Raw genomic sequence first — 55911 nt, 5'->3', positions numbered from 1 at the left:
CCGCCAGCGCGGCCACCATCAATCCCCAGTAGTTGCCTTTATGGAAGAACAGCACCGTCAGGACGATGGCGAGCAGCCGCCAGCGCGCGCGGTCGTCGGGCTGGGCGAAGGCGCGCAGATAGGCCCACAGCGCCAGCGCGGATAGCCCGGCACCAAGTCCCTCCAGCATGACATCGGCCGAGATCAGCCGAAACGCCGGACTGGCCGCGGTTAGCACCGCGGCGATCGCGGCTGCAAACAGACCGGTGATGCGCTCGGAAAACAGCCTCCGCGCAACCAGCCAGACCAAGGCGATCGTCATCACCCAGCCGATCAGGCTCGGCAGGATCGCGAGACGATAATCGATCCCGCCAACGGCAAGGACAGCGCTGAGCACCAGACCATGCACTGGCGGCCAGACCTTCGCCTTGTCCAACTCGCTGAAGAACCAGACCGGGTCAAACTGGCGCAGCGCCAGCGCCAGATCGAGTCCGAAGCTGAAATGCGAGTTGCGATCGTGATGAAAATTGCGCCACAGCAGATCTGGCGCCGAGTAGTAATTCGCGAACAGGATACCGGCGATGACGACAGCCGCCGCGACCGCGATCGCGAAACCAACGAGATCGGGCAGGTTATTGCTGACGCGCCACGCCAGCCGGCGAGACCACTCGGATTCGCGCGCGCCATTCGCGCGGGCCGGGCGCTCAAGGCTTGATAACTCATGTTGATCCATTGGGATGATTCACTTGTGACGGGCGCCGGACGGTGGGCCGTTGTCGCTCATCATGGGGTGTAGGGGCAACCTCGGGGTTTCAGCGCGACCGCTGCCGGCGCCGCGCGAGCGCGCGCTCGACAACGTCCAGGATCGGGTCGAGCCCGCCCTCGGCCAGCAATTGCGGGGCGCTGGCGCGGGCGCTCTGCCGCAACTCGGCAAGCCTGTCCGGCTGTAGCGCGTTCCGGATCGCAGCGACGTATTCGGCGGCGTTGAATGGCTCGGAAAGCACGATTCCGGCGCCAAAACGCGCAATATATTCGGCGAATCCGCAGCCACCGCTTGCGATCACCGGGACGCCCGCGAGCATCCCTTCCAGGATTACCAGCCCGGTATTCTCCAACCGGGCCGGATGCAGCATCAGATCGGCCGCTCCCAGGATATCGGGGATGTCGTCACGGTGACCGCAAAGCCGGACCCGGTCGGTCAGATTCAGCTCGGCGGCGAGCGCCTTGATCGACGCGTCGTTCTTCAGGCCGACCGCCAGCAGGTGCAGATCCGGGATCTCGCGCAGCGCCGCGACGCTGCGGTCGATCCCCTTCTGCTCGGCATAGACCGCCACCGAGACGGCCAGCGTGGCGGTCTCCGGGATGCCGAATTCCTGGCGGATTTCGGCGCGGCGCGCATAGAAATCCCGCCGGCCAGTCGGATGAATCATCGGCGGCAGGATGCTGGCGCGATCCGGGGCGATCCGGTAATGGCGCTGATACTCGTCGGCCTGCGCGCGGCAGAGGAACAGAATGTCGGGCCCGTCCGGGCCGAAGCAGGCCCGTTCGAGCCGGCGATAGCTGGCATAGCGCGGCAGCAGGCCGCGGACGCCGAGCTTGCGGCGGGCGAAGCAGACATCGGCGGCATAATAAACATCGGCGTGCTGGAGCTTCTCGAAACTCAGCACGGCATCGAAATCTTCGGACGACCGCAACTCGGCGATGGCAGCCGCGAAACGGCGGGCGCGGCCATGATTGCTCCAGGCCCCGGCATCGACCAGACGCAGCGTCACCTCGGCTGGAACCGCAAGCCTGGCGGAACGGGTGGCGATGCTGACCGTATGGCCGCGTGCAGCCAGACCGCCGGCGATCGCCAAGGCGTCGCGCTCTTTGCCGCCAAGGTTCTCGAGCGCCTGAATCGCGATCAGAATTCGCAAGATAACTGGCCGTCCCGCACTCGAGCTAGAGCAACGATACACCGGGCTCATCCCAGCGGCAATCGGCATTGGGAGCGGGACGGCGGTCTCGCCCAACGGTGCAGGAACGGTGCGTGCCGTTTCCAATGCCGCGACCGATCGACGCTCACGCGTCGCGCGCTAGCACAACGTCGCTGCAGTGCACCGAGTCGTCGCTCCGACATAGCCGTTTACCCACATGATAAATTTCCGATGCCGCTTGTCATTTGCCTGTTATAGTTCACGCCATGTCGGGGGTTGCGTACACGGTGTTCGATACGATGGTCGGCCGATGCGGCATCGCATGGGGCTTTGACGGTGTACTCGCCGTACAACTCGCGGAAACCCGCGAGCTTGATACCAGGCGCCGATTGCTGCGGCATTATCCTGACGCGCGCGAAACCCGGCCACCGGTCGGGATCGAAGCCGCGATCGAGGGCATTGTCACGGCGCTGCGCGGCCAGCCTCACGATTTCTTCGACGTCGCGCTCGACATGCACGGCCTTGCGCCGTTCGACTGCCGCGTCTATGCCGCCACCCGCGCCATACCGCGCGGCGAGACCATGACATTTGCCGAGATGGCGAAGCAGCTCGGCGCCTCCGGCGCGATCCACGCGGTCGGCCAGGCGATCAAGCATAATCCGTTCGCCATGATCGTGCCGTGCCATCGTGTGCTCGCTGCCGCCGGCGAGACCGACGGCATCTGCGCCAATGGCGGCGCGATCACCCGGCGCCGCCTGCTGTCGCTGGAAGGCGCGCTGGCGAAAAGCGGCCCGACGCTGTTCGACGTCCTGCTGTCGGTTGCCCCGCCCCGCACGGCCCGATAAATTCGCCGGATGGCGACCACCCTTCTCCTGCACAGCGCCGCGATCCGCGTCACCGAATTTCGCTGCGGCGCCGGCCCGGGCGATATCCCGTTCACCGAATGCCATGCCGCGCATTCGATTTCCTATGTGCGCAAGGGCAGCTTCGGCTGCCATACCCGCGGCCGGTCGTTCGAACTGGTGGCGGGATCGATCATGGTCGGCCATCCCGGCGACGAATATCTCTGCACCCACGACCACCACCGCTACGGCGACGAATGCCTGTCGTTCTTTCTGGCGCCCGAACTGGTCGAGGCGCTCGACGGCGGCACCGACCTCTGGCGCAGCGGCGCCCTGCCGCCACTGGCGGAATTGATGGTGCTCGGCGAGCGCGCCCAGGCGGCGGCCGAGGGCCGCAACGATCTCGGGCTCGACGAGCTCGGCCACGTGCTGGCCAACCGTTTCGCCGTGCTGGCGGGCGGGCGAACGCAGCGGCGGCAGCGCGCCACCGCCCGCGACCGCCGGCGCGCGGTCGAAACCGCGCTGTGGATCGACGCCCATTCGCACCACGCCATCGACCTGGAACGCGCCGCCGGCGAGGCCGGGCTCAGCCCGTTCCATTTCCTGCGGGTGTTTTCCGCCGTGCTCGGCGTCACCCCGCATCAATATCTGGTGCGGTCGCGGCTGCGCCATGCCGCGCGCCTGCTGGCCGGCGACGACCGCGCCATCACCGAGATCGCCTTCGATGTCGGGTTCGGCGACCTGTCGAATTTCGTCCGCACCTTCCGCCGCGCCGCGGGCGTCTCGCCGCGCGGCTTCCGCAGCGCGTCGCGCCAGCCTCGCCAGAAAGACCGCAAGATTCTCCAAGATCGGCTCGTCGCGCACTGATTAGGGTGCTCCCGACGGCGCGATTGCTGCGCGCCAGAACGGGAGATCACCATGTACGACCATATCGGATTGAAAGTCGGCAATCTCGACGCCAGCGTCGCGTTCTATGCCGCGGCGCTGGCGCCGCTCGGCTATGTGCTCGGTTCGCGCGACGCCGACGGCGCCGGATTCGGGCCGCCTGACGCGCCGGCGCTGTGGCTCTACCGCGACACCGCCGCGCGCGGCGGCGCCCAGGTCGGCGTCCATGTCGCGTTTCGTGCGCCGGATCACGGCGCGGTCAAACGCTTTTACGCCGCCGGGCTGCAAGCCGGCGGCCGCGACAATGGCGGCGCCGGCTCGCGCGCCGATTACAGCCCTACCTACTACGCCGCGTTCCTGATCGATCCCGACGGCAACAACGTCGAGGCGGTGTGTAGTTAGCCCCCGGCGCCGCGCCGTTCCACCTCACCCCGATCGCGAGGGCAACCGATGGCTTCCGTTCTCAAGACCTTCACGGTCGATGCACCTGCCGCCGCGGTCTGGGACGCGCTGCACGATTTCGGCGCGGTAGATACGCGACTGGCGCCGGGCTTCGTGGTCGACTGCAAGCTCGACGGCGAGGCCCGGATCGTCACCTTCGCCAACGGCATGGTGGCGCGCGAAGTGCTGCTGGATTGCGACGACGAACGGCGCCGGCTGGCCTATGCGATCCTGCCCAACGAGCGGCTGACGCACTACAGCGCCTCGACGCAGGTGACGGACGACGGCGCGCAACGCTGCCGCGTCAGCTGGATCGTCGACGTGCTGCCGCATGCGATCGCGCCCTATATCTCTGCGCAGATGGACCTTGGCATCGCGGCGATGAAAAACGCGCTGGACCGCGCCGCGGCGTGAGATTTATGCTGACTGCGGACCGCCGCGCCAATGTGATTTATCTCACAGAACTCCCGGTCGGATGCGGCCAGGGTCGCCGGGTGCGTCAAGTTTGCCCCGCCTTCGCGGCGCGGCGCACGCAAGGAGCAGTCCCATGACCGGTGCTGACAAGGTGGTATGCCAGGCGGCTACCCTGCTGTTGCTGTTCTCTCTCAGCATGGCGCCCGCGAAAGCCCAGTTCGCCGGGTTGGGCGGCGGCAGCGGCGACGACATGATGACCCAGATGGCGCCGATGCTGGAAATGATGAAGGCCAAAATGGGAAAGCGCCGCTTCGGCATGCTGATGCAGACCATGGGTCCGATGATGAGCAAGATGATGGACAATGGTAGCGGCTTGGGCGGCGGCGGCTTCGGCGGCATGATCGGTGGCGGCATCCCGAGCGGGATCGGCGGCGGCTTGGGCTTTGCTCCCGAAAGCTACGGCGGCGGGATCAATGCCGGCGCGATCGGCGGCGGCGACATCATGGGCATGCTCGGCGGCAATGGCGGCGGCGAGATGATGAGCATGGTTCCGCAATTGATGCGGCTGGCTAACACAGGCGGCGGCCATCGCCGGCATCGGCGCCACCGCTGAGAAGCATTCAGGACAGCGTCGGACGAATCGCCGGAAGCTGCCCGCCCTTGGTGCCCCAGCGCGTCAGCACCACGCTGAGCGCTGATAACGAGCCCAGCAGCACCATCGAGACCGCCGCCAGCGTGAAGTAGTTCGCCGCGGTGGTGCCGCCCTTCGACAGCCACCAGCCGCCGAGCGCGACAAAGATCAACCGCGCGGTCTGCGCCAGCACCGGGCCGAGCACCTTCGTGGCGCCTTGCGAGGAGAAATACATCGAGATCGACAGCCCGATGAAAGCGTACATCGGCGCCGCCGCGGCCAGATATTGATGGCTGGCGGCGCGCACGCCGGCGTCCCTGGTAAACAGATCGACCCACAGATCCGGAAAGATCGCGATCACCGTGCCGACCACGCCGACCGACACGAACGATACGCCCGCCGCGATCCAGGCGATCTTGCGCGCCCGCTTCACCCGTCCGGCGCCGATCGCCATTCCGACCATCGGCACCGAGGCGATGCCAACCGCGAACGCGATCGAGGTCAGCAGAAATTCGAGCCGTGCGCCGATGCCGTAGCCGGCCAGGATCTCGGTTCCGAACTGCGCCAGCATGTGGGTGAAGATGGTGATCGTGAGCACCGACTGCAGCGGCGAGAAACACGACACCGCGCCGACTTTCAGAATGTCGAAGAACATGCCGCGCTGGATTCGCAGTCCGCGCAGCTGCGGCGTGACCCGCGCCCGGCCGGAAAAGATGTACCAGGCCATGATCGCGGAGCCGATCGAAAACGCGATCAGCGTGCCGGCGGCAACCCCGCGCATGCCGAATTGCGGCACCGGGCCGAGCCCGAGACCCAGCACGCCGCCGAGCACGATCTGCAGCACCGCGGAATTCAGGATCATCAGCGACGGCAGCTTCATGTTGCCGGTGCCGCGCAGAATCGCCGCCAGCGTGTTCATCAGCCACGGCACCACCCCGCCGGCGAAGAAGATGTGGACGTAACCGACCGCCTGCGACAGCACGTTGCCGCGACCGCCAAGCAATTCCAGCAGCTTCGGCCCGAAGATCAGCATGCCGAGCATGAACACCAGCCCGAAGCAGAGCCCGATCAGCAACGCATGCACCGCCAGCGTCGCGGCGCGTTCGGCGTCGCCGGCGCCGAGCGCACGCGCGATCGCCGACGACACGCCACCACCCATCGCGCCGCCCGACATTGTCATGGTCAGGATCACAAACGGAAACACCAGCGCCATCGCCGCCAGCGATTCGACGCCGAGCCGGCCGATATAGGAGGTCTCGGCAATCACCACGCAGGTGCCGGCGCTGAGCGCCACCACATTCGGCCACGCCAGCCGCAGCAGGGTCGACAGGATCGGGCCGTCGAGCAGCGGATTTCTCGCCGGCGCCGCGATCTCGGGCGGCGGCGGCTCGTCGTCGTCCGGAGGCGGCAGTTCGGCGACGGCGATATCGGACATGCGTTCTCCCCGCTGGCCCGATTCTGAGTGCCGCGCCCGTCGCTTTCCTAGCACCGATCAGGCGCAACGCCATGCCCGCGCCGGCATTGCGGCTCTGTCGAATTCACGGTCTGGTTCGCAGGGCGAAACTGACTCAGCACACCGTCCAGACAAATGGCGGCGCGCCCGACTTGGTCGCGAGATCGACGTCGATGCGGCGGCCGCAACCGGCAGCTAGACCTTCGACCATTCCGCGTAGCGCCTGCGCGCAGGCCGGATCGGCATCGGCGACATCGGCCATCAACTTCCAGCTCTGCTGCCGGACCGCGAAGCCGCCGCCGGCCTGCTGCACGCTGACATCGTCGTCCTGCGCCGCGAACAGCGCCTGCAGCAATTGCGCGAAGCCGGCGGCGTCGCGTGTCGTCGCCGCAAACCCCGGCGCGATCTCGTCATAGAACTGCATGCCGATCAACTTGCCGGTCAGATGCAGCAGATAGCCGGCATCGATCGGTCCGAACAGCTGCACCGCCACCGGCGCCGCGGTGCGGACATATTCCATCGCGTAGTTGCGATAGGCCTTTTCCAAACGCGTCTTCGGCCAGCTCTCGACCGGCAGCGCCGGTGCCCTGGCTGGATCGAACAATGGCGCCTCGAGATGGCGGGCGAACACCAGCCGCTGCTCGGGCTCCAGCGGATGGTCGTATTCGCAATAATAACCCTCGAGCCCGTCCTGGCCGTCGACGCTCTGCTTGGTGCAGACGAAGCCCATATTGGGATGGCCGAGCGAGACCCCGTTGTTGGCGTGCCAGCCGCGCAGCATCGCCCGCGAAACTTCGCCGGGCACGCCGCAGATCGCGGTTCCGCGCCAGATCCAGCGCGGCGGCGGATAGCGGATCCAGGCCTTGCGGTCGGTCTCGTACATGTATTCGACATGCACCCCGCCGATCCAGTTCGACAGATAGTGATACTGCGCCGCCGCCACCGCCGGCGGCAGATGGTCGAGGCCGAGCTTTCGCAGCCCCGGCAGGAAGCGCTCCTGCTGCTGGCGGCGAAACACCCGGAACACGAATTCGGCGGCGTCCGCGGTGCCGCGCCGCGTCACCACGGTCAGGATCAGTCCGGTGAAATAAGCGTGGTACAGATCGGCGACGCTGCGCCAGGCCCGCCATTGCTGATCGGCCGCCGGTTCGGATGGTGTCGGCATGTCGGCTCCCTGCTCTTGTTTGCCGGGACGATAGCGGAGGCGAAGCGGATTGACATGGATTTAGTTGTGGCCGTGGTGCGGGTAGGCAGCGTCGGCGGTTGCGACTCTTCCGCTGTCGTCTTATTTCTGGTCGATCAATCCTCACTCGCGGTTAATGCCCTGCGCTTTATCTACCGATACGCCCCGAGAGGCGCCCATTCGATTTCAGGATACACTTTCCGGCAACCACAATTTGCGGAGACGGCACATGAAGCCGAAAGCCACGCTCATTCTTCGGGCTTCGCTCGACGGCGAGAAATCGCTTTATCGGGATATCGAAATCTCGGCGTCGCAATCGCTCTACGTGCTTGCCGAGGCGATCGTGATGGCCTTCGGTTTCGACTTCGATCATGCCTTTGGCTTCTACTCCGGACTTACCCCAACGCAGCTGATGCGCAAGAATCCCAGATACGAATTATTTGGCGACATGGGCGACGCCTCGCCGGGCGTTGTCAGCGTGAAGAAGACCAAGATCTCACAGGCATTTCCGGCAACTGGCCATGCCATGATGTTTCTGTTCGACTACGGCGACGATTGGCGATTTCACGTCAAGCTAACCGCGACGGGAACACAGCTTCCAAAAGTTCGATACCCGCGTGTGATCGCAACGGCGGGCGCGGCACCTCCGCAATATCCGGATGCCGATGACATCGGCGACGATGCGCCGACCTTTGGGGTCGATCCGGTCACCGGCAAGAGAATCACGTTTGGCCGGTAGCAAGGCCGCCTATGCCCTGAAATGCTTCGACAGTTTCAGCCCCTGGGCCTGATAGTTCGAGCCGATCTTCTGGCCGTACATCGCGTCGGGGCGCGACAGCATTTTCTCGTAGACCAGCCGGCCGACGATCTGGCCGTGTTCGAGGATGAACGGCACCTCGCGCGAGCGCACTTCCAGCACCGCGCGCGAGCCGAGCCCGCCGGCGCCGGCGTAGCCGAAGCCGGGATCGAAGAAGCCGGCATAATGCACCCGGAATTCGCCGACCAAGGGATCAAACGGAACCATCTCGGCGGCGTAGTCCGGCGGCACCTGCACGGCTTCCTTGGAGGCCAGGATGTAGAACTCGCCGGGATCGAGGATCAGGGTGCCGTCGGGCCTTGCTGCGATCGGCTCCCAGAATTCGCCGACCGCGTAGCCACCGCGGCGGTCGATGTCGACCACGCCGGTGTGGCGCTTGGCACGATAGCCGACGAAGCCATTGGCGTTGTCGCCCGACAGGTCGACGCTCAGCGCGACGCCGCCGGCGAGATCGGCGTCGTCGCAGTCGACCAGCCGCTCGGCCAGATGCAGGGTTCTCAATTCGTTGTCGCCGAGCACGGCGTCGCCGGTGCGGAAGCGGACCTGCGACAGCCGCGAGCCCTCGCGCAGCAACACCGGAAATGTCTTCGGGCTGATCTCGGCATAGAGCGGGCCGTGATAGCCGGCGCCGATCATGTCGAACCGCCGGGTGCCGTCGGCGATCACCCGGGTGAAGACGTCGAGCCGACCGGTCGAGCTTTTCGGATTGGCGGCGGCGATGATCGATTTCGGCAGCGCCAGGCTTTCCAGCAGCGGCACGATGTAGACGCAATTGGTCTCCAGCACCGCGCCGTCGGACAAATCGATCTCGTGCAGCTTCAGCTCGTCGATCCGTTCGGCGACGGTCGAATCCGGCCCCGGCAGGAAGCTGGCGCGGACCCGGTAGGCGATGTCGCCGAGCCGCAGATCGAGGCTGGCGGGCTGGATCTGGCTTTCGACGAACGGATATTCCGGCAGGATCAGGCCGGCATCGGCCATCGCGGCGATCATGCGATCGGGCAGAATTCCGTTGGCGTCGGGCGGTAGCGTGAACGGCAAGAGGGCGGTCCTTGGGATGGCTGCCATGCAGCCGCGGGATACGCAGCGTTACCGGTTATCCGAAGCCCGGCTTGACGGAAAGGGCGCTGCGGATTATTAGCAGCACTTATCCCGTGGTGATTTGAGCCGGCCGGCTTGCAGCCACGTTAAACAAGTCGCTAAACAGGCCGGGGACAGTGTGATCCCGGCTTGTGGAAGTTTTTCCAGGCCGGTTTTTTTGTGACCTTCGGCGGTCACGCAGGAGGTCACATGTCCACGATCAAGGCTCCATCGACGACAGGCTATCGCCGCGAAACCCGGCTGGTGCATGCCGGAACGCTGCGCTCGCAATATGGCGAGACGTCCGACGCGATTTTTCTGACCCAGGGCTTTGTCTACGCCTCCGCGGAAGAGTGCGAGGCGCGCTTCACCGGCGACGATCCCGGCTTTCAATATTCCCGTTTCTCCAATCCGACGGTGTCGGCGTTCGAGCAGCGGATGGTGGAATTCGAAGGCGCCGAAGCCGCCCGCGCCACCGCCACCGGCATGGCCGCGGTCACAGCCGCGATGCTGGCGCCGCTGCGCGCCGGAGATCACGTCGTCGCCTCCAAGGCGATGTTCGGCTCCTGCCGCTACATCGTTGAGGATCTGCTGCCACGCTACGGCATCGAGTCGACGCTGGTCGACGGGCTCGACCTCGACCAGTGGCAGAAAGCGATGCGGCCGAACACCAAGACCTGCTTCCTGGAAAGCCCGACCAATCCCACGCTCGACGTGCTGGATATCTCGGCGATCGCCGAGATCGCGCATGCCGGCGGCGCGCGTCTCGTGGTCGACAACGTGTTCGCCACGCCGTTGTGGCAGAGCCCGCTCGAACTCGGCGCCGACGTCGTGGTGTATTCGGCGACCAAACACATCGACGGCCAGGGCCGCTGCCTCGGCGGCGTGGTGTTGTCGAGCCAGGCCTTCATCGAGGAGCACATCCAGGTGTTCCTGCGCCAGACCGGCCCGTCGCTGTCGCCGTTCAATGCCTGGGTGCTGCTGAAGGGGCTGGAGACGCTGGCGATCCGGGTCCGGCAGCAGACCGATAGCGCAGCGAAGATCGCCGACGCGCTGGCGCAGCATCCAAAAATCTCGCGGCTGATCTATCCGGGCCGCGCCGATCATCCGCAGGCCGCCACGGTGAAGAAGCAGATGCATGGCGGCTCGACGCTGGTCGGCTTCGAGGTCAGGGGCGACAAGGCCGGCGCGTTCCGCTTTCTCAACGCGTTGAAGCTGGTGAAGATCAGCAACAATCTCGGCGACGCCCGCAGCCTGGTCACCCATCCGGCCACCACCACGCATCAGCGGCTGAAACCCGAGGTGCGCGCCGAACTCGGCATCAGCGAGGGTTTCATTCGCTACTCGGCCGGACTCGAACATCCGGACGATCTGATCGAGGATCTGCACGCGGCGCTGGCACAAGCGTAGCGGTACGGTCGAAACTGAACGCCGGGGCGTTGCCACGCCTCGGCGCAGGTCGAGAATTGATCAGTGCAGCCGCGAGAAATCAGCGCCGTGCATGCGGGTTGCAATGGATTTCAAACCAACACCGGTCGACAGTTCTTCTTCTTCGAAGACGCAGGCAATCAGCAGCAACAATATGCGCCGACGATCCACGTCGGTCGTCTCCGTCAGCAGCCGACAGTACAGCGCCAGTTCGTCTTCACTGGTGAATTGTTCCACGAAATGTCATTCCCGATGGCAGCCCAATCGCAACCAGCAACGCTCCTTCTCTGCCAAGAACCGGAGGCGAGTGGTGAGGCTATGCCGATCGCGCACGACTGTCGGTTCGGCACCCGACTTACCAACGGATTAAGTACCATTTGAATCGGCCGTGTCCGTATCATTCCGGACAAACGACCTTCGATTCTGGCGGCAGCCGCGACAAAGGCGGACTGCCGCAATTACATCGGCCGGTAGGCGAACACGTCCGACGGCACATGGATGCCGAGCTTGATCTGTCCGACCGACCTGACGATATCGTCGCCGAGCAGCTGCGCGAAACAGGCATAGCCCCAGTCATTCATGTGCAGGCCGTCCGCGATGACGAAATTCTCGAACGGAATCGCCTGCTGCTCGTGCCAGTCGCGCATCACCTCGAAGCGCGGGAAGAAACCGACCCGCCGAATCTCAGCGAGCCTGCCGAGCAGTCGCACCATCCGGCCGGCGTTCTCGGCGCGCTCATTGACCCGCGGCGCGTATTGCGGATCGACCAGAACCAGGTCGGCGCCAGCGGCCTGAATCGCGGCGATCCCCTCCTCGACCACATTGATGGTCACCGTCGGATCGAGATTGCGCAGGATTGCATTGGTGCCGACCTGCCAGATCACCAGATCGGGCTTGGCGTCGAGCACCGACGACTTGAGACGCGTGATCATTTCGGGGGCGTCTTCGCCGCCCTTGCCGCTGTTGACCACGGTGATGTCGGCGCCCGGATATTGCCGGCGCAATCGCTCCGCGAGCTGGTTCGGATAGTTGAAGGCCGGCGACGAGCTGCCGTAGCCCTGGGTCGATGAGGAGCCGAACGCCACGATCACCACCGGCGCGCCGGCGACCAGCTTGCCTGCCACATGCGGCAGCGAGCCCATCGATTTATGTCCACCCTTCGGCGGCAGGCACGGCACCCGGCCGAAGATGTCGCCGGCCTGTTTGGCGGCCTCCTTGACCTTGTCGAGCGCTTTGCCGGCGATACCCTTCTGCTGCGACTCGTCGGGCTGGCCGGCGGCTTTACCGAGGGTCGCAATGTCGACCGGCTCCCGGGCCGTTTCCGGCTTCGTCGCCGCCTCGGCGACTTGCGCCTGCGCCGGCGACAAAGGCGCCGAGATCAATAGCGTCGCCGCGACCGCGAACACCGCCGCGACCGCGCAGTTGAACCAACGGTAACCACTCATTAACGCTGAATCCTTAATTCCACCGGATTGATCCGGGCCGCGTCGATCACGAAAGTCGACAGCGCGCGCGCCAGGCAATCATGCACCCGCTTTGCGAGACCTATCCCGGGCGACGTGTTGAACAGGTCGAAATCTCCATTCTCATTCCAATTCCGCATGATCGCAAATCGGTCGAACAGCGGGATGTCATATTGCTGAGCCACCAGGCGCATATTGTCCAGATACGGCCCCGGGGCGATCATCGTCTCGGTGCGTGGACTATATTGCAGATTTAACAAAAGGATGTCGGCCCCCGCCTTCTTCACCGCGGCGACGCCCTCGTCGACCGCCGCGCGAAAATCATCCGGATCGATCGACCGGATCGCGTCGTAGGTTCCGGTCTGCCAGATCACCAACGTCGGCCGCCGCTCCGCGACCAGGGTGGCCAGGCCGGCGACCATCTGTTGCGCCGTCGTCTTCGGCCGCAATTCAGTCGTCACGGTCACCGCGACGGTGGGAAGCTTGTCAGTCAGCAACGTCTGCAGTCGCCCCGGATAGGCGGCGCCCTCGGCCGTGCTGATGCTGGACGACCGGCTGCCAACCACGAGAATATCGAGTTTCCTGGTCACATTGACGGCAAAATTGACCTTCTCGAGCTTGCTGTCGGTGAAAAGCAGATAGGCAGGGACGTCGCAGCTTTGGGTCTGCTCGGCTGAGGCCGGCGCGACCTCCCAACAGACGACAAGCAGCGCCAACCCCAGCGCAGCCATCAGCGCGGCCCTCCAACCGGCCCTCATGCTTCCCCCCCTGCCAGGCCGGCGTCGGGGCCTGTCGCCCGCGTTCCACCGTTGTTGCCCGCGACATTTTTGTACCACGAAAACAACCATGCGGCGGCAGCCATCAGCACAATTCCGGCGACGCTGACCAGGACGTGCGCCACCGCGCCGCCGCCGAGTTCCGCCAGCACGAAATAGCCAACGAAGGCGAGGAAGATGCCGAGGCAGAAGATCTCCAGCGAGTGCTGGCCGCAGCGGATCACCGGCCGCAGCCAAGGCGAGGTCAGGCCGGGCCAGCCCTTGGGCAGAAACCGCACCGTGACCGCCGCCAGCGCCAGGAAATGCGCGAAGCGCAGCACGTCCAGGTTGGGCTTGTCGATCGGATACATCCATTGCTCGATCGGCCCGGGGATCCATGGATGCATCCACGGCACGTACCAGGTCAGGGTGATGTAGAACGCCAGCAGCAGATAGCCGATCGCGATCGCCAGCGTGACCGGCGACGCCAGGATCCGCGACATCCGCTGCGCGCCGCCGAGCGCGCACCAGGCGCCGAACACGAACAGCAATTGCCAAGCGAACGGGTTGAACACCCAGACGCCGCTCGGATAGGCGGTAAGGTGCAGGTCGAACCACCAGGTGGCGATGTAAAGCAGCACCGACAGCACCAGCGTCCAGTCGGGCTTGCGCAGCATCGCCCACAGGATCGGCGGCAGGAAGAACATCAGCACGATGTAGAGCGGCAGCACGTCCATGTTGACCGGACGGAACCGCAACAGCAGCGCCTGCACGATGGTGACGTCCGGCTGCTTGAGGAAATCGAGAATGCCCATTTCCTCCGAATACAGCGGGTTCTGGAAACTGGTGGCAACATAAGAGATTTCTGCCAAAAATATCGTGAACAGAAACACATGCGCGACGTAGATCTGCCAGACCCGCTTCAGAATCCGCGCCGCCGCGACCACGAAGCCCTGTGCCCGCATCGCGCCGCCATAGACGAAGGCCGCGGTATAGCCCGAGATGAAGATGAAGATTTCGGTGGCGTCGCTGAAGCCGTAATTGCGAATCGTGATCCAGGTCAGGATGTTAGGCGGCAGATGGTCGATGAAGATCAGCCACAGCGCCAGGCCGCGGAACAGGTCGAGCCGCAGTTCACGCTTCGAGGCGCCGCCCGACCGCGGAACCGCCTTGGCCTGAGCGACCAGCGCGACCGGCGCGGCGGCTTCAGCGGGCGGCGTTCCGGCAATAGGGTCTGCGACGGACGTCATCGGGCACCGTTGGGCGGCTCAGGCCGCATCGTGGCACAGCAGGAATGAGACGATCTACCCAACAATAGCAAGCGATTTGCTGGTAACCTAGTATGGCCAACGACCCGGCGCCGAAGGCTCGGCTGCGCCAGGCTTCGTCGCCGCGCGGGAACCGCGGTTACAGCCGAACCGAAGCCGATCTGGTTGAACGGGAGTTGCACTGTTTTTCGCTCATGCTGCCGAAATTTCGTTCGCGACCGGCGGCGTCGGCCCGATTAGAACGGAACTATGTTGAAACCGCGGTCGTTGCCGGCGCATCGCTGATCGATTCAGGTCGTCGGTGAAAATTTGGTTCCGGCCGCAGTTTTCGCTATGATGCACAAGAATGCCGAAAGTCGCCCCCATGTATCGCGCCGTGACCCGCCAGATCGAGGTGACCGTCGAGCCGAACTATCTGCCGGAGCGCTCCTCGGCGGAGAACCGGCAGTTTTTCTGGTCCTATACGGTGGTGATCACCAATTCCGGCGAAGAGACCGTGCAACTGCGGACAAGGCATTGGGTAATCACCGACGCCTCGGGCCGCAAACAGGAAGTGCGCGGCGAAGGCGTGGTCGGCGAACAGCCGGTGCTCGCGCCCGGCGAACGCTTCGAATACACCAGCGGCGTGCCCTTACCGACCGCCTCCGGCTTCATGGCCGGCCGCTACCAGATGGTGACCGAAGGCGGCGAGCCGTTCGAGATCGACGTCCCGGCATTTTCGCTGGACAGCCCCGAGGGCAAGCGGACGCTGAATTAGCGGGTGTCGTCCATTTGGCTTATTGGCGTTGATTCAACCAAGCTGTCATTCCGGCGCTCGTAAGCGAAGCTCGAGCGAACCCGCAATGACGAACTCTAGCCGCGCCGCGTGCTACTCCACGCCAGCTTCCTGCGGCGTAAACTCGTACACCGTGCTGCAGAACTCGCAGGTCACCACCACCTTGCCGTCCTTCACCATCTCGGCGCGGTCGTGCGGGGTGAAGCTGTTCAGCATGCCGGACACCGCGTCGCGCGAGCAGGAGCATTGCGCGCGCAGCGGCAGCGCGGAAAACACCCGGACGCCGCTCTCGTGAAACAGCCTGTACAGTAAGCGTTCGCTCGACAGATCCGGATCGATCAGTTCGAGGTCTTCCACCGTGGCGATCAGCGACTGGCCCTCGACCCAGGCGTCGTCTTCGGCGACGACATGCGGCGTAGCGTCCTCCGGCGCGTCGCCGGGATGCAGGTCGGGCTGCCGGGCGCGGTCCGGCGCCTGCGGCAGGAATTGCAGCAGCATGCCGCCGGCGCGCCAGTGATGCTTGGGGCCGTCGCCGCCGCGCCATTCCTCGCCGACCGCGAGCCGCACCTTTGTCGGGATCTGTTCGGAGCGCAGGAAATATTCATGCGCGGCGTCTTCCAGATTGCCGCCTTCCAGCGCCACCAGGCCCTGATAGCGGCTCATGTCCGGACCCTGATCGATCGTCATCGCCAGATGGCCATGGCCGAGCAGCGCGCCGGAATCCAAGCCGGGCGCCAGCCGCTCCTTGTCGAACCGCGCATAGGCGCGGATCCGGTCCGGGGCCTGGAAGTCGACGATCAGGAACGACACCGGACCGTCGGTCTGGGTCTGCAGGATGAAGCGGCCGTCGAATTTCAACGCCGAACCGAGCAACGAGGTCAGCACGATCGCCTCGCCGAGGAGCTTCGCCACCGGCGCCGGATAAGCGTGCTTGTCGAGCAGCTCGTCGAGCGCGGGGCCGAGCCTTGTCAGCCGGCCGCGCAGATCGAGCGAGCCGATTTCGAACGGCAGCACGGTGTCATCGATCGGCACCGGCGACGGCGCACGGATCGGGGGCTCAACGGCGATTTTCGGATCGGGGGATTGTGAGGTCATGGGACTCTATCTGGGGTCGGCGGGCGAAGATCGAAACCCCAGGGATGGTGGAAAACATCGGAGCAATGCGGGCATGCCGTCACCCCGACAGCCCGACCGAAGATTCGGCCAAAAAGTTTAGGCACTGAACCAACCACGTCTTGCCCGGGCTTGTCCCGGGCATGACGCGGAGAGGAATCGGAATTCTCGAATTCGGACCGCGCCATGAGTCCTGAGCGCGCATTGTTCAAACTCTGGAACAGGCGCGCGCCGCGCCTCACCCCACCGCGTCGAGGCACCAGGCCAGGATGCCCTTCTGCGCGTGCAGACGGTTCTCGGCCTCGTCGAACACCACCGATTGCGGGCCGTCGATCACCTCATCGGTGACCTCGTCGCCGCGATGCGCCGGCAGGCAGTGCATGAAGATCGCGTCCTTGTGCGCCAGCGACATCAGCCGAGCGTTGACCTGATACGGCTTCAACAAATTGTGGCGGTGCTCACCGTCCTTGTCGCCCATCGAGAACCAGGTGTCGGTGACGACGCAGTCGGCGCCCTTGACCGCGGCCTCCGGGTCGTTGCCGAGCGCGATCGAGGCGCCGGTCGCCTTGATCCAGTCGCGCATCGCCTTGTTGGGCGCCAGCTGCGGCGGCGTCGCCACCCGCAGATTGAACCCGAACCGCTCCGCGGCGTGCGCCCACGACGCCAGCACGTTGTTGTCGTCGCCGGTCCAGGCCACGGTGCGGCCCTTGATCGGCCCGCGATGTTCCTCGAACGTCATCACGTCGGCCATCACCTGGCAGGGATGCGATTTCCGGGTCAGGCCGTTGATCACCGGCACGGTGGCGTTGGCGGCAAGCTCCAGCAGCGCGTCGTGGTTCAGAATTCGGATCATGATGATGTCGACGAAGCGCGAGAGCACCCGCGCGGTGTCGGCGATGGTCTCGCCGCGCCCGAGCTGCATTTCGGCGCCGGTCAGCATGATCGCCTCGCCGCCGAGCTGGCGCATGCCGACGTCGAACGACACCCGGGTTCGGGTCGAGGGCTTCTCGAAGATCATCGCCAGGGTCTTGTCTTCGAGCGGCTTGTCGGACTTGGCGTGGGCCTTGCGCTGCGCCTTCATGGCGACGGCGGCGTCGAGCATGACGCGCAGTTGCTTGGTCGGCAGCTCGCTGAGATCGAGAAAATGCCGCAGCGAATTGCTCATCTTGCCGCCTCCGGCTGCGCAGCACGGGCCGACAGCGCCACACAGGCGTTCTCCAGCCGCACGACCGCGTCCTCGATTTCGGCTTCGGAGACGATCAGCGGCGGCAGCAACCGCACCACATTGTCGCCGGCGCCGACCGTCAGCAGCTTTTGCGCGCGCAACGCGGCGACCAGATCGGCCGACGGCACCACCGCCTTCAGCCCGATCAACAGGCCCTCGCCGCGGACTTCGCTGAGCACGTCGGGATGCCGGTCGACGACGGACGCGAGCTTCTGCTTCAAGAGCAGCGAGATCCGGTTGACGTGATCGAAGAAGCCCGGCTTCAGCATCACGTCGAGCACCGCATTCGACGCCGCGACCGCGAGCGGATTGCCGCCGAAGGTGGAACCGTGCGAGCCCGGCGCCATGCCAGCGGCCGCCTCCGCGGTGGCGAGGCAGGCGCCGATCGGAAAGCCGCCGCCGAGCGCCTTGGCTAGCGACATGATGTCGGGAGTGACACCTATCCGCTGATAGGCGAATAACTCGCCGGTGCGGCCCATGCCGGTCTGTACCTCGTCGAACACCAGCAGCAGGCCGTGCTGATCGCACAGCTCGCGCAACGCCCGGAAAAACGCATGCGGCGGCGCGCGGACGCCGCCCTCGCCCTGCAGCGGCTCGATCAGGATGCCGGCGGTGTTGGGGCCGATCGCCCTCTTCACCGCATCGAGATCGCCGAGCGGAACCTGGTCGAAGCCATCCAGCGGGGCGCCGTAGCCCTCGAGATATTTCGCCGAACCGGTCGCCGCCAGCGTGCCCAGCGTGCGGCCGTGGAACGCGCCCTCGAAGGTGACGATCCGGGTGCGCTCCGGGTGGCCCTTGGAGAAATGGTAATGCCGCGTCATCTTCAGCGCGCATTCCATCGCCTCGGCGCCCGAATTGGCGAAGAACACGAAGTCGGCGAAGCTCTGCTCGCACAAGCGTGCCGCCAGCCGCTCGCCGTCCGGGCTCTTGAACAGGTTCGACATGTGCCAGAGTTTGGTCGCCTGCTCCTGCAAGGCGGCGACCAGGTGCGGATGGCAGTGGCCGAGCGCATTGACGGCGACGCCGCTGGTGAAATCGAGATAACGTTCGCGATCGGTGCCAATCAGCCAGACGCCCTCGCCGCGCTCGAAGGCGACATCCGCCCTGGCGAATACCGGCAACAAATGGGAAGTGCTTGCGCTCTTGGACATAGCCGATCCGATCGGAGTTTTAGGGTGCCCGACCGACAGTTGCTGTCGCAACAACGGACCAACGTACCCCGGAAACGAAACGTGCCGCCTTTCCAGGCGGCACGTAGCGATATTCTAGGTCCACCAGAGGCACTGTCAACCGATGGTTCGCCCGGAATTTCCCGGCACCGGCACCGCGCGCCGCCCAGCGAAACCAACGCGGGTCCCGCGACACGACCATCTTCAAGGCCGTCCGAGGCTCCGATCGACGCCGCGCGTCATTGCCGTTGGTCGCGAGATGATTTGAACCAAACCCGCTGTTGGTTCGTTGGCGCTGTGTGTTCAACCGACATCGGAGCTCGAAACCTGGGCTGCGGTCCGGGTGGCGAAGGATCGCTACGGGAGCCTCGTAGTAGAAGGTGTGGACGCACCAGGTCGGACTCTTGCGCGAGAGTCACGGCATATTGTAGCCTTTGTCTCGTCGAGTACGACATCTCGTGCGCGGTTGTGATCCACTCGTGTTCTCAGTGTTGCGTAACGCCCTGGCGCGAAGGCCGCGCCCGGCGAGGGCTAAGGGATTCTGCCGTCAGAGATTTTGGCGACATCTACGCTGCGACGCTGCTTTGGACGGCGGGCGCGGCACGAAGGGATAAAGCGATGACGGCATTGACCTGGACCGACGACCGCGTCGAGCAGCTGAAGAAATTGTGGGAAGGCGGCCTGTCGGCGAGTCAAATCGCCGCAGAGCTCGGCAATGTGACGCGCAACGCGGTAATCGGCAAGGTTCACCGGCTCGGCCTGTCCGGCCGCGCCAAGAGCCCATCCTCAGCGGCGCCGCGGCCGCGCAAGGCCCGTCCGGCCCAGCACATGATGCGGGTGTCGCGTCCGGTGTCGCGCGGCAACACCGCGCTGGCGCATGTGTTCGAGGTCGAGGCCGAGCCGGATCCGGTAGCTTACGACAATGTGGTGCCGATGAGCCAGCGGCTGAGCCTGCTGGAACTCAACGAGGCGACCTGCCATTGGCCGATCGGCGATCCGTCCAATCCGGAATTCTTCTTCTGCGGCGGCAAGGCACTGCAGAGCCTGCCCTATTGCGCGCACCACTCACGCATCGCCTATCAGCCGGCCGGCGACCGCCGCCGCCAGATGCCGAAGCCAACGCGCTGAGATAATCAGCGCCTTTCGGGACGCTGGGCGTCCGCGTAACAGTCATGCGTCATCGCCCGGCTTGACCGGGCGACCCAGTATTCCAGAGCGCCGATGGTCAAGAACTAACCGTAAGCGCTCTGGAATACTGGGTCCTCCGCTTTCGCGGAGGATGACCGGTTATGTTGACTAAGCGCCGTGCTCTCGCCCCATTTCGTCGATGCAGCGAAGCCTCAAGACGCAAATGCCCGGGACAAGCCCGGGCATGATGAACGAGAGATAGCGACCGTGAGGATTACTCCGCCTTGGCGAAGCGATCGTCCAGTGCGTAGCCGGCGCCGCGCACGGTGCGGATCGGGTCCTGCTCGCGGCCGGGATTGAGCAGCTTGCGCAGCCGCCCGATATGGACGTCCACGGTGCGCTCGTCGATATAGATGTCGCGGCCCCAGACGCTGTCGAGCAACTGCTCGCGGCTGAACACCCGACCCGGGTGCTCGAGGAAAAACTCCAGCAGGCGATATTCGGTCGGGCCGAGATCGATCGGCCGCCCTGAGCGCGCCACGCGGCGCTTGTCGCGGTCGAGTTCGAGGTCGCCATAGGCCAGGATGCTGGCGAGCCGCTCCGGCGCCGCGCGCCGCAACAACCCCTTCACCCGCGCCAACAGTTCCGGCACCGAGAACGGCTTGACGATGTAGTCGTCGGCGCCGGTGGCCAGCCCGCGCACCCGCTCGCTTTCCTCGCCGCGCGCGGTGAGCATGATGATCGGCAGCTGCTTGGTCTCGGGCCGCGCCCGCAACCGTCGGCACAGCTCAATCCCGGACAGCCCGGGCAGCATCCAGTCCAACACGATCAGGTCGGGAATCCGTTCCTTCAGACGGGTATCGGCGTCGTCGCCGCGCGCTACCGTCTCGACCTCGTAACCCTCGGCGTCGAGATTGTAACGAAGCAGCGTGGTCAGCGCTTCTTCGTCCTCAACCACCAGAATGCGCGCACTCATCGTCGGTCCTCGTCAGTTGCCGGGCGTCGCGCTGGCGAAATTCGTCATGTCGCCCTTCGGACGCTTTTCGAGAAGCTGCTGCCCCTCGATCATGTAAAACACGGTCTCCGCGATGTTGGTCGCGTGGTCACCGATCCGCTCGATGTTCTTGGCGCAGAACATCAGATGGATGCAGAACGAGATGTTGCGCGGATCTTCCATCATGTAGGTCAGGAGCTCGCGGAACAGCGAGGTACAGATCGCGTCGACCTCCTCGTCGCCGTTCCACACCACCATCGCCGCCGGCAGATCGTGTGCCGTATAGGCGTCGAGCACCGATTTGATCTGCGACTGCACCAGGTCGGTCATGTGCTCCAGCCCGCGGATCAGTTTCAGCGGATGGAAATCGCTATCGAGCGCGGTGACGCGCTTGGCGATGTTCTTCGACAGGTCGCCGATCCGCTCCAGATCGGTGGCCACCCGCATCGCGCCGACGATCTCGCGCAGATCGACCGCCATCGGCTGACGCCGCGCGATGGTGAGCACGGCGCGCTCCTCGATGGTGCGCTGCATCTGGTCGATCTCGGCGTCGGCGGCGACCACGCGAGCGCCGAGCGGGATGTCGCGGCGGATCAGGGCGTCGACCGAATCGACGATCTGCCGTTCCGCGAGCCCGCCCATTTCTGCCACCAGCCGGGTGAGTTCCTGTAGATCGCCGTCGAAGGCCTTGGTGGTGTGTTCGAAGCCCATGTTCATTCTCCTCGCGCGTGGCGCGTCAGCCGAACCGGCCGGTGATGTAGTCTTGGGTGCGGCGATCGGTGGGCGAGGTGAAGATCTTGTTGGTCGGACCGAATTCGATCAGCTCGCCGAGATACATGAAGGCGGTGGACTCCGAGACGCGGGCCGCCTGCTGCATATTATGGGTGACGATGGCGATGGTGTAGTCTTCCTTCAACTCATCGATCAGTTCCTCGATCTTCGCGGTCGAGATCGGATCGAGCGCCGAGCACGGTTCGTCGAACAGGATCACCTCGGGCCGCACCGCAATGGTGCGCGCGATGCAGAGCCGCTGCTGCTGACCGCCGGACAGGCTGAGGCCGGAGGCGCTGAGCTTGTCCTTGGCTTCGTTCCACAGCGCGGCGCCGCGCAGCGCCTTCTCGACCCGGCCGTCCATCTCGGATTTCGAGATCTTCTCGTACAGCCGTATGCCGAACGCGATGTTCTCGTAGATGGTCATCGGAAACGGGGTCGGCTTCTGGAACACCATGCCGACCCGCGCCCGCAGCAGGTTGAGGTCGAGCTTGGCGTCGAGGATGTTGTGGCCGTCGAGCATCACCTGGCCCTCGGCGCGCTGTCCCGGATACAGATCGTACATCCGGTTGAAGATCCGCAGCAGCGTCGACTTGCCGCAACCCGACGGCCCGATGAAGGCCGTGACCTTGTTGGTGACGAGGTTGAGATTGATGTGCTTCAGAGCGTGGTTCTGTCCGTAGTAGAAGTTCAGGTCGCGCACGCTGACCTTGGGTGGACCTTCCGGCTGCGCCAACATCGACGGAATCGGCCCGGCCGGAAGTTCGGTCGAAATCGAAATCTCACTCATTTCGGGGTCCTCTCGGCGCCAAGAATGCGTGCGCCAATGTTCAGGGCAAGCACGGTCAGGGTGATGATCAGGGCCCCGCTCCACGCCAGTTGCTTCCAGTAGTCGTAGGGACTTTGCACGAAGTTGTTGATGGTGACCGGGAGATTGGCCATCGTCTTGGAGAGGTCGAGGCTGAAGAACTGGTTGCTCAGCGCGGTGAACAGCAACGGCGCGGTTTCGCCGGCGACCCGCGCGGTGGCCAGCAGCACGCCGGTGATCAGGCCGGCGCGGGCGGCGCGATAGGCGATCCGCTTGATCACCAGCGAGCGCGGCAGCCCCAGCGCCGAGGCCGCCTCGCGCAGCGAACTCGGCACCAGTAGCAGCATGTCCTCGGTGGTACGTACGACCACGGGGATCACGATCACCGCCAGCGCCAGCGCGCCGGCAAAGGCCGAGAAGCCGCCCATTGGCACCACCACCGCGCCGTAGATGAACAGGCCGATGATGATCGACGGTGCGCTGAGCAGGATGTCGTTGATGAAGCGGATCACCGAGGTGAGACGGTCGTACTTGCCGTATTCGGCCAGATAGGTCCCGGCGAACAGTCCGAGCGGTGCGCCGATCCCGACTCCGATCACCGTCATGATGATCGAGCCGACGATGGCGTTGAGCAGTCCGCCCTCGGTCGATCCGGGCGGCGGGGTGTTCTGGGTGAAGATCTGGACGCTGATGCCGGCCAGACCGTTGAAGAACAGCGTGAACAGGATCATGCCCAGCCAGCTGACACCGAACACTGTCGCCGTGAGGCAGAGGCCCTTCACGATCTGATCGTTGCGCCGCCTGGTGACGTAGATCGGATTCGGGGCCGTGATCAGTTTCGGGTTCATGGTCAGTTCCCCGCCTTCTTTTCAAGCCGCATCAGCATCAACCGCGCTGCCGAAAGCACGAGGAAGGTGAGAATGAACAGCAGCAGGCCGAGCAGGATCAGGCCGGATTGATGCAGGCCGTCGCTTTCGGCGAATTCGCTGGCGATCGCCGCCGAGATCGTGGTGCCGGGCGAGAAGATCGACCCGGTGATCCGGAACGCGTTGCCGATGATGAAGGTCACCGCCATGGTCTCGCCGAGCGCGCGCCCGAGCGCCAGCATGATGCCGCCGATCACGCCGACCCGGGTGTAGGGGATCACCACGTTGCTGACCACTTCCCAGGTGGTGCAGCCGATGCCGTAGGCGGCTTCCTTGAGCACCGGCGGAACGGTCTTGAACACGTCGACCGAAATCGCGGTGATGAACGGCAGCACCATGATGGCGAGGATCAGAGCTGCGTTGAACAGGCTGAGATAGGACGGCGGACCGGCGAAGATCGAGCCGAGCACCGGCACGCCGTCGAACACCTTGATCAGGGACGGCTGCAGGTAGTTGGCCATGAACGGCCCGAGCACGAAGAAGCCCCACATGCCGTAGATGATCGAGGGGATGCCGGCGAGCAGCTCGACCGCGAGGCCGATCGGGCGGCGCGCCCATTGCGGACACAACTCGGTGAGGAAGATTGCGATGCCGAGTCCGACCGGGATCGCGATCACCATCGCGATCACCGAGGTGACCAAGGTGCCGTAGATCGGGCCGAGCGCGCCGAGAACCGGTGGGTCGTTGGCCGGCGCCCATCGCTGCGTGAACAGGAACGAAAATCCGAACTCCCGCATCGCAGGCCAGGCGCCCGCGATCAGCGACAGGATGATGCCACCGAGGATCAGCAACACCGAAATCGCGCAGGCGCGGGTGATCCAGTAGAATGCGCTATCACCGAATTTGAAAGCACTCAGGGCCTTGGCGCGATCGTAAGGTCCGGCAGCTTCCATACTGGTACTTTGAACCGCCATATCCGCCACGCCGATCCCCTTTTTACATTATCAGACCACGAAGCACTCGTCGCGCGGCCTGGATGTCCTTGATTGGACCGAATCTAACGATTTCTGATTTCGGGAAGCACGCTTTTCACCAACCACGCCTGTTCTCGAAGCAGTTTTTTCGGGAAGCCCGCCGTTGCAGCAAAACCCGGAATCCGAAATTGCGGTCAGGCCGAAGGATTCCGGGGTCGCTTGTCCGCTTCGTTCGCGATCCGGAACGACGGATCGCGAACGCCTTGAGGTCAGGAAAGCTTAGCTCTTGATGTCAGCCGACCAGGTCTTTTCGATCTGCTTGACCACCGCTTCCGGCATCGGGATGTAGTCGAGCTCCTCGGCCGCCTTGTCGCCCTTCGCAAAAGCCCATTTGAAGAACTTGATGGCCTCGGCGGAGGCCGCCTTGTCGGCCGGCTCCTTGTGCATCAGGATGAAGGTCGCCGCGGTGATCGGCCAGGAGGCTTCGCCGGGCTGGTCGGTCAGGATCAGGTAGTAGCCGGGCGCTTTGGCCCAATCCGCGTTGGCGGCGGCGGCCTGGAACGCGGCGACGGTCGGCTGCACGGTCTTGCCGGCCTTGTTGATCAGGGCAGCGTAAGTCAGCTTGTTCTGCTTGGCATAAGCGTATTCGACATAGCCGATCGAATTCTTGGTCTGGCTGATGTTGCCGGCGACGCCTTCATTGCCCTTGGCGCCAACGCCGGCCGGCCATTCCACCGCGGTGCCGGAGCCGACCTTGGACTTCCAGTCCGCGCTCGCCTTCGACAGATAGTCGGTGAAGTTGAAGGTGGTGCCGGAGCCGTCCGAGCGGCGCACGACGGTGATCGCGTCGGTGGGCAGCTTCAGCTTCGGATTGAGTTTTGCGATCGCCGGATCGTCCCACTTGGTGATCTTGCCGAGATAGACATTGGCAAGGGTTTCGCCGTCGAACACCAGCTCACCCGGCTTGATGCCTTCGAGGTTCACCACGGGCACGATCGCGCCCATCACCATCGGCCACTGCACCAGGCCGTCCTTCTCAAGCTGCTCGGGCTTCAGCGGCGCGTCGGTGGCGCCGAATGTCACGGTCTTGGCCTGGATCTGCTTGATCCCGGCGCCGGAGCCGATCGACTGATAGTTCAGGCCATTGCCGGTCTCTTTCTTGTAGAGGTCGGCCCACTTCGAATAAACCGGGAACGGGAAGGTCGCGCCGGCACCGGTGATATCGGCAGCGAATGCCGACGTCGACGCGGCGACCATGCCGACGGCGACGATTGCCTTGATGAAATTCATGGTGGTCTCCATTCTGTAGGCGAAGCGCTCAACGCGCCCGATTGCGCCTACCCACCCCCCTTTAGGGACGGTCGATTGACCTTTTATGAGGGTTTGATGACAGTCATGTGACTACGTTAACCAATTGATTTGTTAGTTCTTTTCAGCCTGACCCTGGTATTTTGCCGAGGGGAAAACGGCCGTAAAGGTGGCACCCTTTTTGGGTACGCTTTCGATCAGAAGCCGACCGCGATGGCGGCTAACAGTATGTTTGACCAGCGATAATCCTAACCCGGTACCTCCCTGCGCCCGGCTGTCGCCGACGTCGACCCGGTAGAACCGCTCGGTCAATCGCGGCAGATGTTCCGGCGCAATGCCCGGGCCGAAGTCGCGCACCATGGCGCGATATTCGGGCAGTCCCTCGGACGATATCGCCGGCGTCACCGTCACCACCACCCGACCGCCGGAGGCGCCGTATTTCAGCGCGTTCTCGACCAGGTTTTCGAACACCCGCAGCAATTCCTCGCGGTCGCCGGCAATCGTCGCCGGCGCCTCCGGCAGTTCGATCTCGATCGCGACCTGACGTTCCTTGGCCAGCGGCTCCAGCCCGTCCACCACCTGACGGATCAGCGGCGCCAGATCCACCAACAGGTCCGGCCGCACATGCGCCGACAATTCAACCCGGGACAGTGACAACAGATCGTCGATCAGCCGCGCCATTCGCTTGGCCTGCGCCTGCATGATGCCGAGAAAGCGCTCGCGCGCCTTGGCGTCGTCCCTGGCCGGTCCCTGCAGCGTGTCGATGAAGCCGGACAAGGCCGCCAGCGGCGTGCGCAATTCGTGGCTGGCATTGGCGACGAAGTCGGCTCGCATTTCCTCGACCCGGCGCAGCGGGGTCTGGTCGTGGAAGGTCATCAGCATGCATTGGTCGGTACCGCCGAACGCGGTCGGCACCTGCACCGGGGCGATGATCAGCTCCATCCAGCGATCCACCGGAACGTGATCGAGATAGGTGGCGCGCCGCAGCTCGGCGGTCGCGATCGCTTCGCGCAACGCGGTGATGATCTCCGGCGTGCGCAACGCGAACTGCGCCAGTTCATTGGCGCGCAGCGCCGGGGCCATCTGCGCGGCGGCGGCGTTGAGATGGATCACCCGGCCGGCACGATCAAGCAGCACGGCGGGATCCGGCATTCCCCCGACAATGGCGCGCACCACCGGCGCCTCCACCGGATTGGTCCCGAACTTGTCGTCGGGGGAGGTCGCGACGTCGTGCAGCCGCCACGGCACCAGCGCGGCGGCGGCAATGCAGACGAACACCGCAAAGGCCGCGGCCAGCGACAATTCTCCGAACGCGACCAGCCCGGCCAGCGCCAGCCCGGCCGCGAGCAGGATGATCGCAGCGTGGCGCAGCCGGTCCGGCCACGGCGAGAAGATTGAAGCGGAGACGTTTGTTGCCATCGGGACCAACTGTCTCCCTGTGCGGGCGTGCTCGTCGGGCGCCGGGATTGTCATGCTATCCCGGCGATGGGTCTTGGCGGACCGGCTTGGGATCGAGCGCCTCTGCCAGCCTGCGCACCCGTTTCAGCCGCGCGCCGAGGATGATTTCCCGAATCGCCAGAACCGCCACGGAGACGACGAAAGGAACCAGGTAATAGAGGACACGAAACAGCAACATGCCGGCGAGCAGTTCTTCCTTGTCCATCTGCCACAGGCCGACCAGCATCGCGGCGTCGAACACACCGAGCCCGCCGGGGGAATGGCTGGCGAAGCCCAGCAGCGTCGCCGAGACGAAGATCACCGCCACCACCACGAAGCCGAGGTTCGGATCGTCGGGCACCAGTACATACATCGCCAACGCGCAGAAGCCGAGATCGACGATTCCGATCGCGATCTGCAGCAGCGTCAGCGGCCCGCCCGGCAGCACCACCGTCCAGCTGCCGCGGCCGACGCTGCGTGGTTTGATCCAGACCCGGATCACGTAACTGATCAGGCCGACGATGATCGCGATGGCGAGCGTCCGGTTGAGCCAGGGCGGCAGTTGATCGACCGCGGAAGCCGCCTCCGGATGATAGGCGATGCCGAGGCCGAGTACCGCGGCATTGCCGAGCCAGAAGGTCAGGCCGGCAAGAAAGCAGATCTTGGCGACGTCGATCCCGTCCAGCCCCCAGGCCGAATAGATCCGATAGCGCACCGCGCCGCCGGTGAACACGCTGGCGCCGACATTGTGCCCGATCGAATAGCTGGTGAAGGCGGCGAGCGCATTGATCCGGTACGGAATGTCCGGCCGGCCGATCGCGCGTACCGCGAACAGATCGTAGAACGTCAGGGTGAAATAGCCGGCGCAGACGAACAGCGCCGCCAACGCCACCGCGCTCGGTTCAGTCTGCTTGATGGCCTCGACGACCTCGTCGACGTCGATGCCGCGGAGCATATGGACGAGGACGTAGCAGGCGATCGCAATCACCGCGATGCTGAACGCAACACCCAATTTGTGCAGGATTTGCTTCTCGCGCAGAAACGCGACCACCCTGCCTATTGCTTCCAGCATCTAGACCTCGAATGCGCTTCCACCACCTGAGACGCTTAAACGAACATTAAGACAGCAGCTTATCGTGAAACCTCTGGTAGCGCGTTTTCCGGCGCAGTGGAATTCGGTCGATACCGACAAAATGCCCTCCTTTGATCAATCGCGGCTTGGATCGGCGGCAATCTGCACAGATTTGCTGCATTGCGGTCATTGCATTGCGGTGAAGGTCCGGACCCGAAAGCAACAACGGCCGTTTCAGGCGGCAGGCACGTGTCGCGAGATCACCCAATGGCGCAGCCACGATCCCACCGCGCACCCCAATACATAGGCAGCCATCATCAACAGGCCAAGGTCAAGCCAATAGCCTGGCCGCCCCGGAATCAGCCGCGCCAGTGCCACCGCGATCAGGGCGGCGAGCAGTCCGGTCAGCCACAGCGAGGCCCGGTTCGACAGGCCGCTGCCGCGATGAACCACCGCGATCCATCCGACCGCGAAGCCGAGCAGCGCCGCCCCCAGCAGCCAGCCCCAATAGAATGTCGCCAGATCGACCATCGTTACCTCACCAGGAATTCAATGCGGCGGTTCTGCGCCCTGCCTTCGTCGGTGTCGTTGCCGGCGACCGGTCGGGTGCTGCCGAAGCCGACTGGCCGGAAGCGCTCCGGCGGCAGTCCGGCGTGCACCAGATACTCCGACACAGCCTGCGCCCGCTTCTCCGATAGCGTCTGATTGAATGCCGCATCGCCATCACTGTCGGTGTGGCCGCCGATTTCGATCGTGGCGGTCGGACAGCGCATCGCGGTCTCGATCAGCCGATCGAGCAGGCCGGTGGAATCCGGGTCGATGGTGGCACGGCCGGAGTCGAACTGGATTTGGCCTTTGTGGAGCAAATCGGCGAACAGCTGCTGACACACCGTGGGATCGACCGGCGTGGCCGGCGGCTTCACCGATATCTCCGCCTTGATCTGCCAGCCCTGCGGCAGCCCTTTGCTCAACCCGCCGCGGATCTGCCCCGCCGCGGCGTCATACAGCGCATCGCCCGATAGTTTCACCTCGCGGTCAGACACCGTCAGCGTCCCGGTCGACAGCCGCGACAGCGCGCCCAGCGCCGACACCACCGCGTTGGCGAAGCCCTGCGGCGCGCCGACGCTGGCTTTCAGATTGTCGATCACCTTTTCGTTGAAGAATTTGCGCGCCGCGGCGACGGCAAGCGCGGCGTGGACCGTGTTGTCCGGCACATAGCCGGTTAGCGTCAGCGCGCCTGCCACCGGATCCTTGTTCGCCGCGAACACGTAAGGCGGTGCCTTGATCCCGTTGGCGCCGATCCAATAACCCTCCGGCAGGTTCTTCAGCGCCGCGGCGATCGCTTCGCGCCCGCCCAATTCGCGCGCCATCCCCGCCAGCGTGACTTCGCTGTCGCTCAGAGTGATCTTGCCGTCCTTGAGCTTGCCGATCTGATCGATCAGCAGCAGCGCGGCGGCGTCGAACCGCAACGGCGCGCCGCGGGACAGGCTGAGCCGGTCGGCCACCTCGACTCCGCTCACCGCGGCGCGGGCAGCATCGAGCAATCTCGCCTTGCTGGCCGGCAGCGGCGCGCTGCCGCCGAGCGTCACCCTGACGACGTCGCGCTCGATGGTCCATACGAACGGCTTAGCCTCGGGCACCAGGCTGGTTTGATCGTTGACCAGACGAACGCCGGGGACGCTCTCCACCGCAGCCACCGCGCTGCGACGGCCCTCTTCCGAGAAAGCCTCCGCCGCGAAGGTCACGTCGCGCCCGGCGACCGTGATCAGGGTCTTGTCGAGCACGGTATCCTTCAGCGAGGCCTGGGCGCGGGCAGCGAGGTCGGCTTCCAACGGGGGCGTCGTCGTCCAGGCCGCAATCGCCAAAAGAATGGCCAGCGGAACAACACCCGGCCACCATTTGCCGCTCGATCTCAAAAGTCCGCGCATTCCACATCCTGTCAGTCCAGAACCAGAGAGAAATCAAACCGTTGCTGGACTGTCAAACTCAAATGCGGAAATTCGCGAAGCCATCGCTCGGCATAACCGTTTGTTCAGCGGTCGCCGCTAGTCTCGTTAACGAAATTAACCAGTCGGCTCATTGATGAAACAATTTCGCCACAACGTCATTCGCGCTGGGCTGGAAGCACTCTATTTCACCGGTGTGCACCATGTGTTGCGGCCGATTCTCGCCGGCGTTGGCACCATTTTCATGCTGCACAATGTGCGGCCGTCGCGAGACGATGCATTCCAGCCCAATCGCCATCTCGAGGTCACCCCGGATTTCCTGCGCACCACGTTGAACCACCTGCGCAGCCACGAGATCGACGTCATCACCATGGGCGAATTGCACCGGCGGCTGGTCGAGCAGGATTTTTCGCGGCGTTTCGCCTGCATCACCTTGGACGACGGCTATCGCGACAACCGCGATTTCGCGTTGCCGGTGCTGGAGGAATTCGACGCGCCGTTCACCGTCTACGCCGCCAGCGATTTCGCCGAAGGCCGCGGCCGGCTGTGGTGGATCACGCTGGAGCGCCTGATTGCGCAGGCCGACCGCATCGAGGCCGAGATCGGCGCCGCCGCAGTGCGGCTCGACACCGACACGCCGGCGGCCAAGCAGGCGGCGTTCGATACCCTGCATGACCTGCTGCGCGCGCTGCCCGGCGAGCACGATCTGTGCCGCGAAATGACCGCGCTGTGCACCCGCAACCGAATCGACGAAACCGCAATCAGCCGCGAACTCTGCCTGCCCTGGAACGAGCTGCGGCGCTTCGCCGGGCATCGGTTGGCGACGATCGGCGCCCACTCGGTCACCCACTGCCAGCTCGCCAGGCAGAGCGAAGCCGACGCCGCGCAGGAAATGGCGACCAGCCGCGCTCGGATCGAAGCCGAGTTGCAGCGGCCGGTGCTGCATTTCGCCTATCCCTATGGCGACCGCAGCGCGGCCGGGCCGCGCGAATTCGCACTGGCGCGCGCCGCCGGCTTCAAGACCGCGGTGACGACCCGGCCCGGCATGATCTTTCCGGAAATCGCCGAGCATCTCACCGCGCTGCCGCGGGTCTCGCTGAACGGCAATTACCAGAACCGCCGCATCCTGCCGGTGCTGACCTCCGGCGCCGCCACCGCGATGTGGAACGCCTTCCGCCGAGTTGACGCGGCGTAGGCGCTGCCCGCGTCATGGCTTCGGCGATAACCGCGGATCGAAGCACCGTTCCTTGACTCATCCCGCCGGCCGCCTCAAACATCCGGAAAATCAACGGAGGCTGCATGTTCAAGGATCTGTTTTCGCTGCAAGGCCGGGTCGCCTTGGTGACCGGCGGCTCGCGCGGCATCGGCCGCATGATCGCGGCGGGATTTCTCGCCCAAGGCGCCGCGAAGGTCTACATCACCGCACGCAAGGCAGGGCCCTGCGAGGCCACCGCGCAGGAACTCTCCGGCGCCTATTCGGGCGAATGCATCGCGCTGCCGATCGACATTTCCACCATGGCCGGCATCGAGCTGCTCGCCGCTGAGATCATCAAGCGCGAAGCGAGGCTCGACATCCTGGTCAACAATGCCGGCGCCGCCTGGGGCGCGCCGTTCGACGAATTTCCCGAGAGCGGCTGGGACAAGGTGATGAACCTCAACCTGAAGACGCCGTTCTTTCTAACGAAGGCACTGGCCGGCCCGCTGCGCGCCGCAGCGACCGCGGACAAGCCCGGCAAGGTGATCAATATCGCGTCGATCGACGGCATCTTCGTCAATCCGATGGAGACCTATTCGTATGCCGCCAGCAAATCCGGGCTGATCCATCTGACGCGGCGGATGGCGGCGCGGCTGATTCACGATCACATCGTGGTGACGGCGATCGCGCCGGGGCCGTTCAAGTCCGACATGAACAAGGCGGCGCGCGACAATGCCGATGAAGTATCGACCCGGGTGCCCGCGGGCCGGATCGGCACCGACGAGGATATGGCGGGGGCCGCGATCTATCTCGCCTCGCGTGCCGGCGACTACGTGGTCGGCGCCACCCTCGCGGTCGACGGCGGCATCGTCTACGCCAACCCCGGCATCAAGGGCGACGGCTGGGATTGATAGCGCGGCTCGGCCGCGCGCAGCGAGGCGCTGTTCACCTCTCCCCACCGGGGAGAGGTCGGCTGCGAAGCAGCCGGGTGAGGGGGCTTCGATCGCAACGTGAGGTCAGAACCCCTCACCCGGATCGCGCGCTACGCGCGCAATCCGACCTCTCCCTTCGGTAGAGGTGAAGAGCACCCGCGGCGAAAGAGCCCTCACGTCTCGATCTTCACATATTCGAAATCGCCGGGCTTGTTGTCGATGCCGACCTTGGGCGGCGCGATCCAGGGCGCGTAGGCGCCGGGATCGCTAACCGGATTCATCAAGCTCGAAATGAAGTCGCCGTCCTCGAGCGACGGCAGCCATTCGGTCTTCCGCGCGGCCCACGTCGCGTCGTCGATCAGCACGCCGTCGGGCGTGGCGTGGATATCCTTGAACTCGCCGATCTGGCGGTGGAACGCGACATTCGGCAGCGTCAGCTTGAAATCATAGCCGGCGCTCGCGATCACCTTGTTCCAGCGCAGCAGGCCCTTGACGCAGTCCTGGGTGTAGTCGTCGCGCAGCCGCATGTTGAGCGCGGTCAGTGCCGGCTCGTCGACCCGTTTGATCACGCCGTCGACCAGTTTCAGCACCGGATAGGTGTCGTTCTGCAGCCGATGATCATCCTGAATTTGCGTTTCGTGATAGCGGCCCTTGATCCCGGCATTGAAGGCGTTGGCGGCGTTGGTCGAGACCTCCGAGCCGAACAGGTCGAGCGACAGCGTGTAGTGCAGGTTGAGCTTCTTCTGGATCGTCGGCAGGTCGATGACGCCGAGCGCGCGGATCCTGGCGATCTCATTGGGATCGTCGATCCCGGCTTCGCGCATCGCCTCGCAGGTGCGCTGCACCACGCGGCTGATGCCGGTCTCGCCGACGAACATGTGGTGCGCTTCCTCGGTCAGCATGAAGCGGCAGGTGCGCGACAGCGGATCGAAGCCGGACTGCGCCAGCGAGTGCAGCTGCATCTTGCCGTCGCGATCGGTGAAATAGGTAAACATGAAGAACGACAGCCAGTCCGGCGTCGCCTCGTTGAAGGCGCCGAGCATCCGCGGCGCGTCGGCGTCGCCGGAGCGGCGGCGCAACAGACCGTCGGCCTCCTCGCGGCCGTCGCGACCGAAATATTTCTGCAGCAGGTACACCATCGCCCAGAGGTGGCGGCCTTCCTCGACATTGACCTGGAACAGGTTGCGCAAATCGTACAGCGACGGCGCGGTCTTGCCGAGATGGCGCTGCTGCTCGACCGACGCCGGCTCGGTGTCGCCCTGGATCACGATCAGCCGGCGCAGCATCGCGCGATATTCGCCGGGGACTTCCTGCCACGCCGGCTCGCCGAAATGCTGGCCGAACGGAATCGTGCGGTTCTCTTCCTGCGGCGCCAGCAGAATGCCCCAGCGATAGTCCGGCATCTTGACGTAGTCGAACTTGGCCCAGCCGCGCGGATCGACCGAATAGGCGGTGCGCAGATAGACCAGCGACTGCTGGAAACCCTCCGGCCCCATGTCGTTCCACCAGTCGATATAGCCGGGATGCCAGCCCTCCAACGCCTTCAGCACCTGGCGGTCCTCGCCGAGATTCACATTGTTGGGAATCTTGGTCGAGTAATCGACGTTCATGATGTTCATGGCGTGCTCCCGGTTGGTCGTCATTGCGAGCGAAGCGAAGCAATCCAGGGCTCCGAGCATTGCATTCCTGGATTGCTTCGTCGCTTCGCTCCTCGCAATGACGAATTCGTGCGACTGTTAGTAAGAACGTCCGCGGCTCACACCCGCGTCATGTCGAATTGCGCCTTCTGGCCGGTGCCGTAGCGCTTCAGCGCGCCGGCCTCGCCGACCGCGTTGGGGCGCTGGAAGATCCAGTTCTGCCAAGCGGTGAGCCGCGAGAAGATTTTCGATTCCATGGTCTCCGGCCCGGCGAAGCGCAGATTGGCTTCCATGCCGGTGAGGCTGTCGGGCGAAAACGAGGCGCGCTCCTCGAGGAACACCCTCACCTCGTCGTCCCAGTCGATGTCGTCGAGCGCGAAGGTGACGAGCCCGAGCGCCTCGGCCTCCTCGGCGTCGAGCGCCGTCCCGATCTTCTGCTGCGCGCGCGTTACGTCCTCGGGGTCGGCCTGGAATCGCGATTGCAGCCGGGTCAGGCCGTGGCTCATCGGATAGGGACCGAAATTCATCGCAGAGAGATGAATCGCCGGCGGCGCGCGGTTGTCGCCCTGGCGCGAGCCGATCAGCATGTAGGAGCGGTCGGCGGCGAACACCAGTTCGGCCAGCGTGCCGGCGAAGCACGAGCCGGGCTCCACCAGTGTCACCAGCGTGCGCGAGGTGACGTCGATCCGCTTCAGCACGCGCTTCCAGTAATGCCGGATCTCGTTGACCAGCCAATGCGCCTTGTTGGTTTCGAGGAAGGCGTCATAGGCCAGCACCTGCGAGGCGTCGCCATGCGACTTGAACACCAGCATCGCGGTTTCGAGTTCGTTGATGCGCAGATGCAGGATGGCGTCGTCGAGTTCGCGCGCCACCTGCAGCGGCCAGAACGCCGCGCCCTGCGCGATCATGCCGTCGATGTCGGCGGGCGGCGCGGCATCCGGCGCCGCAATCGAAATCGAAATCGTCGCGATGCGGGCAGGGCGATCGATATCGACGCTGACGCAGCCATAGCGGATGCTGCCGCCTTCGATGAACCTGCGCGTCAGCGGCGTCAGCGCGACGCCCTTGCCCGACCCGTTGCGCTTCGACGCGGCAGCGAATTGTTGCGCGCGCTCGGCGACCGTGGCTTCGAGCTTGCTGTTCGGCACGATCTCGTCGACCAGCCGCCACTGCACCGCGCGCTTGCCCTTGATGCCTTCCTCGATGGTGCAGAAGAAGTCGGCGTGGTCGCGCCGCACCTTGCGCTTGTCGACGACGCGCGTCAGCCCGCCTGTGCCGGGCAGCACCGCCAGCAGCGGCACTTCGGGCAGCGACACCGAGGCGGAGCCGTCGTCGGCCATGATGATGTGATCGGTGGCCAGCGCCAGCTCATAGCCGCCGCCAGCCGCGGTGCCGTTGACCACGGTGATGAAGCGCTGACCGGAATGCTCGGAGGAATCCTCGAAGCCGTTGCGGGTCTCGTTGGTGAATTTGCAGAAGTTGACCTTGTGTGCGTGGGTGGCGCCGGCCAGCATCCGGATATTGGCGCCGGCGCAGAACACCCGGTTCTTGCCGGAGCGCAGCAGCACCACCTTGACCTCGGGATGCTCGAAGCGCAGCCGCTGCACCGCATCCGCAAGCTCGATATCGACGCCGAGGTCGTAGGAATTCAGCTTGAGCTGATAGCCCTCGAACAACCCGCCGTTTTCATCGACATCCATGGTCAGCGTCGCGACCGCGCCGTCGACCGCAAGCCGCCAGTGCCGGTAGCGCGACGGATCGGTTTGGAAGTCGATCCATTTGGCGCCGTTCGCGAGAACGCGGTCCTCACCGGCCATCTGCCATCCCTCAGTTTGTTGCTTGATATGAATAATAATGCATGTTTCGGCGCAGGTCCAGCGCAATTCGCGGCCAATCATGCATTTTGCTTCATGAACCCGTGAGAGGAGCCACGGAATTTCCCGCCGTTGCGGCCTCCTCCGTCAGGATGCGCTTGGCGAACTCCGCGATGGTGCCCAGCGTCACCTCGGCGGCCTCGCGATGCGGCGAATGGCCGATGCCGGGGATGATGGTGACCTCGACCGGGCAATAGCATTCGTCCTGCGCGATCTCGATCTGGCGCAACGTGCCGTACTGATCGTCGGCACCCTGCAGGATTGCGATCGGCACCCGGATGTAGGCCAGACGGTCGGAAATATCCCAGGCACGGAAGGCCGGATCGAGCCAGGCGTTGCTCCAGCCGAGGAATGTATTGTCGACGTCCCGGTGCCAGCGCGCCAGCTTGGCCCGCAGGTTGGCCGCGTAGTCGGCCGTGGTCCGGGCGATCGCCGCCAGCCCCATGTCCTCAACGACGAAATGCGGCGCCATCATCGCCACCCCGAAAATTCGATGATCCTGAACTCCGCCGGCATAGATCGCCGCGATCGAGGCGCCGTCGGAATGGCCAACCAGCAGTCCGCGGCGAAAGCCGATCGCCTCGAGCACGCGCGGCAGCACCTCGAGCGCCTCGACATGCATGTAGTCGAGCGGCCGCGGCAGCGACACCGGGGTTGAGGCGCCATAACCGGCGCGCGAATAGGCGAACACGCCGCAGCCGGTGGCGGCGGCGAGTCGATCGGGAAAATCGCCCCACAGTTTCGCCGAACCCAGCCCCTCATGCAGCAACACCAAGGTCGGCGCGGCGTCGGGCGTGGGACCGATCATGCGGTATTCGAGCTCGGAGTCGCCGATGGACAGAAAGCCGGCGGGAGCGAGGGTCATCATGATCACTCACTTCAAAGATCGCGGACAAACTCTCATTCGTCATGCCAGGGCTTCACCCGGCCATGACGATTAGTTGTGGGCGCCCTCGCGCAGCTTGAAGCGCTGGATTTTTCCGGTCGCAGTTTTCGGCAATTGATCGACCACCTCGATCCAGCGCGGATATTTCCAGGCGCCGACCTTGTGCTTGACGTGCTCCTTCAGCGCCTCGAACAGGCCCTCGGTATCCGTGCCTTCGCGCAACACCACGAAGGCGCGCGGCTTCAGCAGCCCTTCGGCGTCGGCGTCGGGCACCACCGCGGCTTCCAGCACCGCCGGATGGGTGATCAGCGCGCTCTCGACCTCGAACGGCGACACCCAGATGCCGGAGACCTTGAACATGTCGTCGGCGCGGCCGCAGAAGGTGTAGCGGCCCTCGGCGTCGCGAACATATTTGTCGCCGGTGCGGGTCCAGTGGCCCTCGAAGGTCCGGCGGCTCTTGCTGCGCTGGTTCCAGTAGCCCTCCCCGGCCGACGGCGCATCGACCAGCAATTCGCCGACCTCGCCCTCGGCAACCTCGGCGCCGGCCTCGTTGACCAGCCGCACCTGATAGCCCGGCACCGGGCGGCCGGAGCTGCCATATTTGATGTCGCCGGGCGCGTTCGACAGGAAGATGTGCAGCAGTTCGGTGGAGCCGACGCCGTCGAGAATGTCGACGCCGAACCGCGCCTTCCAGGCCAGCCCGACCGATTCCGGCAGCGCCTCGCCGGCGGAGGTGCAGATCCGCAGCCGCGTGCCAGCCGTGGCGTCCTTGCACGCCGGATCGTTCAGCATCGCGGAGAACAGCGTCGGCACGCCGTAGAAGATCGTCGGATTGTATTGCTGCAACAACCTGAACATTACCGCCGGCGTCGGCCGCTCCGGATTCAGCACGGTGGTGGCGCCGACCGACATCGGGAAAGTCAGCGCGTTGCCGAGCCCGTAGGCGAAGAACAACTTGGCCGCCGAGAGACAGACGTCGTTCTCGCGAATTCCCAGCACCTGCTTGGCGTAGGTGTCGGCGGTCGCCGCAAGGCTGCCGTGCAGATGCCGCACGCCCTTCGGCATCCCGGTCGAACCCGAGGAATACAGCCAGAACGCCGGCTCCTCGGCATGGGTCGCGACGGTCTCGAACGCCTCGCTCTCGCGCGCGATCTCGTCGGCGAATGTCTTGTGGCCGTGGCCGTCGCCGCCCACCACCACGACGTGTTCGAGATCGGGCAATCGGCCGACCACGTCCTGCACCACCGGCAGCAGCGCCGCGGAGACGAAAAGCACCCCCGCCCGGCAATCGGCCAGCACATAGGCGTATTGCTCCGAGGTCAGCAGCGTGTTCAGCGGCACCGGCACGATGCCGGCGCGGATCGCGCCGAGAAACACCACCGGAAACTCGACGGTGTCGAGCATGATCATCGCCACCCGCTCCTCGCGGCGGACGCCGAGCCGGCACAGCAGATTGGCGAGCCGCCGGCTCTGCGTCTGCAGCGCGCCAAAGCTCAATTCGGCAACAGGATCGGTGAAGGCCAGCTTGGACCCGCGGCCCTCGGCGACGTTGCGGTCGAGCAGCCAGCTCACCGCGTTGTAGGAGCCGGACCCACTCATGCCGTGCATCGCGCGGACTTCTTGATTGCCACGGTCACTCCTCCCGACGTATTTTGAATTATAGTGCATAGGAAGCCACCAGCCTCGCTTGCTGTCAATCCGTCCCGGCATTATGTTTCCAGAGCGGCCAGTGTCGGCCGAACAGGCGACCGCAACAGGCGACCCGGGACATGACCGAGCCGATCGATCCCGAAACCAGCTTTCTGCTGCAACTCGGCCAGCGCGTCCGCACCATGCGGGCGCTGCGCGGGATGTCACGCAAGGTGCTGGCGAAAGTCTCGGGAATTTCCGAGCGCTACATCGCGCAGCTGGAAAGCGGCAAGGGCAACGTCTCGATCGTGCTGCTGCGCCGGGTCTCGAACGCAATGGCCGCGCAGCTGGAGGATCTAATCCCGGCGAGCGATCCGGCCATTGATTGGCCGGTGATTCGCGACCTGGTGCGCCGCGCCACCCCGGTGCAGATCGCGCATGCCAAGGACGTGCTGTCGGGACAGGGCCGGCTCGGCGCTGGCGCGCGGCGCGAGGTCGCGTTCAACGGCATCGCGCTGATCGGACTGCGCGGCGCCGGCAAATCCACGCTCGGCCGCCTGCTCGCCGACAAGATCGGCTGGAGCTTCGTCGAACTGAACAAGGAGATCGAGCAGCAGAACGGGCTGTCGGTCGCCGAGATCATCGCGCTGTACGGCCAGGAGGGCTTCCGGCGGATGGAGCAGGCCGCGCTGACGCAATTGCTGGCGCGCAAGCAATTGATGGTGCTGGCGACCGGCGGCGGCATCGTCTCCGAGCCGCTGACCTTCGATCAGATCCTGTCTTCGTTCTACACCATCTGGGTGAAGGCCGACCCCGAGGAACACATGGCGCGGGTGCGCGGCCAGGGCGATCTGCGGCCGATGGCGGACGACCGCGCCGCGATGCAGGAACTGCGCACCATCCTGCAAAGTCGGGAGCCGCTCTACGCGCGCGCGTCCGCGGTGCTCGACACCGCGGGTCTGTCGGTCGATGCCGCCGCGGCCAGATTGGTCGCGATGGTGGCCCCGGTGCTGTGCCGCGACGCCTGCGCCTTCGGCCTGAAGAGCGCAGTGGTTTAACTACACCCCCAAATGCCGCTCCAGCAGCTCCGGTTGCGCCGCGAAGTCTGACGGCACGCCATCGAACACCACGACGCCCTTGGCCAGCATCACCATGCGGTCGGCGATCGCCGACAGGCTGCGAAAATCCTTGTCGACCACGATGGTGGCGATGCCTTCGCCCTTGATGACGCCGAGCGTGCGCCAGATTTCCTGCGCCATCTTCGGCGCCAGGCCTTCGGTGGCTTCGTCGATCAGCAACAGATCCGGATGGGTCATCAGCGCGCGGCCGATGGTCAGCATCTGCTGCTCGCCACCGGACAGCTGATGGCCGCCATTGTGGCGGCGCTCATGCAGCCGCGGAAACAGTTCGAAGATCCGCGCCAGCGTCCAGGTCCGGCGGCCGTCCGCCCCCGGCCGTGCCGCCATGGTGAGATTTTCCACCACGGTCAGCGCGCCGAAAATGCCGCGGCCTTCCGGCACCAGCGCGACGCCGAGCCGCGCGATCGCTTCCGGCGCTGCGCGGGCGATGTCGCCGCCGTGCAAGCGGCGCTGGCCGCGGCAATCCGGCACCAGACCCATCAGCGACCGCAGCAGCGTGGTCTTGCCCATGCCGTTGCGGCCGATCAACGCCACCTGTTCGCCGCGCGCAACCGCGAGGTCGACGCCATGCAGGATCTGGCTCGCGCCATAGAACGCGTCGAGCTGCGTTGCCTGCAGCAGCGCGCTCATGCGGCGTCTCCGTGATTGCCCAGATAGGCCTCGCGCACCGCCGGATGCAGCCGCACCTCGGCCGGAACGCCGGTGGCGATGACGTGGCCGTCGTGCATCACGGTGAGGCGATCGGCGAGTTCGAACACCGCGTCCATGTCGTGCTCGACGATCAGCACCGCGCGGCCCTGCTTCAGTGACGCGATCAGCGCGATGATGGCGCGGGCTTCGGCCTGGCCCATCCCGGCCAGCGGCTCGTCGAGCAGGATGATCTTGGGATCGGTGGCCAGCACCATCGCGATTTCAAGCTGGCGCTGCTCGCCATGGCTGAGCAGATTGGCTACGATCGACTCGCGCCCGGCCAGCCCCGCCTTGGCGATGGCGGCGTCGGTGCGTCGGTTCACCTCATCGTTGGTGGCAATACCGCCGAACATCCGCAGCGGCGCATGCGAGCGCGCCTGCGCGGCGAGGCGAACATTTTCGTGCACAGAAAAGCGCGGAAAGATCGTGGTCTTCTGATAGGCGCGGCCGAGTCCGGCGCGGGCGCGCTGGTCCGGCGCCAGCCCGGTGATGTCGACTTCGCCGAGCATGATGCTCCCGGCATTGACGAACAATTCGCCGGACAGCAGATTGATCAGGGTCGATTTGCCGGCGCCGTTGGGGCCGATCACCGCATGCACTTCGTTGGCGTGGACATCGATCGACACATCCGACACCGCGCGGACGCCGCCGAATTGTTTGCGCAGACGCCGAGCGTGCAAGGCGATCTCAGCCACGGCCGGTCTCCGGCGCGACCTTGCCGGACGATGGCTTCTGTCGCGGCTGGCCGAACAGCAGCGGCCATAATTGCCGCACCCCGTTCGGCAGCGCCAGCACGATCGCGATCACGATCAGTCCCTCGGCGAGCTTCCATTGCGCCAGATTGGCCTTCAGCACTTCCTCAAGCCCGAGCAGCACCAGCGCTCCGAGCAGCGGGCCGGTGACCGATTGCAGCCCGCCGATCAGCACCATCGCCAGCACCGTCGCCGACTGGTGCCAGCCCAGCATTTCCGGCGCCACGAAACCGAACTGCGCCGCGGCGAAATAGCCGGCGAGGCCGGCGAGCGCGCCCGAGATGGTGAAGGCGATCAGCCGAATGCGGAAGATCGGAAAGCCGAGCGAGCGGGCGCGGCGCTCATTGTCGCGGGCCGCCGCCAGCGCGTGGCCGAACGGCGAACGCACCAGCATCAACAGCAGAGCGATAACTCCGACGGTGAAGGCCAACACCACGAAGTAGAACGCCATTGGCTTGTCGAGATCGAGCAATTGGCGCCCGGCGATTGCGATCTCCGGCTTGAGGTTGATGAAGGCGCCGTCAGAGCCACCGCCGATTCCGGTGTCGTGGAAGAAGAAGTACAGCATCTCGCCGAACGCCAGCGTCACCATGATGAAATAGACGCCGCGGGTGCGCAGCGCCAACGCCCCGATCGCCAGCGCCGCAAGACCCGAGGCCAGCACTGCCAGCGGCAGCGTCAGCAGCAATGAGGCCGCGTCGTATTTCGGCGAGGTCAACGCCAGCACGTAGCCGGCGACACCAAAGAACGCGGCATGGCACAGCGACACCAGACCGCCCTGCCCGACCGCCAGATTCAGCGCCATCGCCAGCATGCCCATGATCAGGGCCTTGCTGGCGAACTGGGTGTAGTAGGTCGGTACCCAGAACGGCAGCGCGACCGCGGCCATCAGGCACAGGAACGGCACAAGCCATGATGGCAGGCGGGGACGCGCGCGCATGTCAGATTTCCCGCCGGCCCAGAATGCCGTTCGGGCGCCACAGCAGAACCAGCGCCATCAGCAGATAGATCAGAATGCCCGACACGCTGGGGAAGAACACCTTGCCGAAGGTGTCGGTCAGGCCGATCAGCAGCGCGCCGATCGCGGCACCGGCCACCGAGCCGATCCCGCCCAGCACCACCACGACAAAGGACAGAATCAGCATGCTATCGCCCATGCCGGGAAACACCGTGGAGATCGGCGCGATCACGATACCGCCGAGCGCAGCCAGCGCGATGCCGGTGGCGAACACGTAGCGATTGACGGAATCGTAGTTGATGCCGAGCACGCGCGTCATTTCGCGATTCTCGGCGCCGGCGCGCACGATCATTCCGATCTTGGTGCGGGTGATGACCAGGAAGATCAGGCCGGCGACGGCCAGACAGAACACGCAGATCGCCAGCCGGTACACCGGATAGGACAGGTTGGTGGTGAGCTGGATCGAGCCCGACAGCCATGCGGGCGGCGTCACCGCGTGGACGTCCTTACCGAACAGCATCTCGCGGACTTCGTCGATCACCAGGATCAGCCCGAACGACAGCAACACCTGCGCCAGATGGTCGCGGCCGTAAAGCCGGCGGATGAAGACGTTTTCCAACAGCAACCCGACCACGAAGGCGATCGCCACGCCGGCCACCACGGCGATCAGGAAATTGCCGGTCGCTGCTGCGATCCAGTAGGCCAGATAGGCGCCCAGCATATAGAATGCACCGTGGGCGAGATTGATCACGCCGAGAATGCCGAACACCAGCGTCAGCCCGCTGGCGACCAGGAACAGCACCATTCCATACTGGATGGCGTTCAAGAGCTGAACGCCGAAGGTGATGAGGTCCATTCAGGCAATCCGGTTGGAAGCCGCAATCTTGGCGAATAGATCCGTCATTCCGAGGCGCGAGCAGCGAAGCTGCGAGCGAACCCGGAATCTCGCCACAGCGGCGCGGCGCAAGATTCCGGGTTCGCTCGCAAGAGCTCGCGCCCCGGAATGACGGCGTTTGTTGTTGCAACTACCCCCTCAACGTCTTAGCCGGGCTTGTCCCGGCCATGACGAATTCTCACTCAGCACTTCTGTCGAAGCCCGACCCTCACGTCATCTTGCAGCCGCGCGCCGGATCGTCGACGTCGGCCTGGGCGATCGACAGCATTTCGTTGCGGCCGTTCTTGACCTCGCGCAGATAGATGTTCTGGATCGGATTATGCGCCTTGTTGAACGACAGCGGACCGCGCGGGCTGTCGATCTTCGCCGCCGCCATCGCCGCGACCATCCGGTCGCGCGCATGGGTGTCGCCCTTCACCGCGGTGAGCCCGATGTTCAGTAACGCCGCCGCATCGAAACCCTGCACCGCGTAGATGTCGCCGTCATTGCCAGTCTTGGCCTTGAACGCCTTCAGGAACGCGACGTTGGCGGGATTGAGCAGGTTGTCGGCGTAATGCAGCGTGGTCTTGATGCCGTCGGCGGCCGCGCCCTGCGCCTCGAGGGTGCCGTCGGTGAGGAAGCCTGCGCCGTACAGCGGAATGGTCTTGTTGAGGCCGGCCTCCGCGTAGTCCTTGACGAACTTCACCGCGCCGCCGCCGGCGAAGAAGCTGAACACCGCGTCCGGCTTGAGCTGTGCGATCCGCGTGATCAGCGCCTGGAATTCGACCTCGGGGAACGGCAGCGTCAGATCCTCGACGATCTTGCCACCATTGGCGGTGAAGCTTTCCGCGAAGGCGCCGATCATTTCCGCGCCCGCGGTGTATTTCCAGGTGATGGTGACGACGTTCTTGATGCCCGCGGCGGCCATCACCTTGCCCATCGGGTAGGTGGTCTGCCAGTTCGAGAACGAGGTGCGGAAGATGTTCGGCGCGCAGGCCGGCCCGGTGGCGTCGTTGGCGCCGGCATTGGGGATGATCAGCAGCGTGTTGGTGTCGCGCGCGACCTTGACCATCGCCATCGCCACGCCCGAATGCACGGTGCCGACCACGACGTCGACCTTGTCGCGGCCGACCAGCCGATTCATGTTGTCGGTGGCGGCGGCGGGCTTGGATTCGTCATCGACCTGGACGAACTCGACCTCGCGGCCGCCGAGCTTGCCGCCGTTCTGCTCGATCCGCAGCCGGAAGCCGTCGTCGATGAATTTACCGAGCTTCGCAAACGTACCGGTGTAGGGCAGCATCAGCCCGACCCTGAGCGGCGCGTGCTGCGCGATCGCCGGCGCGCGGAACGGCGAGGCGACCGCGAGCGTGGCGACGCCGGCGGCGCCCGACAGCAAGGCGCGGCGGGATATCGGCGGCAAACGACGGAATTCGGACATCGGTGACTCTCCCTCTCGTGGTTTCTTGCCTGGTGGCTGTTCTTATGTGCGAACGCGAACGCAGGCCACGGCACCGCCGCCGGCGTCCTCCGAGGTCTGCTTCCCGAAACGTTCACGCACCTTAGTTCGCGGCGATCGCCGAAGGCAAGAATTATAGTTCAGGTTTGGCGGCGCGCGGGCGCGATCGAGCCTGTGGTTTTCACCAAGGTCCTCATTCACCACGTCTTAACGCGTTACCTCCAAACTGACGCTTATTGTTTGGAAAACCGTCATGCTGATCAGTGAAAGTGTTGCGCGCGCGAAATGGTGCCCCTTCGTGCGCATCGACAACAGCAACCGCCTGAACAACAGCATGACCGACGGCTTCGAGAATTCCGAGAAGATGTATCACTGTATCGCCGGCCACTGCATGGGCTGGCGCGAATTCCATATCTCGCACTACAAGGGCGGCCTGTCGGGCGAGCCGGAGAAACACGGCTATTGCGGCTATGCTGGGCGGCCCGAGGTCGACTAGCCTGCCCCGGGGGACGTTGACGAATCCGCGCTAAGCTTCGAACGCCACCCCGATCCGGTTTTGCTTGATCCAGACCAGCCGACAGTTGCGCACCACAGGGTCGGGCAACATCACCAGTCGGAACCGTTCTGGGATGTAGGACGCGTTGTCGACGTCGATCGCCGCTCCCTCATCGGAAATATTCCGCACCGTACAGCTCAGACTGGTCCCGCCGAACGAAATATGCGCCGGCTCCTCGACCTCGGTTCGCGGAAATTTTCGCTTGTCTTGCATTGTCAGCGTCCCGACTTTGCCTACTGCTCAATTGGCCCCGACCTCCGATTGACCAAAACCAATCGGCGTCGGGATGGACAGCGCAAATCCGAGCGTGGTTTCAATTCGCACCGATCAGATAAGAACAGCCGCCGAAGCCAAATATTCCGCATCCTCGACCACGCCAGCGGCAACTTGCCTCACCTGGTCGCCGTTCCTTGCGGAAGATCAATGCCGCAACGATCGATCCACGATCCGGATGAAAGATGAGCAGCATGTCCGAACGATCCGACGCCGGGCTCTCGCCGGCGCCAAGCCGCGCCCCGCGCTGGAAATCCGTGACCGTCACGGCGCTGGGCATCGCGCTGGCATGCGCCGCAGGCTGGTGGCTGCTTCGCCCGCCGGCAATCACCGTCGCCGCGGCCAAGCGCGGCACCGCCGCGGAAATCGTCTATGCGACCGGATCGGTCGAACCCGAAACCTGGTCGCGTTCGACGCCACTGGTGCGCGGCCGCATCGTCGCGCGATGCCGCTGCGAGGGCAAGAGCGTCAAGGCCGGCGACGTGCTGGCGCGGCTCGACGATAAGGAAGCGGTCGCCACGCTGAACGATCTGCGCGCCCAGGAAGTATTCCAGCGCAAGGAGTTCGACCGTCAGGAGCAATTGCTGGCGCGCGGGGTCGCGACCTCGCAAGCCTATCAGCGGGTCGAAAGCGACCTCGCCCGGATCCGGGCGCAGATCGCGGCCCAGACCCAGCGGCTGGAATACTACAAGGTGGTGTCGCCGATGGACGGCACCGTTCTGAAGGAGGACGGCGAGGTCGGCGACATGGTCGAACCGGGCACCATCCTCTATCGCATCGGCCTGGAATTGCCGCTGTGGGTAGTCTCCGACGTCAACGAGGAGGACATCCCGCGGGTCAAGGTCGGCCAGAAGGCGCTGCTGCGCACCGACGCCTTCGCCAATCAGGTGCTGCCCGGATTCGTCAAACAGATCACTCCGGCCGGGGATCCTGTCGCCAAGACCTTCCGGGTCCGGATCGGACTGCCGGACGACACGCCGCTGCGGGTCGGCATGAGCGTCGAGGCCAATATCGTCAGCCGGGAGAAGGTCGATGCGATTCTTGTTCCCGCAAATGCGGTGGTCAACGACAGCCTGCTGATGATCGACAGCGATCGGGTCCGCCTGCGCAAGGTCGAGATCGGCATCCGCGGCACCGGCTTCGTCGAGATCCTGTCCGGCGTCAGCGAGGGCGAGTTGGTCGCCTCTCCGGCGACCACCAACATCAAGGACGGCGCGCGGGTCCGGCCGACGTCGGCGGGACCGCCGGCGCCATGAACCTGATCCTGACCATCGCCTGGACCCACGTCCGCCATCGCGCCCGTCAGACCCTGGTGGCGATCGCCGGCGTGATGACGGGGGTCGGGTTCTCGATCATGATGGCGGCGATGATGGAAGGATCGCAGGACGATTTCATCAAGACCCTGGTGGACGCGCTGCCGCACATCTCGATCACCGACGAATCGCGCGAGCCGACCCGGCAGCCCGCCGACATGGTCTATGCCGCCGCCGAACTGCACGGCCTCACGCCGCAGGTCCGCCGCCCCGGCATCAAGAACCCGATGGCGATGATCGCGTCGCTGCAGAGCTGGGTGCCCGGCTCGCTGACGCCATCGGTGCAGTCCAAGGCGTTGCTGCGCTTCGCCGGGCGCAATCTCAACATCTCGATCGTCGGCATCGATCCCCACACCGAGGTCCACGTCTCCAACCTGGGGACCCACATGCGGCAGGGCACGCTGACCTCGCTGTATCGCTCCTCGAACGCAATCCTGCTCGGCGACCGGCTCGCCAACAAGATCGGCGCGCGGGTCAATTCCAACATCACGCTGGCGTCGGCGGAGGGCTCCAACATGAACGCCACCGTCGTCGGCACCTTTCATACCGGCTTCCGCGCCATGGACGAGACCACCGGCTATGTGCTGCTGAAGACCGCGCAAATCCTGGAAAAGCAGACCGGAATCGTCAACGAGATCCGGGTCCGCGCTGATGACCCGATGGCGGCGCGGCTGATCGCGGAGCGGATCGGCGAGCAGACCGGATACAAATCGATTTCCTGGCAGGAGGCGCAGGAAGACCTGCTGTCGGCGATCACGCTACGCAACGTGCTGATGTACACCATCGTCGGCGCGATCCTGCTGGTCGCCTCGTTCGGCACCTACAACATCATCTCCACCATCACCCACGAGAAAACCCGCGATATCGCGATCATGAAATCGCTCGGCTTCCGCGACCACACCATCCGGGCGATCTTCATCGTCGAGGCACTGCTGGTCGGCATGGTCGGGGCGGCGCTCGGCTGGGTGTTCGGCTATCTGCTGACCCGCGGGCTGGCGTCGCTGGAATTCAAGACGCCATTTTCCGACTACAACCATCTGCCGGTGCTCTACGCGGTCAAGCACTACGTGCTCGCCACCAGCTTTGCGCTGCTGTCGAGCCTGATCGCCGGCTATTTTCCGGCCCGTGCCGCGGCGCGGCTGCATCCCGTCGATATCATCCGGGGTGCCACATGAGCGCCGCCCTGATCGAGGCGCGGGGCGTCACCAAGATCCTCGCCGGGGTGGTGCCGGTGACGCTAGTGCAGGATATCGACCTCGCGATCGTGCCGCGCGAATTCGTCGCCGTCACCGGCCCTTCCGGCAGCGGAAAATCGTCGCTGCTGTACCTGCTCGGCCTGCTCGATCTGCCGAGCAGCGGCGACGTCCTGATCGACGGCCGATCGACCACCAGCATGACCGAGAACGACCGCGCCGAGGTCCGGCTCAAGCGCATCGGTTTCGTGTTCCAGTTTCACTTCCTGCTGCCGGAATTCACCATCACCGAGAATGTCGCGCTGCCGATGCGCGCGCTCGGGCAATTGCCGTCCCGCGCCATCACGGCGCGCGCCGAACAATTGCTGGCCTCGTTCGGGCTCGGCGATCATCGCCGTAAGACCCCGGATCAATTGTCGGGCGGCCAGCGCCAGCGCGTCGCCGTCGCCCGCGCGCTGGCCAACGATCCGCCGGTGATCCTGGCCGACGAGCCCACCGGCAGCCTGGATTCGGTCGCCACCGCGCAGGTGTTCGGGATCCTGCGCGAACTGGTGACGCTGCACGGCAAAACCGTGGTCGCTGTCACCCACGATCTCGCACTGGCGGCGCAAATGCATCGCCGGATTCACATCATCGACGGCCGGGTGGCGCGGGACGAGCGCGTGGCGTCGGCGACGGCCTGACCCGCTGCTTACTGATCGGGGTTGGTCCGTTCGAACTGCCGCAACAGCTTGTTGCCGCGCTCGACCGCCGAATCCATCGCCTCCTGCGCTGATTTCTTGCCGCTGAAAGCCTGTTCCAGCTCGTCGTCGATGACGTCGCGGATCAGCACGAAGGATCCCAGCCGCAGCCCCTTGGAATTCTCGGTCGGCGGCTTCAGCGTGATCTGCTCGATCGAAATCGCCGTGCCCGGATTGCGCTCATAGAAGCCCTGGGCGCGGGTCAGGTCGTAGGCCGCCCGCGTGATCGGCAAATACCCGGTGTGCTGGTGCCAGTCCGCCTGAACCTGCGGCCGCGACAGATAGGCGAAGAATTTCGCGACGCCCTTGTATTCGTCGCTGGGGCGGCCGCGCAGCACCCACAGCGTCGCGCCGCCGATGATGGTGTTCTGCGGCGCGCCGGCGACGTCCGGCCAGTACGGCAGCCGCCCGAAGCCGACTTCGAATTTCGAATTGGCGAGGATATCGGCGCGGGTCGCCGAGGAGCCGATGAAGATGCCGCATTCGCCGTTCTGGAATCGCGGCTCGGCCGAGGTGGCGCGGCCGCTGTAGTCGAACAGCTTGGTGGTCTGCCATTCGGCGAGCTGGGCGATGTGTCGCTGCAGCGTCGGATTGTTGAAGACCAGCACCGCGTCCATGCCGCCCATGCCGTTCGACTTGGTCGCCAGCGGCAGATTGTGATAGGCGGAAAAATTCTCGACATTGACCCAGGACGGCCACGCCGTGGTGAACCCACACGCCGCGCCCGCGGCTTGGAGCCGCTTGGCGGCAACGCCGATCTCGGGCCAGGTCTTCGGCGGCGCCTCGGGGTCGAGGCCGGCGCTGCGAAACAGCGTCTTGTTGTAGTACAGGATCGGGGTCGAGGCGTTGAACGGGAACGACAGCATGTTGCCGGCGATATCGGTGTAATAGCCGGTGATGGCGGGCAGATAGGCGGCCGGCGAGAACTCCTCGGCCTCGTCGCGCATCAGCTCGAACACCGGATAGACCGCGCCCTTCGCCGCCATCATCGTCGCGGTGGCGATCTCGTTGACCTGCACGATCGCCGGCTGGCTGCGCGACCGGAACGCGAAGATCGCGGCGGTCACGGTTTCGGTATAGTTGCCCTTGTAGGTCGGCACCACCCGGTACTCGGATTGCGATGCGTTGAAGTCGGACGCCAGTTTCTCCAACCGCCGGCCGAGTTCGCCGGACATCGCGTGCCACCACGCCAGCTCCGTCGCCGCGCGCGCCGGCGACGCGATGGCAAGGCCGACCTGCAGCACCGCCGCCAATATCGGGATCAGGATCTTTCTGGCCATCGTCCCCGCCACCGATCGCTCCCGATAGCCATTCCCCGGGCCAATCTGCTAGATTGGCGATACGCCATTGGTCCGGAAATCGGCGCAACCTTATGGGATCGAACTTGCCGCTGTCCAGTCGAGCCATGGTACCGCGTCTTGCCGCACTCCTGATCGCCGTGGCGCTGGCCGCGGCTCCGAGGCCCACGATCGCGCGCGAATTCCGCGCCGCCGATACCCAGCCCGAGGACTATCCGACGGTGCAGGCGCTGCAGTTCATGGGGCGACTGATCGCCGAGCGGAGCGGCGGCCGCGACCGGATCCGGGTGTTTCATTCCCGCCAGCTCGGCGAGGAAAAGGAAACCATCGAGCAAACTCGCGCCGGCGCGATCGAGCTCAACCGCACCAATGTGGCGCTGATCGGCAATTTCGTGCCGGCGATCAACGTACTGGCGATGCCGTTTCTGTTCCGCTCGATCGGACATCTGCGCAAGGTGCTCGACGGGCCGATCGGCAATGAAATTCTCGACAGCTTCGAACCTTTTGGATTCGTCGGGCTGACATTCTACGATTCCGGCGCACGCTCGATCTACACCAGGATCAGACCGGTCCGCACCATCGCGGATCTCAAGGGCCTGCGCATCCGCGTCCAGCAATCCGAGCTGATGTCGGCGATGTTCACCGCGCTCGGCGCCCAGGCGGTCGAACTGCCCTATGGACAGGTCCATACCGGACTGGCGACCGGGCTGATCGACGGCGCCGAGAACAACTGGCCGTCCTACGTCACCACCGGGCACTCCAGGCTGGCGGCCTACTACACGCTGACCGAGCACACCATGAGTCCGGAAGTTCTGGTGATGTCGCGCAAGGCCTGGGACGGCCTGTCCGCCGAGGAACGCAAGATATTTCGCGACGCGGCCGTTCAGTCAAACCGTTTCATGCGCGAGAAATGGGCCGAGCTCGAGCGACATTCGCGCCGGCAGGCCGAAGCCGAGGGCGTGACGATCGTCAGCGAGTTCGATCGAAAGCCGTTCGAGGCCGCGATGGCACCGCTATATCAGAAGGCTCGGCGCGACCCGGTCAGCGCCGATTTGATCGAACGCATCCGCAAGGTGGAATGAATTGGACCCGGTAACACCGCGTCAGGACGAGATCGACGAACCGGCCAGGCTGGCGGCGCGCGACAGCGGCATCGTCGGGTTGGTCCGTGCCGTGCCGATTCGCTGGCGCATCCTGTCGATCGCCGCGCTGAATTCCGCGGTGGTGCTGGTGCTGGCGAGCCTGATCTGGAGCGGCGCCCAGGTGTTGAGTTCGGCCTGGGATGACGTGCGGCAGGTGCGGGAGTCGGACAAGATCCTGGCGTTGCTGGAGAGCGAGACCGGCCGGCTGCAAAACCTGATCCATCGCTATATCAACCAGCCGAGCCCGGACCTGTTCGCGGAAATCCTGCTGCTGCGCGAAGCGGTGCTCGGGACCTTGACGACGCGTGCCTCGACCGACCCGATGCTGTCGGGTTCGGTCGCAGAACTCGAGCGCGTCACCGAACGCTTCCTCAACGGCTTCGGCGACCTGCGCGCGTTGCAGACCAAGATCAAGAACACCTATGAGGACCAGGTGCTGGGGCCGGCCCGCGACATGGCGGGGCTGTATTCGATCATCGAGGGCGCCACCGGACGACGCGACGCGCTGATCTGGCCGCCGCTTGGCCGCTCGCGCGAGGCGTTCACCGCGCTGCTGGTCGCGGCCAACTCGTACTATCTTTCGCTGTCGACCGCTTCCGCCGAGGACGCCAGCCGCAACACCGACACCATCGAACGCACCATCCCGGTGATGGTCGATCTCGCCGACAACGACCTGCAGCGCATGGCGCTGCAGCGGCTGAAGGCGCGCACCATGGCGTTGCGCGACGGTCTCGGGAAACTGTCCGAGCAACTCGTCAGCCGCAGCGACCTGTTGCGCAACTCGATCGACGACAGCCAGGCGGCGACGATCGGCGCGATCGACGGACTGTCGGTGAAGATGCGGCAGCGCGAGCAGAAGGCGCAGGAGACCTTCGACCGGACCCTGGCCGACATTTCGCGCAAGGTGCTATCGATCGCGGTGATCTTCCTCGGCATCATCATGACCGTCGGCACCTTGATCGCGCTGAGCATCCGGCTGCCGCTGCAGCAGATTCTGGCGTCGATGCACGCCATCACCGGCGGCGATTACGATCGCCGCGTCGCCGGCACCAATGCCCGCGACGAGGTCGGCGCGATGGCCCGCGCGGTGGAGGTGTTCCGCGAAAACGCCATCGACAAGCGCCAGGCCGAGGACGATCTGCGCGCATCCAAGGAAAAGGCCGAAAGCGCGCTTCTGGAGCTCAACGCCGCGCAGCAGAACCTGATCGACGCCGAACGGCTAGCGGCTCTCGGCGGACTGGTCGCCGGCGTCGCCCATGAGGTCAACAATCCGATCGGGATCAGCCTCACGGTGGCGTCGAGTTTCGCGCGCAAGGCGAGCATATTCGAGAGCGAACTGAAATCCGAGGCACCGCTGCGCCGTTCGCAGCTCGAGGAATTCGTCCGCAGCGCGCGCGACGCCGCGCAGCAGCTGGTGGGAAATCTGCAGCGCGCCGCCGAGCTGATCCAGTCGTTCAAGCAGGTCGCGGTCGACCGCTCGCACGCCGAGCGCCGGCAATTCAGCCTGCACGAGGCCACCGACCAGATCATCGCCAGCCTGCGGCCGGTGTTGAAGCGATCGTCGATCGCCCTGACCGTCGATGTGCCGGAGGGCCTGGTGATCGACGGCTATCCCGGCTCCTACGGGCAGATCCTCACCAACCTGTTTCTCAACGCCGCCAACCACGCCTTCCCGGACGGCCGATCCGGCGCGATCTCGATCACCGCAAGGCCGCGCGGCGCCGACGACATCGAGATCATCTTCGCCGATAACGGCGCCGGCATGACCCCGGACGTGCAGCGCCAGGCGTTCGATCCGTTCTTCACCACGCGCCGCAACGAGGGCGGCACCGGGCTCGGCCTGCACATCGTCTATAATCTGGTAACCCAACAGCTCGGCGGTCGCATGATGCTGGAATCAAGGCTGGGACAAGGCACCACCTTTCGCATTATCATGCCGCGCACCGCCACCGGCGGCAGCCCCGACGCCGACCCCGCAATCGACGGAAACCTGCAATGGCCAACCAGGACGATATCCTCCAGCTGATCGAAGACAGCGGGCCGGAGCCGGACGAATCCAACGCGCGCAGATGGAAAATCGCGGTGATCGACGACGACCAGGCGGTTCATGAGGGCACAAGGTTCGCGCTCAGCGACTACAGCCTGAACGGTCAGGGCCTCGAAATCCTGTCGGCCTACTCGGCGGCCGAGGGGCGGGTGCTGATGCGCCAGCATCCGGACATCGCCGCGGTGCTGCTCGACGTCATCATGGAAACCGACGCCGCCGGACTCGATCTGGTCGAGTACATCCGCAACGAGATCAAGAATGAGACGGTACGGATTATCCTGCGCACCGGCCAGCCGGGCCAGGCGCCGGAGCGGCGCGTGATCGTCGACTACGACATCAACGACTACAAGGCCAAGACCGAGCTGACCGCCGACAAGCTGTTCACCTCGCTGACCGCGGCGCTGCGCAGCTACCAGCAGCTCGAGCGCATGGTGCAGACCAGGCGCGGGCTGGAGATCATCATCGACGCGGCCTCGACCTTGTACGATTTCAAGTCGATGCAGCGGCTCGCCGAGGGCGTGCTGACGCAGATCGCCTCGTTGCTCAATGTCGACTGCGCCGGCATTCTGGTGCTGCGCGACAGCGGCGTGGTCGGCGACGATTTCTCGGTGCTGGCCGGCTCGGGCTGCTACAGCCGCTTCATCGGCCGCGCTGGCACCAACCCGCTCGATGCCGATCTGCGGCAGATGGTCGAGGAGGCGTTCCGCCGCCGCAAACATGAATTCGCCGATCAGCGCACCGTGCTCTATATCCGCACCGGCAGCGGCCGCGAAGTCGTCGTGCTGCTGCAGGCCGAACGCGAACTGTCGGACACCGACCGCTCGCTGGTTGAGATCTTCGGCAGCCGGCTGTCGATCGCATTCGACAACGTCATTCTCTATCAGCAACTGCACGAGGCCAACACCCAGCTCGAAGAGCGGGTGGCGCAGCGCACCCGAGCGCTGACCCAAGCCAACCGCCGGCTGTCGACGCAATGGCTGCGGCTGCAGCGCGCCAACGGCTTCAAGAACGAGATTCTCGGCACCGTCGCCCACGATCTGAAGAACCCGCTCGGGGTGATTCTGGGCCGCACCGAAATGCTGACCGAACTGATCGGCGCCGATGCCTCGAAGGAAAGCGTCACCGCGCAGGTCGAACATATCCGCGACGCGACAAGGCGGCTGACCTCGATGGTGGACCATCTGATTTCCGACGCCATGGCGGATGCGTTCGACATCACGATCCGCCGTGAGCCGATCGATCTCGCCGCATTGGTCAGCGAAGTCGCCGAGGCGAACCGGCCGCTGGCGCGCAACAAGCAGCAGGTGATCGAGGTCACGACCCCGGCGGCGCAGATCGCGATGTGCGATTCCGACCGGATGCGGGAGGCGATCGACAATCTGGTCAGCAACGCCGTCAAATACAGCCCGATCGGCGGCACCATCCTGCTGCAGGTCGAAAGCGACGACAACGGCACCGTAATTCGCGTCACCGACCAGGGCGCCGGCCTGTCGCCCGAGGATCTCGGCCGGCTGTTCGGCCGGTTTCAACGGCTGTCGGCGAAACCAACCGCGGGCGAAAGCTCCACCGGGCTCGGCCTGTCGATCGTCAAGAAGATCGTCGACATGCATGGCGGCAATGTCAGCGCCGACAGCCCCGGACCCGGCGACGGCGCCACCTTCACCATCATCCTGCCGACGGCGTCCGCGTCATGAGCCAGAACCCGCACATCATCGTGGTGGACGACGAAGCCCCGGCCCGCGAAATGGTCGGCGACTATCTGCGGATGCACGGCTTCACGGTGACGCTGTGCGACGGCGGCAAGAGCCTGCGCGGCGCGATCGAAGCCTCCGTGCCGGACCTCGTGGTGCTCGACCTCAACATGCCGGAGGAAGACGGGCTGTCGATCATCCGCGACCTCAAGGCGCGCACCAACGTCCCGGTGATCATGCTGACGGCGACCGCGAGCCCGATCGACCGCGTCGTCGGGCTCGAACTCGGCGCCGACGATTACATCGCCAAGCCTTGCGAGTTGCGCGAATTGATGGCGCGGATCCGGTCGGTGCTGCGGCGGAGCGCGCCGGCAAAGCCGGCCGCGGCAGCCGGCCCGGCCGCCGCCGCCGCGACCGCGGCGAAGGATCGGCTGGTGCGGTTCGGCACCAAATGGCTCGATCTCGAAGCCCAGGCACTACGCGACGACGACGGCAACGAACACCCGCTGACCGCCTCCGAATTCGGATTGCTCAGGGTATTCGCCGCCAATCCGAAGCGGGTGCTGTCGCGCGAGCGACTGCTGGAGCTGGCCAATGCCCGCGACAGCGAGGCGTTCGACCGCGCGGTCGACCTGCGGATCATGCGGATCCGGCGCAAGATCGAGCCCGATCCGACCAAGCCGGCGGTGATCCGCACCATCCGCGGCGGGGGCTACCTGTTCTCTCCCACCGCGGACCCAGTGTGATTTCCATCACACAAAATTAACCGCTGAAATTGCTGGGCTTTTCGGTCCAATATGTCGTCGCGGCGGGGCCGACGACACATTCCGACGCCGACGAAACCATTTTCCGCTTTTGGCGCAGACGTCCTGAAACGCGCGCTGCCTAGTAATCCTCCCAACGAAGCCGCCGCAGCGGTGCATCACGGGAGCTGGTCATGCAGAACGTCATCGCCCTCAACGACGCGGGCCGCCAGGGCATCCTCGCCGCGCGGGCGACCACGGATGAAATGCTGTTGGTCAGCATTGCCTCCGGCGACAGGACTGCGATGCACACCCTGTATGCCCGTCACAATGTGCGAGTTTACCGTTTCATCCTGCGGATGGTGCGTGACACCGCGACTTCAGAGGACCTGGTCAGCCAGGTGTTCCTCGATGTCTGGCGCACCGCCGGCCAGTTCGAGGGCCGCTCCCAGGTTTCGACCTGGCTATTGTCGATCGCGCGCTTCAAGGCGCTGAGTGCATTGCGCCAGCGCCCGCACGAGGACATCGACCAGAACGACGTGCTCGAAATCGTCGACGGCGCCGACACGCCCGAACAGGCATTGGACCGCAGCCGAACCAGCGCCATCCTGCGCGCCTGCGTCGCCAAGCTGTCGCCGGCCCATCGCGAGATCATCAACCTTGTCTACTACCACGAGAAGTCGGTGGAGGAGGCGGGCCGGATCATCGGCATTCCGCAGAGCACGGTGAAGACCCGGATGTTCTATGCGCGTAAG

Annotated in this window: 55 protein-coding genes, 1 pseudogene and 1 riboswitch (2 of these 57 running past the window's edge); of the genes and pseudogenes, 22 read left to right on the top strand and 34 right to left on the bottom strand. The window is 65.0% G+C overall.

Annotated elements, in window-relative coordinates; translation table 11 throughout:
• Positions 1 to 712: the beginning of a glycosyltransferase family 39 protein gene (locus HXX15_RS21090; RefSeq protein WP_296518603.1), read on the bottom strand. Its footprint begins 1229 nt before the window's first position; 712 of the gene's 1941 nt are visible here — the first part of the coding sequence; the start codon lies at positions 710 to 712; its stop codon lies off the left edge, out of view.
• A gap of 79 nt (positions 713 to 791) precedes the next feature.
• Positions 792 to 1895, bottom strand: coding sequence for a glycosyltransferase family 4 protein (locus HXX15_RS21085; RefSeq protein WP_296518600.1), 1104 nt, complete (start codon positions 1893 to 1895; stop codon positions 792 to 794).
• A gap of 266 nt (positions 1896 to 2161) precedes the next feature.
• Here HXX15_RS21085 and HXX15_RS21080 point away from each other — a divergent pair, with 266 nt between their 5' ends.
• The 5 genes from HXX15_RS21080 (at position 2162) to HXX15_RS21060 (ending at position 5090) form a co-directional block, all read left to right on the top strand.
• The gene (locus HXX15_RS21080) at positions 2162 to 2740 is read left to right on the top strand and encodes a methylated-DNA--[protein]-cysteine S-methyltransferase (protein ID WP_296518599.1); all 579 of its coding nucleotides are present in this window, start codon (positions 2162 to 2164) and stop codon (positions 2738 to 2740) included.
• A 9-nt stretch (positions 2741 to 2749) separates the two neighbouring features.
• On the top strand, positions 2750 to 3604 hold the full coding sequence (locus HXX15_RS21075) for an AraC family transcriptional regulator (protein WP_296518597.1): 855 nt from the start codon (positions 2750 to 2752) through the stop codon (positions 3602 to 3604).
• Between the two features lie 51 nt (positions 3605 to 3655).
• The gene (locus tag HXX15_RS21070) at positions 3656 to 4024 is read left to right on the top strand and encodes a VOC family protein (RefSeq protein ID WP_296518595.1); all 369 of its coding nucleotides are present in this window, start codon (positions 3656 to 3658) and stop codon (positions 4022 to 4024) included.
• A gap of 48 nt (positions 4025 to 4072) precedes the next feature.
• On the top strand, positions 4073 to 4477 hold the full coding sequence (locus HXX15_RS21065; protein ID WP_296518593.1) for an SRPBCC family protein: 405 nt from the start codon (positions 4073 to 4075) through the stop codon (positions 4475 to 4477).
• A 133-nt stretch (positions 4478 to 4610) separates the two neighbouring features.
• Entirely contained in the window at positions 4611 to 5090 is a 480-nt protein-coding gene (locus HXX15_RS21060) for a hypothetical protein (RefSeq protein ID WP_296518591.1), read from the top strand.
• 7 nt (positions 5091 to 5097) lie between these two features.
• Here the strand turns inward: HXX15_RS21060 and HXX15_RS21055 are convergent, their stop codons facing one another.
• Complete coding sequence (locus HXX15_RS21055) at positions 5098 to 6543, bottom strand: MATE family efflux transporter (RefSeq protein ID WP_296518590.1); 1446 nt, start codon at positions 6541 to 6543, stop codon at positions 5098 to 5100.
• 133 nt (positions 6544 to 6676) lie between these two features.
• The gene (locus HXX15_RS21050; protein WP_296518588.1) at positions 6677 to 7726 is read right to left on the bottom strand and encodes a hypothetical protein; all 1050 of its coding nucleotides are present in this window, start codon (positions 7724 to 7726) and stop codon (positions 6677 to 6679) included.
• A gap of 247 nt (positions 7727 to 7973) precedes the next feature.
• On the opposite strand from HXX15_RS21050, the gene HXX15_RS21045 reads away from it, so the two are divergent.
• Complete coding sequence (locus tag HXX15_RS21045) at positions 7974 to 8483, top strand: hypothetical protein (RefSeq protein ID WP_296518586.1); 510 nt, start codon at positions 7974 to 7976, stop codon at positions 8481 to 8483.
• A gap of 9 nt (positions 8484 to 8492) precedes the next feature.
• Here the strand turns inward: HXX15_RS21045 and HXX15_RS21040 are convergent, their stop codons facing one another.
• Positions 8493 to 9599, bottom strand: a complete 1107-nt coding sequence (locus HXX15_RS21040) for a 2'-deoxycytidine 5'-triphosphate deaminase (RefSeq protein WP_296518584.1) — start codon at positions 9597 to 9599, stop codon at positions 8493 to 8495.
• Positions 9600 to 9702: 103 nt separating this feature from the next.
• A riboswitch (SAM riboswitch) is annotated at positions 9703 to 9782 on the top strand.
• A gap of 66 nt (positions 9783 to 9848) precedes the next feature.
• On the opposite strand from HXX15_RS21040, the gene HXX15_RS21035 reads away from it, so the two are divergent.
• Positions 9849 to 11048: an O-succinylhomoserine sulfhydrylase gene (locus tag HXX15_RS21035; RefSeq protein WP_296518582.1), complete on the top strand. Its 1200-nt coding sequence runs from the start codon at positions 9849 to 9851 to the stop codon at positions 11046 to 11048.
• 60 nt (positions 11049 to 11108) lie between these two features.
• Here HXX15_RS21035 and HXX15_RS21030 read toward each other — a convergent pair whose 3' ends face one another.
• From HXX15_RS21030 to HXX15_RS21015, 4 genes are all read right to left on the bottom strand, one after another.
• Positions 11109 to 11303, bottom strand: a complete 195-nt coding sequence (locus HXX15_RS21030) for a hypothetical protein (RefSeq protein WP_296518580.1) — start codon at positions 11301 to 11303, stop codon at positions 11109 to 11111.
• A gap of 221 nt (positions 11304 to 11524) precedes the next feature.
• A complete protein-coding gene (locus HXX15_RS21025; RefSeq protein WP_296518577.1) occupies positions 11525 to 12511 on the bottom strand; it encodes an SGNH/GDSL hydrolase family protein in 987 nt (328 codons plus the stop codon).
• A complete protein-coding gene (locus HXX15_RS21020) occupies positions 12511 to 13287 on the bottom strand; it encodes a GDSL-type esterase/lipase family protein (RefSeq protein ID WP_296518680.1) in 777 nt (258 codons plus the stop codon). The genes HXX15_RS21025 and HXX15_RS21020 overlap by 1 nt, the downstream gene beginning before the upstream one ends.
• Entirely contained in the window at positions 13284 to 14534 is a 1251-nt protein-coding gene (locus HXX15_RS21015; protein ID WP_296518575.1) for an OpgC domain-containing protein, read from the bottom strand. The genes HXX15_RS21020 and HXX15_RS21015 overlap by 4 nt, the downstream gene beginning before the upstream one ends.
• 92 nt (positions 14535 to 14626) lie before the next feature.
• On the opposite strand from HXX15_RS21015, the gene HXX15_RS21010 reads away from it, so the two are divergent.
• Positions 14627 to 14857 (top strand): hypothetical protein, encoded by a 231-nt coding sequence (locus tag HXX15_RS21010; RefSeq protein ID WP_296518573.1) that lies wholly within the window; start codon positions 14627 to 14629, stop codon positions 14855 to 14857.
• Between the two features lie 59 nt (positions 14858 to 14916).
• On the top strand, positions 14917 to 15309 hold the full coding sequence (apaG, locus tag HXX15_RS21005) for a Co2+/Mg2+ efflux protein ApaG (RefSeq protein WP_296518678.1): 393 nt from the start codon (positions 14917 to 14919) through the stop codon (positions 15307 to 15309).
• 111 nt (positions 15310 to 15420) lie between these two features.
• On the opposite strand, the gene HXX15_RS21000 is transcribed toward apaG, so the two are convergent.
• The 3 genes from HXX15_RS21000 to HXX15_RS20990 all read right to left on the bottom strand — a co-directional run bounded on the left by HXX15_RS21000 (position 15421) and on the right by HXX15_RS20990 (position 18816).
• Positions 15421 to 16422, bottom strand: coding sequence for an Hsp33 family molecular chaperone (locus HXX15_RS21000; RefSeq protein ID WP_296518571.1), 1002 nt, complete (start codon positions 16420 to 16422; stop codon positions 15421 to 15423).
• 256 nt (positions 16423 to 16678) lie between these two features.
• Complete coding sequence (argF, locus tag HXX15_RS20995) at positions 16679 to 17605, bottom strand: ornithine carbamoyltransferase (protein WP_296518569.1); 927 nt, start codon at positions 17603 to 17605, stop codon at positions 16679 to 16681.
• The gene (locus HXX15_RS20990; RefSeq protein WP_296518567.1) at positions 17602 to 18816 is read right to left on the bottom strand and encodes an aspartate aminotransferase family protein; all 1215 of its coding nucleotides are present in this window, start codon (positions 18814 to 18816) and stop codon (positions 17602 to 17604) included. The genes argF and HXX15_RS20990 overlap by 4 nt, the downstream gene beginning before the upstream one ends.
• A 636-nt stretch (positions 18817 to 19452) precedes the next feature.
• Between HXX15_RS20990 and HXX15_RS20985 the strand changes: the two genes are divergently transcribed.
• Entirely contained in the window at positions 19453 to 19962 is a 510-nt protein-coding gene (locus tag HXX15_RS20985; protein ID WP_296518565.1) for a GcrA family cell cycle regulator, read from the top strand.
• Positions 19963 to 20236: 274 nt separating this feature from the next.
• Here the strand turns inward: HXX15_RS20985 and phoB are convergent, their stop codons facing one another.
• The 10 genes from phoB to HXX15_RS20935 all read right to left on the bottom strand — a co-directional run bounded on the left by phoB (position 20237) and on the right by HXX15_RS20935 (position 30120).
• Complete coding sequence (phoB, locus tag HXX15_RS20980) at positions 20237 to 20938, bottom strand: phosphate regulon transcriptional regulator PhoB (RefSeq protein ID WP_296518562.1); 702 nt, start codon at positions 20936 to 20938, stop codon at positions 20237 to 20239.
• Between the two features lie 12 nt (positions 20939 to 20950).
• On the bottom strand, positions 20951 to 21667 hold the full coding sequence (phoU, locus tag HXX15_RS20975; protein ID WP_296518560.1) for a phosphate signaling complex protein PhoU: 717 nt from the start codon (positions 21665 to 21667) through the stop codon (positions 20951 to 20953).
• Between the two features lie 25 nt (positions 21668 to 21692).
• Positions 21693 to 22517 (bottom strand): phosphate ABC transporter ATP-binding protein PstB, encoded by an 825-nt coding sequence (gene pstB / locus HXX15_RS20970; RefSeq protein ID WP_296518558.1) that lies wholly within the window; start codon positions 22515 to 22517, stop codon positions 21693 to 21695.
• Positions 22514 to 23383: a phosphate ABC transporter permease PstA gene (gene pstA / locus HXX15_RS20965; RefSeq protein WP_296518556.1), complete on the bottom strand. Its 870-nt coding sequence runs from the start codon at positions 23381 to 23383 to the stop codon at positions 22514 to 22516. Before pstA ends, pstB begins: the two co-directional genes overlap by 4 nt.
• Positions 23384 to 23385: 2 nt before the next feature.
• The gene (pstC, locus tag HXX15_RS20960) at positions 23386 to 24384 is read right to left on the bottom strand and encodes a phosphate ABC transporter permease subunit PstC (protein WP_296518555.1); all 999 of its coding nucleotides are present in this window, start codon (positions 24382 to 24384) and stop codon (positions 23386 to 23388) included.
• Positions 24385 to 24654: 270 nt separating this feature from the next.
• Complete coding sequence (pstS, locus tag HXX15_RS20955) at positions 24655 to 25665, bottom strand: phosphate ABC transporter substrate-binding protein PstS (protein ID WP_296518552.1); 1011 nt, start codon at positions 25663 to 25665, stop codon at positions 24655 to 24657.
• A gap of 132 nt (positions 25666 to 25797) precedes the next feature.
• Complete coding sequence (locus HXX15_RS20950; RefSeq protein ID WP_296518551.1) at positions 25798 to 27102, bottom strand: ATP-binding protein; 1305 nt, start codon at positions 27100 to 27102, stop codon at positions 25798 to 25800.
• Positions 27103 to 27157: 55 nt separating this feature from the next.
• On the bottom strand, positions 27158 to 28192 hold the full coding sequence (locus HXX15_RS20945; RefSeq protein WP_296518549.1) for a lysylphosphatidylglycerol synthase domain-containing protein: 1035 nt from the start codon (positions 28190 to 28192) through the stop codon (positions 27158 to 27160).
• A gap of 234 nt (positions 28193 to 28426) precedes the next feature.
• A complete protein-coding gene (locus HXX15_RS20940) occupies positions 28427 to 28723 on the bottom strand; it encodes a hypothetical protein (RefSeq protein ID WP_296518548.1) in 297 nt (98 codons plus the stop codon).
• Between the two features lie 2 nt (positions 28724 to 28725).
• Positions 28726 to 30120: an OmpA family protein gene (locus HXX15_RS20935; protein WP_296518546.1), complete on the bottom strand. Its 1395-nt coding sequence runs from the start codon at positions 30118 to 30120 to the stop codon at positions 28726 to 28728.
• A 154-nt stretch (positions 30121 to 30274) separates the two neighbouring features.
• On the opposite strand from HXX15_RS20935, the gene HXX15_RS20930 reads away from it, so the two are divergent.
• Positions 30275 to 31333 (top strand): polysaccharide deacetylase family protein, encoded by a 1059-nt coding sequence (locus HXX15_RS20930; protein ID WP_296518545.1) that lies wholly within the window; start codon positions 30275 to 30277, stop codon positions 31331 to 31333.
• Between the two features lie 104 nt (positions 31334 to 31437).
• Positions 31438 to 32244, top strand: coding sequence for an SDR family NAD(P)-dependent oxidoreductase (locus HXX15_RS20925; RefSeq protein WP_296518543.1), 807 nt, complete (start codon positions 31438 to 31440; stop codon positions 32242 to 32244).
• Positions 32245 to 32438: 194 nt separating this feature from the next.
• On the opposite strand, the gene boxB is transcribed toward HXX15_RS20925, so the two are convergent.
• The 4 genes from boxB to HXX15_RS20905 form a co-directional block, all read right to left on the bottom strand.
• A complete protein-coding gene (boxB, locus tag HXX15_RS20920) occupies positions 32439 to 33875 on the bottom strand; it encodes a benzoyl-CoA 2,3-epoxidase subunit BoxB (protein WP_296518676.1) in 1437 nt (478 codons plus the stop codon).
• A gap of 146 nt (positions 33876 to 34021) precedes the next feature.
• Complete coding sequence (boxC, locus tag HXX15_RS20915; RefSeq protein WP_296518541.1) at positions 34022 to 35719, bottom strand: 2,3-epoxybenzoyl-CoA dihydrolase; 1698 nt, start codon at positions 35717 to 35719, stop codon at positions 34022 to 34024.
• Positions 35720 to 35810: 91 nt separating this feature from the next.
• On the bottom strand, positions 35811 to 36644 hold the full coding sequence (locus tag HXX15_RS20910) for an alpha/beta hydrolase (RefSeq protein WP_296518539.1): 834 nt from the start codon (positions 36642 to 36644) through the stop codon (positions 35811 to 35813).
• Positions 36645 to 36713: 69 nt separating this feature from the next.
• Entirely contained in the window at positions 36714 to 38270 is a 1557-nt protein-coding gene (locus HXX15_RS20905) for a benzoate-CoA ligase family protein (RefSeq protein WP_296518674.1), read from the bottom strand.
• A gap of 149 nt (positions 38271 to 38419) precedes the next feature.
• Here HXX15_RS20905 and HXX15_RS20900 point away from each other — a divergent pair.
• Positions 38420 to 39349: pseudogene (locus HXX15_RS20900) on the top strand (helix-turn-helix transcriptional regulator); the annotation flags it as partial.
• Here the strand turns inward: HXX15_RS20900 and HXX15_RS20895 are convergent.
• The 5 genes from HXX15_RS20895 to HXX15_RS20875 all read right to left on the bottom strand — a co-directional run bounded on the left by HXX15_RS20895 (position 39350) and on the right by HXX15_RS20875 (position 44142).
• A complete protein-coding gene (locus HXX15_RS20895) occupies positions 39350 to 40060 on the bottom strand; it encodes an ABC transporter ATP-binding protein (protein WP_296518537.1) in 711 nt (236 codons plus the stop codon). It lies immediately after the preceding pseudogene.
• A complete protein-coding gene (locus HXX15_RS20890; RefSeq protein ID WP_296518535.1) occupies positions 40057 to 40815 on the bottom strand; it encodes an ABC transporter ATP-binding protein in 759 nt (252 codons plus the stop codon). The genes HXX15_RS20895 and HXX15_RS20890 overlap by 4 nt, the downstream gene beginning before the upstream one ends.
• Positions 40808 to 41812 (bottom strand): branched-chain amino acid ABC transporter permease, encoded by a 1005-nt coding sequence (locus tag HXX15_RS20885; RefSeq protein ID WP_296518533.1) that lies wholly within the window; start codon positions 41810 to 41812, stop codon positions 40808 to 40810. The genes HXX15_RS20890 and HXX15_RS20885 overlap by 8 nt, the downstream gene beginning before the upstream one ends.
• Position 41813: 1 nt before the next feature.
• Entirely contained in the window at positions 41814 to 42686 is an 873-nt protein-coding gene (locus HXX15_RS20880) for a branched-chain amino acid ABC transporter permease (protein ID WP_296518531.1), read from the bottom strand.
• A 247-nt stretch (positions 42687 to 42933) separates the two neighbouring features.
• The gene (locus HXX15_RS20875; RefSeq protein ID WP_296518530.1) at positions 42934 to 44142 is read right to left on the bottom strand and encodes an ABC transporter substrate-binding protein; all 1209 of its coding nucleotides are present in this window, start codon (positions 44140 to 44142) and stop codon (positions 42934 to 42936) included.
• Between the two features lie 271 nt (positions 44143 to 44413).
• On the opposite strand from HXX15_RS20875, the gene HXX15_RS20870 reads away from it, so the two are divergent.
• A complete protein-coding gene (locus HXX15_RS20870; protein WP_296518528.1) occupies positions 44414 to 44656 on the top strand; it encodes a hypothetical protein in 243 nt (80 codons plus the stop codon).
• Between the two features lie 30 nt (positions 44657 to 44686).
• Here HXX15_RS20870 and HXX15_RS20865 read toward each other — a convergent pair whose 3' ends face one another.
• Together HXX15_RS20865 and HXX15_RS20860 are read right to left on the bottom strand one after the other, a co-directional pair.
• Positions 44687 to 44929, bottom strand: a complete 243-nt coding sequence (locus tag HXX15_RS20865) for a PilZ domain-containing protein (protein WP_296518526.1) — start codon at positions 44927 to 44929, stop codon at positions 44687 to 44689.
• 100 nt (positions 44930 to 45029) lie between these two features.
• A complete protein-coding gene (locus HXX15_RS20860; protein ID WP_296518685.1) occupies positions 45030 to 45185 on the bottom strand; it encodes a hypothetical protein in 156 nt (51 codons plus the stop codon).
• Here HXX15_RS20860 and HXX15_RS20855 point away from each other — a divergent pair.
• From HXX15_RS20855 to HXX15_RS20845, 3 genes are read left to right on the top strand one after another with little or no spacing between them, the layout of a single operon-like run.
• Positions 45184 to 46245: an efflux RND transporter periplasmic adaptor subunit gene (locus tag HXX15_RS20855; RefSeq protein ID WP_366558602.1), complete on the top strand. Its 1062-nt coding sequence runs from the start codon at positions 45184 to 45186 to the stop codon at positions 46243 to 46245. The genes HXX15_RS20860 and HXX15_RS20855 overlap by 2 nt on opposite strands.
• Complete coding sequence (locus tag HXX15_RS20850) at positions 46242 to 47477, top strand: ABC transporter permease (protein ID WP_296518522.1); 1236 nt, start codon at positions 46242 to 46244, stop codon at positions 47475 to 47477. Before HXX15_RS20855 ends, HXX15_RS20850 begins: the two co-directional genes overlap by 4 nt.
• Positions 47474 to 48178, top strand: a complete 705-nt coding sequence (locus tag HXX15_RS20845; RefSeq protein WP_296518520.1) for an ABC transporter ATP-binding protein — start codon at positions 47474 to 47476, stop codon at positions 48176 to 48178. The genes HXX15_RS20850 and HXX15_RS20845 overlap by 4 nt, the downstream gene beginning before the upstream one ends.
• An 8-nt stretch (positions 48179 to 48186) precedes the next feature.
• On the opposite strand, the gene ugpB is transcribed toward HXX15_RS20845, so the two are convergent.
• Positions 48187 to 49515, bottom strand: coding sequence for a sn-glycerol-3-phosphate ABC transporter substrate-binding protein UgpB (gene ugpB / locus HXX15_RS20840; RefSeq protein ID WP_296518518.1), 1329 nt, complete (start codon positions 49513 to 49515; stop codon positions 48187 to 48189).
• Between the two features lie 104 nt (positions 49516 to 49619).
• On the opposite strand from ugpB, the gene HXX15_RS20835 reads away from it, so the two are divergent.
• The 5 genes from HXX15_RS20835 to HXX15_RS20815 all read left to right on the top strand — a co-directional run.
• A complete protein-coding gene (locus HXX15_RS20835) occupies positions 49620 to 50615 on the top strand; it encodes a TRAP transporter substrate-binding protein (protein WP_366558601.1) in 996 nt (331 codons plus the stop codon).
• 31 nt (positions 50616 to 50646) lie between these two features.
• Positions 50647 to 52701: a HAMP domain-containing sensor histidine kinase gene (locus HXX15_RS20830; RefSeq protein ID WP_296518672.1), complete on the top strand. Its 2055-nt coding sequence runs from the start codon at positions 50647 to 50649 to the stop codon at positions 52699 to 52701.
• Positions 52671 to 54416 carry a DUF3369 domain-containing protein gene (locus HXX15_RS20825; protein WP_296518514.1) on the top strand — a complete coding sequence of 582 codons (1746 nt, stop codon included), beginning with the start codon at positions 52671 to 52673 and terminating at the stop codon, positions 54414 to 54416. The genes HXX15_RS20830 and HXX15_RS20825 overlap by 31 nt, the downstream gene beginning before the upstream one ends.
• Positions 54413 to 55159 carry a response regulator gene (locus HXX15_RS20820; RefSeq protein WP_296518512.1) on the top strand — a complete coding sequence of 249 codons (747 nt, stop codon included), beginning with the start codon at positions 54413 to 54415 and terminating at the stop codon, positions 55157 to 55159. Before HXX15_RS20825 ends, HXX15_RS20820 begins: the two co-directional genes overlap by 4 nt.
• Before the next feature lie 191 nt (positions 55160 to 55350).
• Positions 55351 to 55911, top strand: partial view of a sigma-70 family RNA polymerase sigma factor gene (locus HXX15_RS20815; protein ID WP_296518510.1) — the 5' portion only. Its footprint extends 51 nt past the window's final position; only the first 561 of its 612 coding nucleotides appear in the window; its start codon is at positions 55351 to 55353; its stop codon lies off the right edge, out of view.

This window comes from Rhodopseudomonas sp. (assembly GCF_013377015.1).
Classification (GTDB): domain Bacteria; phylum Pseudomonadota; class Alphaproteobacteria; order Rhizobiales; family Xanthobacteraceae; genus JARJEH01.
This window is presented reverse-complemented; position numbering and strand designations above follow the sequence as displayed.

Bases quoted from the DNA above. Each gene is read 5' to 3' on its own strand.
- HXX15_RS21045 (WP_296518586.1), top strand. From the start codon at position 7,974: ATGAAGCCGAAAGCCACGCTCATTCTTCGGGCTTCGCTCGACGGCGAG.
- HXX15_RS20845 (WP_296518520.1), top strand. From the start codon at position 47,474: ATGAGCGCCGCCCTGATCGAGGCGCGGGGCGTCACCAAGATCCTCGCC.
- HXX15_RS20885 (WP_296518533.1), bottom strand. From the start codon at position 41,812: ATGCGCGCGCGTCCCCGCCTGCCATCATGGCTTGTGCCGTTCCTGTGC.
- HXX15_RS20950 (WP_296518551.1), bottom strand. From the start codon at position 27,102: ATGGCAACAAACGTCTCCGCTTCAATCTTCTCGCCGTGGCCGGACCGG.
- HXX15_RS20990 (WP_296518567.1), bottom strand. From the start codon at position 18,816: ATGTCCAAGAGCGCAAGCACTTCCCATTTGTTGCCGGTATTCGCCAGG.
- HXX15_RS21055 (WP_296518590.1), bottom strand. From the start codon at position 6,543: ATGTCCGATATCGCCGTCGCCGAACTGCCGCCTCCGGACGACGACGAG.
- pstB (WP_296518558.1), bottom strand. From the start codon at position 22,517: ATGAGTGAGATTTCGATTTCGACCGAACTTCCGGCCGGGCCGATTCCG.
- HXX15_RS20865 (WP_296518526.1), bottom strand. From the start codon at position 44,929: ATGCAAGACAAGCGAAAATTTCCGCGAACCGAGGTCGAGGAGCCGGCG.
- HXX15_RS20910 (WP_296518539.1), bottom strand. From the start codon at position 36,644: ATGATGACCCTCGCTCCCGCCGGCTTTCTGTCCATCGGCGACTCCGAG.
- phoU (WP_296518560.1), bottom strand. From the start codon at position 21,667: ATGGGCTTCGAACACACCACCAAGGCCTTCGACGGCGATCTACAGGAA.
- HXX15_RS21075 (WP_296518597.1), top strand. From the start codon at position 2,750: ATGGCGACCACCCTTCTCCTGCACAGCGCCGCGATCCGCGTCACCGAA.
- HXX15_RS20945 (WP_296518549.1), bottom strand. From the start codon at position 28,192: ATGCTGGAAGCAATAGGCAGGGTGGTCGCGTTTCTGCGCGAGAAGCAA.
- apaG (WP_296518678.1), top strand. From the start codon at position 14,917: ATGTATCGCGCCGTGACCCGCCAGATCGAGGTGACCGTCGAGCCGAAC.
- HXX15_RS20860 (WP_296518685.1), bottom strand. From the start codon at position 45,185: ATGCTGCTCATCTTTCATCCGGATCGTGGATCGATCGTTGCGGCATTG.
- HXX15_RS20985 (WP_296518565.1), top strand. From the start codon at position 19,453: ATGACGGCATTGACCTGGACCGACGACCGCGTCGAGCAGCTGAAGAAA.
- HXX15_RS20930 (WP_296518545.1), top strand. From the start codon at position 30,275: ATGAAACAATTTCGCCACAACGTCATTCGCGCTGGGCTGGAAGCACTC.
- HXX15_RS20880 (WP_296518531.1), bottom strand. From the start codon at position 42,686: ATGGACCTCATCACCTTCGGCGTTCAGCTCTTGAACGCCATCCAGTAT.
- ugpB (WP_296518518.1), bottom strand. From the start codon at position 49,515: ATGGCCAGAAAGATCCTGATCCCGATATTGGCGGCGGTGCTGCAGGTC.
- HXX15_RS21060 (WP_296518591.1), top strand. From the start codon at position 4,611: ATGACCGGTGCTGACAAGGTGGTATGCCAGGCGGCTACCCTGCTGTTG.
- HXX15_RS21080 (WP_296518599.1), top strand. From the start codon at position 2,162: ATGTCGGGGGTTGCGTACACGGTGTTCGATACGATGGTCGGCCGATGC.
- HXX15_RS20895 (WP_296518537.1), bottom strand. From the start codon at position 40,060: ATGAGCGCGCTGCTGCAGGCAACGCAGCTCGACGCGTTCTATGGCGCG.
- HXX15_RS20940 (WP_296518548.1), bottom strand. From the start codon at position 28,723: ATGGTCGATCTGGCGACATTCTATTGGGGCTGGCTGCTGGGGGCGGCG.
- phoB (WP_296518562.1), bottom strand. From the start codon at position 20,938: ATGAGTGCGCGCATTCTGGTGGTTGAGGACGAAGAAGCGCTGACCACG.
- pstA (WP_296518556.1), bottom strand. From the start codon at position 23,383: ATGAACCCGAAACTGATCACGGCCCCGAATCCGATCTACGTCACCAGG.
- HXX15_RS20925 (WP_296518543.1), top strand. From the start codon at position 31,438: ATGTTCAAGGATCTGTTTTCGCTGCAAGGCCGGGTCGCCTTGGTGACC.
- boxB (WP_296518676.1), bottom strand. From the start codon at position 33,875: ATGAACGTCGATTACTCGACCAAGATTCCCAACAATGTGAATCTCGGC.
- HXX15_RS21025 (WP_296518577.1), bottom strand. From the start codon at position 12,511: ATGAGTGGTTACCGTTGGTTCAACTGCGCGGTCGCGGCGGTGTTCGCG.
- HXX15_RS21015 (WP_296518575.1), bottom strand. From the start codon at position 14,534: ATGACGTCCGTCGCAGACCCTATTGCCGGAACGCCGCCCGCTGAAGCC.
- pstS (WP_296518552.1), bottom strand. From the start codon at position 25,665: ATGAATTTCATCAAGGCAATCGTCGCCGTCGGCATGGTCGCCGCGTCG.
- HXX15_RS20905 (WP_296518674.1), bottom strand. From the start codon at position 38,270: ATGCACGGCATGAGTGGGTCCGGCTCCTACAACGCGGTGAGCTGGCTG.
- HXX15_RS21050 (WP_296518588.1), bottom strand. From the start codon at position 7,726: ATGCCGACACCATCCGAACCGGCGGCCGATCAGCAATGGCGGGCCTGG.
- HXX15_RS20820 (WP_296518512.1), top strand. From the start codon at position 54,413: ATGAGCCAGAACCCGCACATCATCGTGGTGGACGACGAAGCCCCGGCC.
- HXX15_RS21035 (WP_296518582.1), top strand. From the start codon at position 9,849: ATGTCCACGATCAAGGCTCCATCGACGACAGGCTATCGCCGCGAAACC.
- boxC (WP_296518541.1), bottom strand. From the start codon at position 35,719: ATGGCCGGTGAGGACCGCGTTCTCGCGAACGGCGCCAAATGGATCGAC.
- HXX15_RS21010 (WP_296518573.1), top strand. From the start codon at position 14,627: ATGGCCAACGACCCGGCGCCGAAGGCTCGGCTGCGCCAGGCTTCGTCG.
- HXX15_RS20825 (WP_296518514.1), top strand. From the start codon at position 52,671: ATGGCCAACCAGGACGATATCCTCCAGCTGATCGAAGACAGCGGGCCG.
- HXX15_RS20850 (WP_296518522.1), top strand. From the start codon at position 46,242: ATGAACCTGATCCTGACCATCGCCTGGACCCACGTCCGCCATCGCGCC.
- HXX15_RS21070 (WP_296518595.1), top strand. From the start codon at position 3,656: ATGTACGACCATATCGGATTGAAAGTCGGCAATCTCGACGCCAGCGTC.
- HXX15_RS21020 (WP_296518680.1), bottom strand. From the start codon at position 13,287: ATGAGGGCCGGTTGGAGGGCCGCGCTGATGGCTGCGCTGGGGTTGGCG.
- HXX15_RS20935 (WP_296518546.1), bottom strand. From the start codon at position 30,120: ATGCGCGGACTTTTGAGATCGAGCGGCAAATGGTGGCCGGGTGTTGTT.
- HXX15_RS20875 (WP_296518530.1), bottom strand. From the start codon at position 44,142: ATGTCCGAATTCCGTCGTTTGCCGCCGATATCCCGCCGCGCCTTGCTG.
- HXX15_RS21000 (WP_296518571.1), bottom strand. From the start codon at position 16,422: ATGACCTCACAATCCCCCGATCCGAAAATCGCCGTTGAGCCCCCGATC.
- HXX15_RS21065 (WP_296518593.1), top strand. From the start codon at position 4,073: ATGGCTTCCGTTCTCAAGACCTTCACGGTCGATGCACCTGCCGCCGCG.
- argF (WP_296518569.1), bottom strand. From the start codon at position 17,605: ATGAGCAATTCGCTGCGGCATTTTCTCGATCTCAGCGAGCTGCCGACC.
- HXX15_RS20855 (WP_366558602.1), top strand. From the start codon at position 45,184: ATGTCCGAACGATCCGACGCCGGGCTCTCGCCGGCGCCAAGCCGCGCC.
- HXX15_RS20870 (WP_296518528.1), top strand. From the start codon at position 44,414: ATGCTGATCAGTGAAAGTGTTGCGCGCGCGAAATGGTGCCCCTTCGTG.